This window comes from Streptomyces sp. NPDC022910 (assembly GCF_055561075.1).
On record NZ_JBVHHL010000004.1, the window covers coordinates 115,344 to 172,170 of the forward strand.

The 56,827-nt window shown below is 70.2% G+C and carries 48 protein-coding genes and 2 pseudogenes (2 of these 50 only partly in view); 23 read left to right on the top strand and 27 right to left on the bottom strand.

Annotated features, from left to right (window positions below; genetic code table 11):
• Positions 1-916: the 3' portion of a glycerate kinase gene (locus tag ACZ3TS_RS05395; RefSeq protein ID WP_467613809.1), read on the top strand. It extends 245 nt beyond the left edge of the window; the window shows 916 of its 1,161 coding nt (coding positions 246-1,161); the start codon falls outside the window, past its left edge; it ends in the stop codon at positions 914-916.
• 160 nt (positions 917-1,076) lie between these two features.
• Here ACZ3TS_RS05395 and pssA read toward each other — a convergent pair whose 3' ends face one another.
• From pssA to ACZ3TS_RS05440, 9 genes are all read right to left on the bottom strand, one after another.
• A complete protein-coding gene (gene pssA, locus ACZ3TS_RS05400; RefSeq protein ID WP_467614107.1) occupies positions 1,077-1,898 on the bottom strand; it encodes a CDP-diacylglycerol--serine O-phosphatidyltransferase in 822 nt (273 codons plus the stop codon).
• A 22-nt stretch (positions 1,899-1,920) separates the two neighbouring features.
• The gene (locus ACZ3TS_RS05405; protein WP_467614109.1) at positions 1,921-2,577 is read right to left on the bottom strand and encodes a phosphatidylserine decarboxylase; all 657 of its coding nucleotides are present in this window, start codon (positions 2,575-2,577) and stop codon (positions 1,921-1,923) included.
• Positions 2,578-2,747: 170 nt separating this feature from the next.
• Positions 2,748-3,953: an acyl-CoA dehydrogenase family protein gene (locus ACZ3TS_RS05410; RefSeq protein ID WP_467613811.1), complete on the bottom strand. Its 1,206-nt coding sequence runs from the start codon at positions 3,951-3,953 to the stop codon at positions 2,748-2,750.
• The gene (locus ACZ3TS_RS05415) at positions 3,953-4,480 is read right to left on the bottom strand and encodes a MaoC family dehydratase (RefSeq protein ID WP_023545597.1); all 528 of its coding nucleotides are present in this window, start codon (positions 4,478-4,480) and stop codon (positions 3,953-3,955) included. Before ACZ3TS_RS05415 ends, ACZ3TS_RS05410 begins: the two co-directional genes overlap by 1 nt.
• Positions 4,481-4,485: 5 nt before the next feature.
• A complete protein-coding gene (locus ACZ3TS_RS05420) occupies positions 4,486-5,451 on the bottom strand; it encodes an HpcH/HpaI aldolase/citrate lyase family protein (protein WP_467613814.1) in 966 nt (321 codons plus the stop codon).
• Positions 5,448-7,502: a protein meaA gene (locus ACZ3TS_RS05425; protein WP_467613816.1), complete on the bottom strand. Its 2,055-nt coding sequence runs from the start codon at positions 7,500-7,502 to the stop codon at positions 5,448-5,450. Before ACZ3TS_RS05425 ends, ACZ3TS_RS05420 begins: the two co-directional genes overlap by 4 nt.
• 9 nt (positions 7,503-7,511) lie before the next feature.
• Positions 7,512-8,849 carry a crotonyl-CoA carboxylase/reductase gene (gene ccrA, locus ACZ3TS_RS05430; protein WP_467613818.1) on the bottom strand — a complete coding sequence of 446 codons (1,338 nt, stop codon included), beginning with the start codon at positions 8,847-8,849 and terminating at the stop codon, positions 7,512-7,514.
• 421 nt (positions 8,850-9,270) lie between these two features.
• Positions 9,271-10,080: a TetR family transcriptional regulator gene (locus ACZ3TS_RS05435; protein WP_467613820.1), complete on the bottom strand. Its 810-nt coding sequence runs from the start codon at positions 10,078-10,080 to the stop codon at positions 9,271-9,273.
• 136 nt (positions 10,081-10,216) lie between these two features.
• Entirely contained in the window at positions 10,217-12,022 is a 1,806-nt protein-coding gene (locus ACZ3TS_RS05440; protein ID WP_467613822.1) for a 3-hydroxyacyl-CoA dehydrogenase family protein, read from the bottom strand.
• Between the two features lie 362 nt (positions 12,023-12,384).
• Here ACZ3TS_RS05440 and ACZ3TS_RS05445 point away from each other — a divergent pair, with 362 nt between their 5' ends.
• Entirely contained in the window at positions 12,385-12,960 is a 576-nt protein-coding gene (locus tag ACZ3TS_RS05445) for an adenylosuccinate lyase (protein WP_467613824.1), read from the top strand.
• Between the two features lie 3 nt (positions 12,961-12,963).
• Here ACZ3TS_RS05445 and ACZ3TS_RS05450 read toward each other — a convergent pair whose 3' ends face one another.
• From ACZ3TS_RS05450 to ACZ3TS_RS05465, 4 genes are all read right to left on the bottom strand, one after another.
• Positions 12,964-13,470 carry a GNAT family N-acetyltransferase gene (locus ACZ3TS_RS05450; RefSeq protein WP_467613827.1) on the bottom strand — a complete coding sequence of 169 codons (507 nt, stop codon included), beginning with the start codon at positions 13,468-13,470 and terminating at the stop codon, positions 12,964-12,966.
• 62 nt (positions 13,471-13,532) lie between these two features.
• Complete coding sequence (locus ACZ3TS_RS05455; protein ID WP_467613829.1) at positions 13,533-13,931, bottom strand: RidA family protein; 399 nt, start codon at positions 13,929-13,931, stop codon at positions 13,533-13,535.
• A gap of 56 nt (positions 13,932-13,987) precedes the next feature.
• Positions 13,988-15,568: an alpha/beta hydrolase gene (locus ACZ3TS_RS05460; RefSeq protein WP_467613831.1), complete on the bottom strand. Its 1,581-nt coding sequence runs from the start codon at positions 15,566-15,568 to the stop codon at positions 13,988-13,990.
• A 169-nt stretch (positions 15,569-15,737) separates the two neighbouring features.
• The gene (locus ACZ3TS_RS05465) at positions 15,738-16,781 is read right to left on the bottom strand and encodes an Rv2578c family radical SAM protein (protein ID WP_467613833.1); all 1,044 of its coding nucleotides are present in this window, start codon (positions 16,779-16,781) and stop codon (positions 15,738-15,740) included.
• Between the two features lie 210 nt (positions 16,782-16,991).
• On the opposite strand from ACZ3TS_RS05465, the gene ACZ3TS_RS05470 reads away from it, so the two are divergent.
• From ACZ3TS_RS05470 to ACZ3TS_RS05485, 4 genes and pseudogenes are all read left to right on the top strand, one after another.
• Entirely contained in the window at positions 16,992-17,897 is a 906-nt protein-coding gene (locus ACZ3TS_RS05470) for an alpha/beta hydrolase (RefSeq protein WP_467613835.1), read from the top strand.
• Between the two features lie 112 nt (positions 17,898-18,009).
• Positions 18,010-18,453 carry an SRPBCC family protein gene (locus ACZ3TS_RS05475; RefSeq protein WP_467613837.1) on the top strand — a complete coding sequence of 148 codons (444 nt, stop codon included), beginning with the start codon at positions 18,010-18,012 and terminating at the stop codon, positions 18,451-18,453.
• A gap of 300 nt (positions 18,454-18,753) precedes the next feature.
• Positions 18,754-21,156, top strand: coding sequence for an MFS transporter (locus ACZ3TS_RS05480; protein ID WP_467613839.1), 2,403 nt, complete (start codon positions 18,754-18,756; stop codon positions 21,154-21,156).
• 92 nt (positions 21,157-21,248) lie between these two features.
• Positions 21,249-21,371, top strand: a pseudogene (locus ACZ3TS_RS05485) (SAM-dependent methyltransferase); the annotation flags it as partial.
• A gap of 141 nt (positions 21,372-21,512) precedes the next feature.
• Here ACZ3TS_RS05485 and ACZ3TS_RS05490 read toward each other — a convergent pair.
• Positions 21,513-22,526 carry a LacI family DNA-binding transcriptional regulator gene (locus tag ACZ3TS_RS05490; protein WP_467613841.1) on the bottom strand — a complete coding sequence of 338 codons (1,014 nt, stop codon included), beginning with the start codon at positions 22,524-22,526 and terminating at the stop codon, positions 21,513-21,515.
• Positions 22,527-22,636: 110 nt separating this feature from the next.
• On the opposite strand from ACZ3TS_RS05490, the gene ACZ3TS_RS05495 reads away from it, so the two are divergent.
• Both ACZ3TS_RS05495 and ACZ3TS_RS05500 read left to right on the top strand, forming a co-directional pair.
• The gene (locus ACZ3TS_RS05495; protein ID WP_467613843.1) at positions 22,637-23,791 is read left to right on the top strand and encodes a Gfo/Idh/MocA family protein; all 1,155 of its coding nucleotides are present in this window, start codon (positions 22,637-22,639) and stop codon (positions 23,789-23,791) included.
• Positions 23,792-23,891: 100 nt separating this feature from the next.
• Positions 23,892-24,384: pseudogene (locus tag ACZ3TS_RS05500) on the top strand (GNAT family N-acetyltransferase).
• A 30-nt stretch (positions 24,385-24,414) separates the two neighbouring features.
• Here the strand turns inward: ACZ3TS_RS05500 and ACZ3TS_RS05505 are convergent.
• The 6 genes from ACZ3TS_RS05505 to iolC all read right to left on the bottom strand — a co-directional run bounded on the left by ACZ3TS_RS05505 (position 24,415) and on the right by iolC (position 31,546).
• A complete protein-coding gene (locus ACZ3TS_RS05505) occupies positions 24,415-25,215 on the bottom strand; it encodes a GntR family transcriptional regulator (protein WP_467613845.1) in 801 nt (266 codons plus the stop codon).
• An 80-nt stretch (positions 25,216-25,295) separates the two neighbouring features.
• Entirely contained in the window at positions 25,296-26,798 is a 1,503-nt protein-coding gene (locus ACZ3TS_RS05510; protein ID WP_467613847.1) for a CoA-acylating methylmalonate-semialdehyde dehydrogenase, read from the bottom strand.
• A gap of 29 nt (positions 26,799-26,827) precedes the next feature.
• Complete coding sequence (gene iolD, locus ACZ3TS_RS05515) at positions 26,828-28,711, bottom strand: 3D-(3,5/4)-trihydroxycyclohexane-1,2-dione acylhydrolase (decyclizing) (protein ID WP_467613849.1); 1,884 nt, start codon at positions 28,709-28,711, stop codon at positions 26,828-26,830.
• 37 nt (positions 28,712-28,748) lie between these two features.
• Positions 28,749-29,654 carry a 5-deoxy-glucuronate isomerase gene (iolB, locus tag ACZ3TS_RS05520; protein ID WP_467613851.1) on the bottom strand — a complete coding sequence of 302 codons (906 nt, stop codon included), beginning with the start codon at positions 29,652-29,654 and terminating at the stop codon, positions 28,749-28,751.
• A 28-nt stretch (positions 29,655-29,682) separates the two neighbouring features.
• Positions 29,683-30,561: a Cgl0159 family (beta/alpha)8-fold protein gene (locus ACZ3TS_RS05525; protein ID WP_467613853.1), complete on the bottom strand. Its 879-nt coding sequence runs from the start codon at positions 30,559-30,561 to the stop codon at positions 29,683-29,685.
• A 28-nt stretch (positions 30,562-30,589) separates the two neighbouring features.
• Positions 30,590-31,546: a 5-dehydro-2-deoxygluconokinase gene (gene iolC / locus ACZ3TS_RS05530; protein ID WP_467613855.1), complete on the bottom strand. Its 957-nt coding sequence runs from the start codon at positions 31,544-31,546 to the stop codon at positions 30,590-30,592.
• Between the two features lie 321 nt (positions 31,547-31,867).
• Here iolC and ACZ3TS_RS05535 point away from each other — a divergent pair, with 321 nt between their 5' ends.
• From ACZ3TS_RS05535 to ACZ3TS_RS05555, 5 genes are read left to right on the top strand one after another with little or no spacing between them, the layout of a single operon-like run.
• Complete coding sequence (locus ACZ3TS_RS05535; RefSeq protein WP_467613857.1) at positions 31,868-32,890, top strand: sugar ABC transporter substrate-binding protein; 1,023 nt, start codon at positions 31,868-31,870, stop codon at positions 32,888-32,890.
• Positions 32,890-33,966: an ABC transporter permease gene (locus ACZ3TS_RS05540; protein ID WP_467614111.1), complete on the top strand. Its 1,077-nt coding sequence runs from the start codon at positions 32,890-32,892 to the stop codon at positions 33,964-33,966. Before ACZ3TS_RS05535 ends, ACZ3TS_RS05540 begins: the two co-directional genes overlap by 1 nt.
• 7 nt (positions 33,967-33,973) lie before the next feature.
• Positions 33,974-34,876, top strand: coding sequence for an ATP-binding cassette domain-containing protein (locus ACZ3TS_RS05545; RefSeq protein WP_467613859.1), 903 nt, complete (start codon positions 33,974-33,976; stop codon positions 34,874-34,876).
• A gap of 1 nt (position 34,877) precedes the next feature.
• On the top strand, positions 34,878-35,780 hold the full coding sequence (locus ACZ3TS_RS05550; protein ID WP_467613861.1) for a sugar phosphate isomerase/epimerase family protein: 903 nt from the start codon (positions 34,878-34,880) through the stop codon (positions 35,778-35,780).
• 25 nt (positions 35,781-35,805) lie between these two features.
• Positions 35,806-36,825 (top strand): Gfo/Idh/MocA family protein, encoded by a 1,020-nt coding sequence (locus tag ACZ3TS_RS05555; RefSeq protein WP_467613863.1) that lies wholly within the window; start codon positions 35,806-35,808, stop codon positions 36,823-36,825.
• Between the two features lie 163 nt (positions 36,826-36,988).
• Here the strand turns inward: ACZ3TS_RS05555 and ACZ3TS_RS05560 are convergent, their stop codons facing one another.
• From ACZ3TS_RS05560 to ACZ3TS_RS05570, 3 genes are read right to left on the bottom strand one after another with little or no spacing between them, the layout of a single operon-like run.
• On the bottom strand, positions 36,989-38,038 hold the full coding sequence (locus tag ACZ3TS_RS05560; RefSeq protein WP_467613865.1) for a TolB-like translocation protein: 1,050 nt from the start codon (positions 38,036-38,038) through the stop codon (positions 36,989-36,991).
• Positions 38,035-39,306: an MFS transporter gene (locus ACZ3TS_RS05565; protein ID WP_467613867.1), complete on the bottom strand. Its 1,272-nt coding sequence runs from the start codon at positions 39,304-39,306 to the stop codon at positions 38,035-38,037. The genes ACZ3TS_RS05560 and ACZ3TS_RS05565 overlap by 4 nt, the downstream gene beginning before the upstream one ends.
• 26 nt (positions 39,307-39,332) lie before the next feature.
• Positions 39,333-40,181: a glycosyltransferase family 2 protein gene (locus ACZ3TS_RS05570; RefSeq protein WP_467613870.1), complete on the bottom strand. Its 849-nt coding sequence runs from the start codon at positions 40,179-40,181 to the stop codon at positions 39,333-39,335.
• 340 nt (positions 40,182-40,521) lie between these two features.
• Here ACZ3TS_RS05570 and ACZ3TS_RS05575 point away from each other — a divergent pair, with 340 nt between their 5' ends.
• The 8 genes from ACZ3TS_RS05575 (at position 40,522) to ACZ3TS_RS05610 (ending at position 51,804) form a co-directional block, all read left to right on the top strand.
• The gene (locus ACZ3TS_RS05575) at positions 40,522-41,961 is read left to right on the top strand and encodes a sugar transferase (protein ID WP_467613872.1); all 1,440 of its coding nucleotides are present in this window, start codon (positions 40,522-40,524) and stop codon (positions 41,959-41,961) included.
• 23 nt (positions 41,962-41,984) lie between these two features.
• Positions 41,985-43,040, top strand: a complete 1,056-nt coding sequence (locus tag ACZ3TS_RS05580) for a Gfo/Idh/MocA family protein (RefSeq protein WP_467613874.1) — start codon at positions 41,985-41,987, stop codon at positions 43,038-43,040.
• 24 nt (positions 43,041-43,064) lie between these two features.
• Positions 43,065-44,069 (top strand): NAD-dependent epimerase/dehydratase family protein, encoded by a 1,005-nt coding sequence (locus ACZ3TS_RS05585; RefSeq protein WP_467613876.1) that lies wholly within the window; start codon positions 43,065-43,067, stop codon positions 44,067-44,069.
• Entirely contained in the window at positions 44,066-45,205 is a 1,140-nt protein-coding gene (locus ACZ3TS_RS05590; protein ID WP_467613878.1) for a DegT/DnrJ/EryC1/StrS family aminotransferase, read from the top strand. The genes ACZ3TS_RS05585 and ACZ3TS_RS05590 overlap by 4 nt, the downstream gene beginning before the upstream one ends.
• Positions 45,202-45,891 (top strand): acetyltransferase, encoded by a 690-nt coding sequence (locus ACZ3TS_RS05595; RefSeq protein ID WP_467613880.1) that lies wholly within the window; start codon positions 45,202-45,204, stop codon positions 45,889-45,891. The genes ACZ3TS_RS05590 and ACZ3TS_RS05595 overlap by 4 nt, the downstream gene beginning before the upstream one ends.
• Entirely contained in the window at positions 45,888-47,006 is a 1,119-nt protein-coding gene (locus tag ACZ3TS_RS05600) for a DegT/DnrJ/EryC1/StrS family aminotransferase (protein WP_467613882.1), read from the top strand. The genes ACZ3TS_RS05595 and ACZ3TS_RS05600 overlap by 4 nt, the downstream gene beginning before the upstream one ends.
• An 89-nt stretch (positions 47,007-47,095) precedes the next feature.
• Positions 47,096-50,683, top strand: coding sequence for a DUF4082 domain-containing protein (locus ACZ3TS_RS05605; protein WP_467613884.1), 3,588 nt, complete (start codon positions 47,096-47,098; stop codon positions 50,681-50,683).
• Positions 50,684-50,757: 74 nt separating this feature from the next.
• On the top strand, positions 50,758-51,804 hold the full coding sequence (locus tag ACZ3TS_RS05610) for a glycosyltransferase family 2 protein (RefSeq protein WP_467613886.1): 1,047 nt from the start codon (positions 50,758-50,760) through the stop codon (positions 51,802-51,804).
• A 17-nt stretch (positions 51,805-51,821) separates the two neighbouring features.
• Here the strand turns inward: ACZ3TS_RS05610 and ACZ3TS_RS05615 are convergent, their stop codons facing one another.
• Positions 51,822-52,493, bottom strand: a complete 672-nt coding sequence (locus ACZ3TS_RS05615; RefSeq protein ID WP_467613888.1) for a hypothetical protein — start codon at positions 52,491-52,493, stop codon at positions 51,822-51,824.
• Positions 52,494-52,561: 68 nt separating this feature from the next.
• Here ACZ3TS_RS05615 and ACZ3TS_RS05620 point away from each other — a divergent pair, with 68 nt between their 5' ends.
• Both ACZ3TS_RS05620 and ACZ3TS_RS05625 read left to right on the top strand, forming a co-directional pair.
• Positions 52,562-54,604 (top strand): O-antigen ligase family protein, encoded by a 2,043-nt coding sequence (locus ACZ3TS_RS05620; protein ID WP_467613890.1) that lies wholly within the window; start codon positions 52,562-52,564, stop codon positions 54,602-54,604.
• Positions 54,601-55,500: a glycosyltransferase family 2 protein gene (locus ACZ3TS_RS05625; protein WP_467613892.1), complete on the top strand. Its 900-nt coding sequence runs from the start codon at positions 54,601-54,603 to the stop codon at positions 55,498-55,500. Before ACZ3TS_RS05620 ends, ACZ3TS_RS05625 begins: the two co-directional genes overlap by 4 nt.
• Positions 55,501-55,586: 86 nt before the next feature.
• Here ACZ3TS_RS05625 and ACZ3TS_RS05630 read toward each other — a convergent pair whose 3' ends face one another.
• The 3 genes from ACZ3TS_RS05630 to ACZ3TS_RS05640 all read right to left on the bottom strand — a co-directional run.
• The gene (locus ACZ3TS_RS05630) at positions 55,587-55,982 is read right to left on the bottom strand and encodes a hypothetical protein (RefSeq protein WP_467613894.1); all 396 of its coding nucleotides are present in this window, start codon (positions 55,980-55,982) and stop codon (positions 55,587-55,589) included.
• The gene (locus ACZ3TS_RS05635) at positions 55,976-56,653 is read right to left on the bottom strand and encodes a class I SAM-dependent methyltransferase (RefSeq protein ID WP_467613896.1); all 678 of its coding nucleotides are present in this window, start codon (positions 56,651-56,653) and stop codon (positions 55,976-55,978) included. Before ACZ3TS_RS05635 ends, ACZ3TS_RS05630 begins: the two co-directional genes overlap by 7 nt.
• A gap of 71 nt (positions 56,654-56,724) precedes the next feature.
• Positions 56,725-56,827, bottom strand: partial view of a glycosyltransferase family 2 protein gene (locus ACZ3TS_RS05640; RefSeq protein ID WP_467613898.1) — the 3' end only. The gene runs 686 nt beyond the window's last position; only the last 103 of its 789 coding nucleotides appear in the window; its start codon lies beyond the right edge, outside the window; its stop codon occupies positions 56,725-56,727.

Consider the following 56,827-nt stretch of genomic DNA (forward strand, 5'->3'; position numbering starts at 1 on the left):
CGAGGTCACGGCGGCGTTCGCGCTGCGCGGGGACGCCGCGGTCGTGGAGATGGCGGAGGCGAGCGGGCTGCAGCGGCTGCCGGCCGGGGTCTTCGCGCCGCTGACCGCGTCCACGTACGGCTCCGGGGAGCTGCTGCGGGCCGCGCTCGACGCCGGGTCGCGGACGATCGTGTTCGGGGTCGGCGGGAGCGCGACGACGGACGGGGGCGCGGGGATGCTGACCGCGCTCGGCGCGCGGTTCCTGAACGCGGAGGGGGAGCCCGTGACGCCCGGCGGCGGAGGGCTGGCCGAGCTCGCCCGTGCCGACCTGTCGGGCCTGGATGCGCGGCTGGCCTCGGTGGACCTGGTGCTCGCGAGCGACGTCGACAACCCGCTGACCGGGCCGAAGGGCGCGCCGGCCGTGTACGGGCCGCAGAAGGGTGCTTCGCCGGACGACGTGGAGGCGCTGGACGCGGCGCTCGCGCACTACGCGAAGGTGCTGGAGGAGGCGATCGGTCCCGGGGCCGCTGAGTACGCGGCGTCGCCGGGTGCGGGTGCCGCGGGCGGCATCGGGTACGGCGCGCTCGTCCTGGGCGCCCGTTTCCGGCCGGGTATCGAGGTCATGCTGGACGTCCTCGGCTTCGCGCCGGCACTGGAGCGGGCTTCGCTGGTGATCACGGGGGAGGGGTCGCTGGACGAGCAGACACTGCACGGCAAGGCACCGGCGGGGGTCGCGGCGGCGGCGCGGGCGGCCGGCAAGGAGGTCGTCGCGGTCTGCGGCCGCCTGGCCCTGCCGGGGGAGGCTCTGGAGCGGGCCGGTATCCGCCGTGCCTACCCGCTGACGGAGATCGAACCGGACGTCGCCACGTGCATCGCGGACGCGGGGCCGATCCTGGAGCGGGTGGCGGAACGGATCGCCCGGGACCACCTGGGCTGAGTTCCCAGCGCCGGTCGGCATCGACCGGGCCCCTCCGGCCTTCGAGGACGAGGCCCTTTCGGACTGAGGCGGGGGGACCGGGGGCGGCAGCTCCAGGACGGGCACCAACGCGAAGGGCCCCGAACCAACCCGGTCCGGGGCCCTCGGCAAGCGCAGCGCGCTACGGCAGCTGGGCGGCGCGCGCCTCGCGGCGGTTGTCGCGGAAGTTGTTCACGCGGCGAGCCGTCGCGAACAGCGGGATCACCGCACCCATGACCAGCTGCAGCGCGCAGCCCGTCTGGAGGAGGAGCTGGCCGCTGGGGGCGTCGAAGGCCCAGGCAGCCAGGAGGCCCATCGACAGGACGATCCAGGAGAGCATGGCCACCGCCAGGCGGCCCCGCGGCTTCGGGTACTCCACGCGGCTCACCATCAGCCACGCCGTGCCCAGGATCGCCAGCAGCGTGGCGAAGAACGGCAGCTCCAGGAGGACGATCGAGACCACCGTCAGCGCGCCGAAGGGTGAGGGCATGCCCTGGAACATGCCGTCCTTCATCGTGACGCACGAGAAGCGGGCCAGTCTCAGCACCACCGCCAGCAGCACCACGATCGCACTCAGCGCGGCCATTCTCTGGTGCGCGTCGTCCGCCACCATGCCGTAGACCAGGACGAAGTACGCCGGGGCCAGGCCGAAGCTGATCAGGTCGGAGAGGTTGTCCAGCTCCGCGCCCATCGGCGAGGAGCGGAGCTTACGGGCGACCAGGCCGTCGAACAGGTCGAAGACCGCGGCGCAGAGCATGAGGATCACGGCCGTGGCCGCGCTGTGCCGGGCCATGCCCGCCGACTCGTCGTTGCCCGTGAGGTGCGGGATCAGGATGCCGGTGGTGGTGAAGTACACCGCCATGAACCCGCACGTGGCGTTGCCGAGGGTGAGGGTGTCCGCTATTGAGAGGCGGAGCGAGAGAGGCATCTCCTCCTCGTCGCACACCTCGTCGGCCTCCGGCACCCAGCCGGCCTTGGTATCCGGATCAATCACGGTCAAGACGAGTCACCCCAGCCATGGTCTTCTGGCCGACCTCGACAGCGACCTCCACGCCCTCCGGCAGGTAGAGGTCGACGCGCGAGCCGAAGCGGATCAGACCGATACGGTCGCCCTGCTCGACCTTCGTGCCCTGCGGGATGTAGGGGACGATGCGGCGGGCCACCGCGCCGGCGATCTGGATCATTTCGATGTCGCCGAGTTCGGTGTCGAAATGCCAGACTACGCGCTCGTTGTTCTCGCTCTCCTTGTTGAAAGCCGGAACAAAGCCGCCCGGGATGTGCTCGACCGACGTGACCGTGCCGGCCAGCGGCGCGCGGTTCACGTGGACGTTGAGCGGGCTCATGAAGATCGCGACACGAGTGCGTCCGTCCTTCCACGGCATGATGCTCTGCACCACTCCGTCGGCGGGCGAGATGACCCGGCCCGGGGTGATCTCGCGCTCGGGGTCGCGGAAGAACCACAGCATGCCCGCCGCGAGCGCGGTGGCGGGCACGGCCACGGCCTTGGCCGCGCCGGAGCGACGCGAGCGGGCCAGGCTGAGTGCTGCGGTGGCAACGGTCGGGAGAAGCCACGGCGATGCTCCGCGCGCGAGACGTACGCTGACAAGGCTGTCGCGTGGTGCAGAGGTTTGGCTGTGGGGCATGGATGACCTTCGTAGCGGATGATGCCGCGCTTCAACGGGGGACGGCGGCTTTCCGGCGATCGTACCGGTCGCGGGCCGCAACTGGGCAAGCCAGGAAGCCGAGTCGACGGCCGAAGAGTGTTGACGGGGTGTGATCTTCTTCGCGAAGAAAACACCCCGTATCACCATATCTAGCCCTGGAGTCGATACTCTTCGAGCAGTCGGCGACCAATGATCATTTTCTGGATTTCGGCGGTTCCTTCACCGATCAGCAGCATCGGGGCCTCACGGTAGAGGCGCTCGATCTCGTACTCCTTGGAGAAGCCGTAGCCGCCGTGGATCCGGAAGGCGTCCTCCACGACCTCCTTGCAGTACTCGGAGGCGAGGTACTTCGCCATACCGGCCTCAAGGTCGTTTCGTTCTCCTGAGTCCTTTTTGCGCGCCGCGTTCACCATCATGGCATGGGCGGCCTCGACCTTGGTGGCCATTTCCGCCAGTTTGAACTGGATGGCCTGGTGCTGGGCGATCGGCTTACCGAAGGTGTGCCGCTGCTGCGCGTACGACACGCCGAGCTCGAAGGCACGCTGAGCGACGCCGCAGCCACGCGCCGCGACGTTCACCCGACCGACCTCGACTCCGTCCATCATTTGGTAAAACCCTCGGCCGGTGACCCCGCCGAGTACCCGATTGGCCGGAACACGCAGCCCGTCCATGATGAGTTCCGTGGTGTCGACGCCCTTGTAACCCATCTTGTCGATCTTCCCGGGGATGGTGAGGCCGGGGCGGACCTCGCCGAAGCCGGGCTCCTTCTCGACCAGGAAGGTCGTCATCGACTTGTGGGGCGCCGTGCCCTCGGGGTGTCCTTCGTCACTGCGGACCAGGACGGCGACGAGCGAGGACGTGCCGCCGTTGGTCAGCCACATCTTCTGGCCGTTCAGGACGTATTCTTCGCCGTCCTTGACCGCCTTGGACGTGATCGCCGACACGTCGGAGCCGAGGCCCGGCTCCGACATCGAGAAGGCGCCACGGATCTCGCCGAGGGCCATCTTCGGCAGGAAGTAGTCCTTCTGCTCCTCGGTGCCGTGCTGCTTGAGCATGTACGCCACGATGAAGTGCGTGTTGATGATGCCGGAGACCGACATCCAGCCGCGGGCGATCTCCTCCACGCACAACGCGTAGGTCAGGAGCGACTCGCCCAGGCCCCCGTACTCCTCGGGGATCATCAGGCCGAAGAGGCCCAGCTCCTTGAGGCCGTCGACGATTCTCTGCGGGTACTCGTCGCGGTGCTCCAGCTCGGTGGCGACCGGGATGATCTCCTTGTCCACGAAGTCCCGGACGGTGGAGAGGATCTCCTGCTGGATGTCCGTCAGACCGGCGGTCTGGGCGAGGCGCGCCATTACTTCTCCGTGTTCTTGTCCGCGGGTGCGGTCAGTTCCGGGCGGCCCGGCTGCTCGCCGCCGCGCTCCTTGATGTACGTCTCGGTCGGAACCATCACCTTGCGACGGAACACGCACACCAGCGTGCCGTCCTGCTTGTAGCCCTTGGTCTCGACGTAGACGATGCCGCGGTCGTTCTTGGACTTCGACGGCCACTTGTCGAGCACCGTCGTCTCACCGTAGATCGTGTCGCCGTGAAAGGTGGGAGCCACGTGCTTGAGCGACTCGATCTCCAGGTTGGCGATCGCCTTGCCGGAGATGTCCGGCACGGACATGCCGAGCAGCAGCGAGTAGATGTAGTTCCCGACGACGACGTTCTTGCCGAAGTCCGTCGTCTTCTCCGCATAGTTGGTGTCCATGTGGAGCGGGTGATGGTTCATCGTGAGGAGACAGAACAGGTGGTCGTCGTACTCCGTGACCGTCTTGCCCGGCCAGTGCTTGTACGTCGCGCCGACCTCGAACTCCTCGTAGGTGCGTCCGAACTGCATGGCGCTCAGGCCTCCGGGATCTCGAACGTGCTGGTGCGCTGCATGCCGGCGGCGCGGCCCTTGCCGGAGATGACCAGGGCCATCTTGCGGCTGGCCTCGTCGATCATCTCGTCGCCGAGCATCGCGGAGCCCTTCTTGCCGCCCGCCTCGGACGTGTAGTAGTCGTACGCGTCCAGGATCAGCTCGGCGTGGTCGTAGTCTTCCTGGGAGGGCGAGAAGATCTCGTTCGACGCCTCGACCTGGCCCGGGTGCAGCACCCACTTGCCGTCGAAGCCGAGGGCCGCGGCGCGCTGGGCGACCTCGCGGTAGCCGTCGACGTTGCGGATCTGGAGGTAGGGGCCGTCGATCGCCTGGAGGTTGTTGGCGCGGGCGGCCATCAGGATCTTCATCAGGATGTAGTGGTAGGCGTCCGCCGGGTAGCCGGGCGGCTGCTCGCCCACGACCAGCGACTTCATGTTGATGGAGGCCATGAAGTCGGCCGGGCCGAAGATGATGGTCTCGACGCGCGGGGATGCCTGGGCGATCTCGTTGACGTTGTTGAGGCCCTGGGCGTTCTCGATCTGCGCCTCGATGCCGATGCGGCCGACCTCGAAGCCCATGGTCTTCTCGATCTGGGTCAGGAGCAGGTCGAGTGCCACGATCTGCTGGGCGTCCTGCACCTTCGGCAGCATGATGCAGTCGAGATTCTGGCCCGCGCCCTCGACCACCGTCACGACGTCGCGGTACGTCCACTCGGTCGTCCAGTCGTTGACCCGGACCACCCTGGTCTTGCCCGTCCAGTCGCCCTCGTTGAGGAACTTGACGATCGTGTGCCGCGCCTCGGGCTTGGCCAGTGGCGCGCACGCGTCCTCCAGGTCCAGGAAGACCTGGTCGGCGGGGAGGCCCTGCGCCTTCTCCAGGAAGCGGGGGTTGCTCCCCGGGACCGCGAGGCAGGAGCGCCGCGGACGCAGACGGTTGACGGGCGTTGTCATGCGGGGACCTCCAGGGGGTCGAGCTTGTTGGCTATCCGGATCTCGTCGACGATACGACCGATGATCCCGGTGATGTCGAAGTCCTTCGGGGTGAAAACCGCGGCCACTCCAGCGGCCCTGAGCTGCTCGGCGTCGGCGTTCGGGATGATCCCGCCGGCGATCACCGGGATGTCGGCCGCACCGGCCTCGCGCAGCCGCTCCAGCACGTCGGGCACCAGCTGGGCGTGGGAACCGGAGAGGATGGACAGGCCGACCGCGTGCACGTCCTCGGCGAGGGCCGCGTCCACGATCTGTTCGGGCGTCAGACGGATGCCCTGGTAGACCACCTCGAACCCGGCGTCTCGGGCCCGCACGGCGATCTGCTCGGCCCCGTTGGAGTGCCCGTCCAGGCCCGGCTTGCCGACCAGGAAGCGCAGCTTGCCGACGCCGAGGTCCTGGGCCGTGAGGTCCACCTTGCGGCGCACCTGGGCCAGCGCCGTGCCCTCCTCGGCGGCCACCGCGACGGGCGCGGACGACACGCCCGTCGGTGCGCGGAACTCGCCGAACACCTCGCGCAGGGCCCCGGCCCACTCGCCGGTCGTGACCCCGGCGCGGGCGCACTCCAGGGTGGCCTCCATGAGGTTCTCGGTGCCCTTGGCCGCCTCCTTCAGCCGCTCCAGCGCCTTGCAGGGGCGGGGGTGGTTGAACGGCGGCTGGTAGCGGGTGTCGCGCCAGCGCTGGAGCGAGGCGATGACGCGTGCCTCGACCGCCGGGTCGACCGTCTGGATCGCGGTGTCCAGATCGGCCGTCAGCGGGTTCGGCTCGGTCGTCTCGAAGATGTTGACACCGACGATCTTCTCCCGGCCGGACTCGATCCGCGCCCGGCGCTCGGCGTGGGACGCCACGAGCTGCGACTTGAGATAGCCGGACTCGACGGCGGCCATGGCGCCGCCCATCTCCTGGATCCGCTCGATCTCGGCGAGGGACTCCTCGACGAGCTCGGCCACCTTCGCCTCGATGACCTTCGAACCCTCGAAGATGTCGTCGTACTCCAGCAGGTCGCTCTCGTGCGCCAGTACCTGCTGGATACGCAGCGACCACTGCTGGTCCCAGGGCCGGGGCAGGCCCAGCGCCTCGTTCCAGGCCGGGAGCTGCACGGCACGCGCGCGTGCGTCCTTGGAGAGAGTGACGGCCAGCATCTCCAGCACGATCCGCTGGACGTTGTTCTCCGGCTGCGCCTCCGTCAGGCCGAGGGAGTTGACCTGGACGCCGTAGCGGAACCGGCGGTGCTTGGGGTCCTCGATGCCGTACCGCTCCCGCGTGATCCTGTCCCAGATGCGGCCGAACGCACGCATCTTGCACATCTCCTCGACGAAGCGGACGCCCGCGTTCACGAAGAAGGAGATACGGCCGACGACGTCGCCCATGCGTTCCTGCGGCACCTGCCCGCTGTCGCGCACCGCGTCGAGGACGGCGATCGCCGTCGACATCGCGTACGCGATCTCCTGCACCGGTGTGGCGCCCGCCTCCTGCAGGTGGTAACTGCAGATGTTGATCGGGTTCCACTTGGGGATGTGGGAGACCGTGTACGCGATCATGTCCGTCGTCAGCCGGAGCGAGGGTCCCGGCGGGAAGACATGCGTGCCGCGCGACAGGTACTCCTTGACGATGTCGTTCTGGGTCGTGCCCTGGAGTTTCGTGATGTCCGCGCCCTGCTCCTCCGCGACGACCTGGTAGAGCGCCAGCAGCCACATGGCCGTGGCGTTGATGGTCATCGAGGTGTTCATCTGCTCCAGGGGGATGTCCTGGAACAGCCGGCGCATGTCACCGAGGTGCGCGACGGGGACGCCGACCCGGCCGACCTCGCCGCGGGCGAGGACGTGGTCGGAGTCGTAGCCGGTCTGTGTCGGCAGGTCGAACGCCACCGACAGGCCGGTCTGGCCCTTGGCGAGGTTGCGCCGGTACAGCTCGTTGGACGCCTCGGCCGTGGAGTGACCGGCGTAGGTACGCATCAGCCACGGCCGGTCCCGTTCTTTTTGCCCCTGCGGCTGCGGTGTCTGACGCTCGCTCATGTACGCCTCTCAGATGTTCCGGAAGCGGTTGATGGCGTCGACGTGCTTGGCGCGCAGTTCCTCGTCGCGCACGCCCAGGCCCTCGTCGGGGGCGAGGCACAGGACGCCGACCTTGCCCTGGTGGAGGTTGCGGTGCACGTCGTACGCGGCCTGACCGGTCTCCTCCAGCGGGTACACCCTGGAGAGCGTCGGGTGGATCTTGCCCTTCGCGATGAGCCGGTTGGCCTCCCAGGCCTCGCGGTAGTTGGCGAAGTGCGAGCCGATGATCCGCTTCAGCGACATCCACAGGTAGCGGTTGTCGTACTCGTGGTTGTACCCGGAGGTCGAGGCGCAGGTGACGATGGTGCCGCCCTTGCGCGTGACGTACACCGAGGCGCCGAAGGTCTCGCGGCCCGGGTGCTCGAAGACGATGTCCACGTCCTCGCCGCCGGTCAGCTCGCGGATGCGCTTGCCGAAGCGCTTCCACTCCTTCGGGTCCTGGGTGTGCTCGTCCTTCCAGAACTTGTAGTCCTCGGCCGTGCGGTCGATGATCGCCTCGGCGCCCATCGAGCGGCAGATCTCCGCTTTGGCCGGCGAGGAGACGACACAGATGGGGTTGGCGCCGCCCGCGAGCGCGAACTGGGTCGCGTACGAGCCGAGTCCGCCGCTCGCGCCCCAGATCAGCACGTTGTCGCCCTGCTTCATCTGGGCGCCGTTACGGGAGACGAGCTGCCGGTAGGCGGTGGAGTTGACCAGGCCGGGGGCGGCGGCCTCCTCCCAGCTGAGGTGGCCGGGCTTGGGCATGAGCTGGTTCGACTTGACCAGCGCGACCTCCGCCAGACCGCCGAAGTTGGTCTCGAAGCCCCAGATGCGCTGCTCGGGATCGAGCATCGTGTCGTTGTGGCCGTCGGAGGACTCCAGCTCGACGGAGAGGCAGTGCGCGACGACCTCGTCGCCCGGCTTCCAGGCGTTGACGCCCGGGCCGGTGCGCAGGACGACGCCCGCGAGGTCGGAGCCGATGATGTGGTACGGCAGGTCGTGGCGCCTGGTGAGCTCGGAGAGCTTGCCGTAGCGCTCCAGGAAGCCGAAGGTCGGCAGCGGCTCGAAGATCGAGGTCCACACGGAGTTGTAATTGACCGAGGAGGCCATGACGGCCACCAGGGCCTCGCCCGGGCCGAGCTCGGGCAGCGGGACCTCGTCCAGGTGCAGGGACTTGCGCGGGTCCTTGTCGCGGGTAGTGAGCCCGGCGAACATCTCCGTCTCGTCCTTGTGCACGGTGACCGCGCGGTACGACTCGGGGAGCGGGAGAGCGGCGAATTCGGCGGACGTGGCCGTCCCCGACTGAATCGCGTCCAGGATGTCCTTCACGGTATTGCCTCCGGCGAATGGCGTCTTGAGGGGAGACGCTGAGGGTTACGTCGGTGCTGCTGCTGTGTGAGGGTTGCCGTCGGTTCGGCTCGGTGGTGCTGTGGCAGCGCTTTGTGGCGCGGGAGGGTTGCCTGTGACGCAGGCGTCCGGGCGCGCTCGCCGAAGGGCTTGCGGGGACAGCCGACGTACGAATGGTCTCTGTACGCCGGCCGCCCGGACACCACCAACGTATGGCACGGCGTGTCACCTCGCAAGGCACTGGGTGCCAGACATTGATCTCAGATGAAATCTTTACGTAACAAATGAGCGATGATCGATCAAACCCGCCGGTGATCAGGGGTAAAAGGAACGGACCGGCGACGGCTCGGGGCCGCCGCCGGTCCGTTTGGGGATCCGACTGACCGTGAGGGGCTGGGATCCGCTAGGAACGCTCCTTGAGGGCCTGCTCGATGGTCCGCATGACCTCGTCGAGCGGCGCGTCGGTCCTGGCCACGGTCACCAGCACCTCGCCCTGTGCGGTCGCGGCCGGCGCGGTACGGGGCGCGGCCCCGCGTCCGGCGCCGATCCCCGTGCCGAACGTCCTGCGCACGATCGCGAAGGCGTGGTCCAGCTGGGCCTCCACGTCTCCCTGTCCGCCGGCCCTCAGCCAGCGCCGCAGCACGTGATTGTGTGCGGTGACGACCGCCGACGCGGCGACCTCCGCGAGCAGCGGATCGTCGTTCGCGTCGTCGTCGTGCGCGTGCTCGTCGAAGTGGCCGAGCAGATAGCGGGTGAAGAGCCGCTCGTAGCGGGCGACCGAGGCGATCTCCGCCTCGCGCAGCGTCGGCACCTCGCGCGTCAGCTTGTAGCGCTGCACGGAGATCTCCGGCCGCGCCGCGTACATCCTCATCACTTCCTTGATGCCGCGGCACACGGTGTCCAGCGGATGCTCGTGCGCGGGCGCGGCGTTGAGCACCGCCTCGGCCCGGACCAGGGTGTCGTCGTGGTCGGGGAAGATCGCCTCTTCCTTGGAGCGGAAGTGGCGGAAGAACGTGCGCCGGGCGACCCCGGCGGCCGCCGCGATCTCGTCGACGGTGGTCGCTTCGTACCCTTTCGTAGCGAACAGTTCCATCGCCGCGGCCGCCAGTTCCCGGCGCATCTTGAGCCGCTGGGCGGCGGCACGACTGCCTGCGGCACTCTCCGGTGCGTCGGGCGCGGCTGGTGTACGTGAGGACTTGGCGGGCTGGGACATGACCCGAACGTACTGCATGTGCGCAGGATGGTGCGCATGTCCCGGGTGACCCCCGCCCCGCACGGGCGGGGGGTCGCCGGTCGGATCGAGCAGCCCGCCCCAGTCGGCGCCGCCCTGGAACCAGTCGCCGGGCCGGTCAGCGCTTGGCATATTCGCGGAAGCCGCGGCCGGTCTTGCGGCCGAGGCAGCCCGCGGCCACCAGGTGTTCCAGGAGGGGCGCGGGGGCCAGACCCGGGTCTCGGAACTCGCGGTGCAGCACCTTCTCGATGGCCAGCGAGACGTCCAGACCGACGACGTCGAGCAGTTCGAACGGTCCCATCGGGTAGCCGCCGCCCAGCTTCATCGCCGCGTCGATGTCGTCAAGAGATGCATAGTGCTCCTGCACCATCTTGATCGCGTTGTTGAGATACGGGAACAGCAGCGCGTTCACGATGAATCCGGCGCGGTCGCCGCAGTCGACGGGGTGCTTCTTGACCGATCCGCACAGCTCGCGGACCGTCGCGTGCACGTCGTCCGCGGTCAGCACCGTACGGACCACCTCGACCAGCTTCATGGCCGGGGCCGGGTTGAAGAAGTGCATGCCGATCACGTCCTGCGGGCGCGAGGTGGCGCGGGCACAAGCGACGACCGGCAGCGAGGAGGTGGTGGTGGCCAGGATCGCGCCGGACTTGCAGACCTTGTCGAACGTGGCGAACAGCTGCCGCTTGACCTCCAGGTCCTCGGCGACGGCCTCCAGGGCCAGGTCGACATCGGCGAAGTCGTCGTAGGAGCCCGTGGGCCGGATCAGGTCGAGCGTCCGCGCGGCCGCCTCGGTCGTCATCCGGCCCCGGTCGACCGAGCGTGCCAGCGACTTGCCGATCCGGGCCTTGGCGGCCTGGGCCTTCTCCTCGGTGCGGGCGGCGAGGACGACCTCGTACCCGGCCTTGGCGAAGACCTCGGCGATCCCGGACGCCATGGTGCCGGAACCGGCGACACCGACCGAGCGGACCTGACGGCCCGGAACCAGGGCGGCGTCCTCCAGCGGCGTCAGTGCGTCCCGCACGACGACCGGGCTGCCGGGCGCCTCGTACGTGTAGAAGCCGCGCCCCGACTTGCGGCCGGTCAGGCCCGCCTCGCTGAGCTGCCTGAGGATCGGGGCGGGTGCGTGCAGCCGGTCGCGGGAGGCGGCGTACATGGCCTCCAGGACCGTACGGGCCGTGTCGACGCCGATCAGGTCCAGCAGGGCGAGCGGCCCCATGGGCAGTCCGCAGCCCAGTTTCATCGCGGCATCGATGTCCTCGCGCGAGGCGTACTTGGCCTCGTACATCGCCGCGGCCTGGTTGAGGTAGCCGAACAGCAGTCCGTCGGCGACGAATCCGGGGCGGTCGCCCACCGCCACGGGCTCCTTGCCCAGGTCCAGGGCGAGGTTGGTGACCGCGGTGACGGCCACGGGCGCGGTCAGCACGGACGAGACGACCTCGACCAGCCGCATCGCCGGTGCCGGATTGAAGAAGTGCAGTCCGAGGACCCGCTCGGGGTGGGACGAGTCGGCCGCGAGCCGGGTGACGGAGAGGGCGTTGGTGCCGGTGGCGAGGATGGCGTCCGGGCGCACGATGCCGTCGAGGGCCCGGAAGACCTGCTGTTTGATCTCGTACGACTCCGGGACCACCTCGATGATCAGGTCGGCGTCGGCCGCGGCCTGCAGGTCCGTGAAGGTACGGAAGCGGGCGAGGGCGTCGTCGCGCTCCTGCTCGGTCAGGCGCCCGCGGCCGACGGCACGGGCGGTGGCGGCGTCCAGGGCGGCGACGGCCTTGGTGGCCGCCGCCTCGCTGATGTCGATGCCGACGACCTCGCGGCCGGCCCGGGTCAGCACCTCGGCGATGCCGGTGCCCATGGTGCCGAGGCCGACGACGGCAATGGTCTTGATCGGGGACAGAGGGGTGTCGGACAGGGGAGTGGCCATCGCGGACTCCAGAAATGAGGGTGACGACTGAGGAGTGCGCCCGGATACGTCGACGGGCGCACACATGGCGGAGGATGCGGGTGTCTGCCGGGCTGACGAGCGCACACGCCCGGTGCCGTCCACGGACGTGCACACGTCCGGAAACGGTGATCCGACCGGCCCTGTCCCGGAGCCGCGTCGTACTGCGGTACACGATGTACCGAACCGACTGCACTCGCGGCGGCTGCGTCACCAGGCCACTGCGAGGTCGCGCGAGTGGGTAACGCGCTCGATTGAGCTTAACCCGCGGGTAACGAGCGCGCCAGTCCCCGGGTTTGTGATGTAGGTCCCCGTGCCCGGCGCAGACGCCTAATCTCGGCGCCATGGACGAAGCGTTGCGATCCCTCACGGAGCGTTTACGGGCCGAGGCCGGTGGGTCTGCGGCGTACGAGCGGCTCGTGGCCACCGGCGACCTCGACGAGCTGGCCGCCGTGCTCACCGAGCCCGGCCGGCCGCTGTGGGCCCGGGAGGCGGCGGCCTTCCGGCTGGGTGTCGCGGGGGACCGGCGGGCGTTCGAGGCGCTCGTCCTTTTGCTCAACCATCGCGATCCGCAGCGCTGCGCCTCGGCCGCCCATGCCCTGGCCCGGCTCGGTGATCCGCGCACCGCCCGCGCCGCGGCCGCCCTCGCGACGAACGAACTGCGTGTCGCCTACGCCCTCCACCCCGTTCGCCTGCTCGTCGAGCTGCGCGCCCCCGAGGCCGTGCCCGCGCTGATCACCACCCTGCAGCGCAGGCTTCGGCCGCACGATCCGTACCGGAAAGTGGCGCTCGCCTGCGTGGAGGGGCTCGGCGCGCTGGGCGACGACCGGGCCAGAGCCGTGCTCGACGAGGCCCTCGCGCATCCGGCGCTCGCGGAGGCGGCAGTGCACGCGCTGACCCGGATCCCGGGGCCGCGGTGAGCCTCAGCCGCGAAGCGGCAGTGCGGCGGCGTACCGCACCTCGGGCACGGCGACCCCGTCCACCTCGAACGGCTCCTCGGCGCCGTCGGCGTGGAAGCCCGCGCGTTCGTAGAAACGCCGGGCGCGCGTGTTCTCCCTGAGCACCCACAAGAACATGCGTTCCCGTCCGGCCGCGGTGCACCGCCCAACCGACTCGGCCAGCACAGCCCGGCCGATGCCGCCGCCGAGCAGGTCGGGAGACACGTAGATCGCGTACAACTCGGCGTCGCCGGTGCGGACTTCGCCGTCCCGGTACGGTCCGTGCGCGGCCCAGCCGACGGTCTCGCCGTCCTGCTCGGCGACCAGGTTCACCACGCTGCCGTCGCCCTGCGCGAGACGGGCGCGGCGCCGCTCGGCGTCCGCCTCCACATCGAGCGCGTCGAGGTACGACTGAGGCATCAGTCCCTGGTAGGCGACTCGCCAGGCGCGGATGCGGAGCTCGCTCACGCGCCGGCAGTCGTCGGGGGTCATGTCACGGATGCGGAGTGTCCATGGCCGAACGGTAGACGGGCGCGGCTCTGGCGGGCCATGGGTTATTCCGGCAGCACCGCGTACGCCTCGATCTCCATCAGGAACTCCGGGCGCACCAGCGCCGCCACCTGCACCGCCGACGCGGCCGGCAGCCGGTCGTCCGGTATGTGCCCGGCGCGGGCCGCGCGGATCGCCGGCATGTACGCCATGTCCGTGACGAAGAAGGTCAGTTTGACCACGTGGTCGAACGTGGCCCCGGCGGAGGCCAGACAGCGGCGCAGGTTCTCGAAGACCTGCCGGGCCTGTGCCGCCGGGTCGCCCTCGCCGACCAGCTTGCCGTCCTCGTCGAGCGCGAGCTGGCCGGAGACCGCGACGAAACGTCCGGTGCCCATGACGACGTGTGTGTACGCGGCGGCGGGGGCGACCCCGTCGGGGGCGGGAATCCTGATCGGCTCACTCATGCGTCCATGGTGGACCATGGGTCCGACAACGCCCCCGACGGGCGGGATCTGCTTGCTCAACCGCGGGAGCCGAGGAGGCCGTGCAGCGTTGAACCGCGCTCGGCGGCGGCCGCCTTCGTGCTCGTCGGTTCCGGATCGGGCAGTTTCTGGCACACCGCGTCGATGCCGCTGCCGCTGCCGCTGTGCGGCACCGTGCCCTTGTCGAGGTACGCCGCCAGGTACTTGTCCAGGCAGGCGTTCCCGCTCAGCGTGATGCCGTGGTTGCCGCCGCCCTGCTCGACCACGAGGCTGGAGCCGCGCAGCAGGTGATGGACCGTCACACCGCCCTGGTAGGGCGTGGCGGCGTCGTCGGTCGCCTGGAACAGCAGCGTCGGCGGCAGCGCCCTGTTGGACACGTCCACCGGCCGCAGTGAGGACGTCGGCCAGAAGGCGCACGTCGCGTTGTACCAGGCGTTGTTCCAGGTCATGAACGGCGCCTTGGCGTACGCCGCCCAGGTGTCCTTGCGCCACTGCGCCCAGTCGCGTGGCCAGGAGGCGTCACGGCACTGCACTGCGGCGTAGATGCTGTAACCGTTGTCGCCCGAGGCGCCGACCGCGCCGATTTTCTCGTACGTCGCGACCAGCGGGCCGGAGTTCTCGTCGTTCACGTACGCCGCGAACGCCTCGGCGAGGCGCGGCCAGTAGCCGTTGTAGTAGCCGCCGGGCATGAAGGTGTCCTCCAGCTCGGAGGCGCCCACCTTCTTCTGGGCGGGATTCCTGGCCAGCGCGGCCCGCATCGCGTACCACTTGGCCTCGACCGTGGCCGGGTCGCTGCCGAGCCGGTACGTCGCGTCGTGCTGTGCGACCCACGCCAGGAACGCCAGATGGCGGTCGTTGAACGCGTAGTCCTGATGGATGTTGTCGTCGTACCAGATGCCCGTGGGGTCGACGATGGAGTCGAGCACCAGACGGCGTACCCGCTGCGGGAAGAGTTTCGCGTAGACGGCGCCCAGGTACGTGCCGTAGGAGTAGCCGAAGTAGCTGACCTTCGAGGCGCCGAGCGCCTGCCGGATCCCGTCCATGTCGCGTACGGCGCTGATCGTGTCGATATAAGGCAGCACGCCCGCGTACTTGGCGCCGCACGCCTTGGCGAAGGAGGCGACGCGGGAGAGGTTGGTCTTCTCCAGGGACGGGAGGCGGGGAACCGAGTCCGGGCGTACAGGGTTGAAGTAGCCGGGTTTGCAGTCCAGGGCGGGTTTGCTCTTGCCCACGCCCCGCGGGTCGAAGCCGATCACGTCGTACTGTGCCGCCACCGCCTTGGGCAGCGAGGACGCGACGAATCCGGCGAGCGTCAGACCGCTGCCGCCGGGCCCGCCGGGGTTGACCAGCAGCGGCCCCTGATACGTCTTCGCGGTGTGGGGGACGCGGGACAGAGCCAGCGTGATCTGCTGCCCGCGCGGGTTCGCGTAGTTCAGCGGCACCGTCACGGACGCGCACTGGAGCGTCGGATAGTTGGTGGTGCCGCACTTCTTCCAGGTGGGTTCCGCCGCTTGCGCGGTGTCCGCGGTGCGCGGTGCGCTCGCATCGGCCGGGACCGCGGTGAGCATCCCGGCCACCACGACGGCGGCTCCGCACAGCACGGCTGCGCGTTCTCTCATGTCAGGCCTCCCAGGGCGGAGGGGGTCGGACCACGAGTGTCAGGTCCTCGCCGCATCGTCCCGGAAAGCCCGCCTCGAAGAACGCGTTCGCGCGCGACTTGACCCAATCGGGTCGCGTGAAGCGCTCGGATGCGCCCGCAAACCTGTCGAAGCTGCGCCGGTAAGGCTGTCAGAGAAGCGAGAGTTGGGTCGGCCCGGCCGGCACCGCGGGCTCCGGCGCCAGGGGTTCGGGACGCCGGATCCTGCGCGGCATCCCCGGCCGAGTGGGGCCGATGCCGTACTCCTCGGCCAGTTCGTGCACCTGACGGGTGATCCGGCGCTGATACCACTTCGGCGCGTACGCACCCTCCGCGTACAGCCGCTCGTAACGGCGTACGAGGTAGGGGTGCCGGTGCTCGAGCCAGACCATGAACCATTCGCGGGCTCCCGGGCGCAGATGCAGCACCAGCGGGGTCACCGAGGTGGCGCCGGCTGCGGCGATCGCCCGTACGGTGGAGCGCAGTTGGGCCGGTTCGTCGCCCAGGAAGGGGATCACCGGAGCCATCAGGACGCCACAGTCGATGCCGTGCTCGCTCAGGGTGCGTACGACGTCCAGGCGGCGCTCCGGCGCCGGGGTGCCCGGTTCGACGGTGCGCCACAACTCCTGGTCGACGAAGCCGACGGAGACGGAGATGCCGACGTCGGTGACCTCCGAGGCCTGCTTCAGCAGGTCGAGGTCGCGCAGGATCAAGGTGCCCTTGGTCAGGATCGAGAACGGGTTCGCGTGGTCGCGCAGGGCGGAGATGATGCCCGGCATCAGCCGGTAGCGGCCCTCGGCCCGCTGGTAGCAGTCGACATTGGTGCCCATCGCGATGTGCTCGCCGTGCCAGCGGCGCGAGCCGAGGTGGGCGCGCAGCAGTTCCGGGGCGTTGACCTTCACCACGATCTGGGTGTCGAAGCCCAGCCCCGTGTCGAGGTCCAGATAGCTGTGCGTCTTGCGCGCGAAGCAGTACACGCACGCGTGCGTGCAGCCCCGGTAGGGGTTGACCGTCCATTCGAACGGCATGCGGGAGGCGCCCGGTACCCGGTTCACGATCGAGCGGGCCCGGACCTCGTGGAAGGTGATGCCACGGAACTCCGGGGTGTCGAAGGTGCGGGTGGTCACCGCGTCCGCATCGAACAGTGCGGCGTTGCGGGCCGTGGCGGGGTTCTCGGCCAGATGGTCCCAGCGCATGGGCGCCTCCTCGGTAGCACTCGCCACACAATAGAACACATGTTCCCTTGATCGCGACAGGGATTCGATTAATCGTTCGATTTGGTGGGCTTCCTTCTCTGACCTGCCGCTTTCCGGCCCGCACCGTCTCTGCTCCGAGCGGTGTGCTCGGGCGGCCGGAGGTCGGCGCGTCCGGCGCCTCCGGGTCGGCCTGTGCGACATAACAGACGTATGCAACACAGCAGAGTGGTGCAGCAGCCGAATCCGTCGCCGACCGTGTCGGCGGGCGTGCGCCCCATCGTCCTGGAGGCGGCGGGTGTCGCCCTGTCCTGTCTGCTCGCCGAGCCGCCGGACCGGGAGCCGAGGGCCACCGTGGTCGCCGTGCACGGCGGCGGTATGACGGCGGCCTACTTCGACGGGCAGGCCCATCCCGACCTGTCCCTGCTCACGCTCGGCGCGCGCCTCGGCTTCACGGTGCTCGCCGTGGACCGCCCCGGCTATGGCCTGTCCGCGGGGCAACTGCCCGTCGGACAGACCCTCGCGGAGCAGGCGGAGGTGCTGGAGGCGGTCATGGAGCGGTTCGCCGCGCGGCATGCCACCGGTGCCGGGTTCTTCCTGCTGGCGCACTCCTACGGCGGCAAGCTCGCCCTCGTGACGGCCGCACGCTCCGCCGGCCTGCTCGCCCTGGACGTGTCCGGCTGCGGCCACCGCTACGACCTCGAGCCGGACGACCTGTCCCGGGTCGGGCGCCGCCCGGACAGGCAGCGCAACTGGGGCCCGTTGCGGCTGTATCCGCCGGACACGTTCCGTTCGATCGGGGCCCTGGTGGCTCCCATGCCGGACCGCGAGGCGGACGAAGTCGCCCGCTGGCCCGGAATGTTCGAGGAACTGGCCCCGCGCATCCGGATCCCCGTCCGGCTGACCTTCGCCGAGCACGAGGCGTGGTGGCTGCACGGGGAACGCGACATCGCCGACCTCACGGCCCGGCTGACCGCGGCGCCTGTCGTGCGTGTCGAGCACCAGCCGGACGCCGGTCACAACATCAGCCTGGGCTGGGCGGCGCGTACGTACCACCTGCGCGCCCTCGCCTTCTTCGAGGAACGCCTCGCGATGCCGCCGGATCTCCGCAGGCGGTAGCGGCGTCCGGTGAAGGCACGACCACCTGCTGCCGATGTCCCGTCCGGCACCGTGCCCCGGGTGTGATGGGATGGCGCACGCCCCCACTCACACGTACAGGAAGAGGAAGGCCATGGCGCAGGTCGAGGCCACGACGGAGCGGACCATCGCGGCGGACGCGGAGACGGTGTTCGACGCTCTCGCCGACTACAGCGGCACCCGCCGAAGGCTGCTGCCCGAGCAGTTCAGCGAGTACGAGGTGCGCGAGGGCGGCGACGGCCAGGACACCCTCGTGCACTGGAAGCTCCAGGCCACCAGCAAGCGCGTCCGTGACTGCCTTCTGGAGGTGACCGAGCCGACCGACGGCGAACTCGTCGAGAAGGACCGCAACTCCTCGATGGTCACCACCTGGCGGGTCACCCCGGCCGGCGAAGGCAGGTCCCGGGTGGTCGTGACCACCACCTGGAAGGGTGCCGGCGGTATCGGCGGCTTCTTCGAGAAGACCTTCGCACCCAAGGGCCTCGGCCGGATCTACGACGCGGTGCTCGCCAAGCTCGCCGCCGAAGTGGAGAAGTGACACCGGGTATGCCCCCCGGCGCGCGCGGCACGAGCCCGTGAGCGCCGCCACGGCTCCCGGCGCGCTCCGGGGCGCGGGTCGAGGATCCCGAGCCCCCGGAGCGCGTGTCGTCCGTCGTCCGGATGATTCCCGCGCTCACCGGTTCGAGTGGTTTTCCGTGCGACGCGGTTGTACGCCGTAGGGCTTCCGACCGGCGGATACCTTCATGCGGTCCACCTCACGGGCGACTCGTCGCGCTTGATCCCAGTTGTCGCGCAATGCGAGAAATGGGCGGCGCAGACGCGACGAGGGGAGCGGCAGGTGGGCGGGACGACTGCGGTGGAACCGGACCTGGGCAGTGAGCGGGCCGTACGGCCCGTGGTCCCGGACGCTCCCCGTGAACCGGCCGGTACCGGGTCATCGGAGGCGCTCAGCCCGAGCCGGGTGCGCCTGGTCTTCCTCGGGCTCATGCTCGCGCTGCTGCTCGCCGCCCTCGACCAGATGATCGTGGCCACCGCGCTGCCGAAGATCGTCGGCGAGCTGCACGGCCTGGACCGGATGTCCTGGGCGATCACCGCGTACCTGCTCACCTCCACCGTGGGACTGCCGGTCTACGGCAAGTGCGGTGACCTCTTCGGCCGCAAGGGCGTCTTCCAGTTCGCGATCGGCGTCTTCGTCATCGGCTCGGTGCTCGCCGGACGGGCGCAGAGCATGGACCAGATGATCGCCTTCCGCGCCGTCCAGGGCGTCGGCGCCGGCGGGCTGATGATCGGTGTGCAGGCGATCATGGCCGACATCGTCCCGCCGCGCGAACGCGGCCGTTTCATGGGCATCATCGGTGCCGCCTTCGGTCTCGCGTCGGTCGCAGGGCCGCTCCTCGGCGGCTACTTCACCGACCACCTCTCCTGGCGCTGGTGCTTCTACGTCAACGTGCCCTTCGGCCTGATCACCCTGGCGGTCGTCACCGTCGTGCTGCGCCTGCCCAAGCCCGCGGTGAGGGCCCGGCTCGACGTGCTGGGCACGCTGCTGCTGGCCGCCGCGTCGACCTGCCTGGTGCTGCTGACCAGTTGGGGCGGAACCGAGTACGCCTGGAGCTCCCGGGTCATCCTGGGCCTGGGCGCCGGGGCGGCCCTGGCGAGTGTCCTCTTCGTGATCGTCGAGGGGTTCGCCGTCGAACCCCTCATCCCGCTGCGGCTGTTCCGGGACTCCGTCTTCAACGTCACCGCCCTGGTGGGGCTGGTCATCGGCGTGGCGCTGTTCGGCGCCGCCAGCTACCTGCCCACCTTCCTGCAGATGGTCGACGGGGCGAGCGCCACCGAGTCCGGACTGCTGATGCTGCCGATGATGGCCGGGATCGTCGCCACCTCGATCGTCAGCGGACAGCTCATCAGCCACACCGGCCGCTACAAGGTCTTCCCGGTCCTCGGCAGCGTCCTGGCCGCCGTCGGCATGTGGCTGCTGTCCCGGCTCGACATCGACACGTCGCGGCTGGAGTACAGCATCTGGATGGCCGTTCTCGGCGCCGGCATCGGCCTCGTGATGCCGGTCCTGGTCCTCGCCGTGCAGAACTCCGTGCGCCCCGCCGACCTCGGCGCCGCGACCAGCGCCAACAACTACTTCCGGCAGATCGGCGGCAGCGTCGGCGCCGCCGTCTTCGGCACCCTGTTCGCCAACCGCCTCTCGGACGCGCTGGACCAGCGCCTGCCTCCCCGTGCCGGTGCCGGGCTGCCCGACCCCGAATCGATCACCCCGCAGCTCGTCCACGCCATGCCCCCGGCGCTGCGCGACGCGTACATCGCCGCGTATGCCGACGCCATGCCGAGGATCTTCCTCTATCTCGTGCCGGTCATCGTGCTCGGCCTGCTCATCGCCTTCTTCCTCAAGGAGAAACCACTGGTGTCCCACAACACCTCCGCCGAGTGCCCGCCCGCGGCCCAGGTCCCGCAGGCACGTTCGCCGTACGCCGCCGGAGTGCCCGTCTGCGGCACCGTCCAGCATCACGACGGCACCGTCGTCCCCCGCGCCGCGCTCACCCTCATCGATGTCGCGGGTGTCCAGATCGGGCGGGGCGCGAGCGGCGAGGACGGGCGGTACGCGCTGTCCACGCCCGGATCCGGCTCGTACGTCCTGATCGCCGCGGCCGGCGGGCACCAGCCGCAGGCCGTCTCCGTGACCGTCGGGGAGCGCCCGGTCGAACTCGACGTCGTGCTCGGCGGCGCGGGACGGCTGGCGGGCAGCGTCCTCACGGCCGACGGAACGCCGGTGCGGGACGCCGCCGTCACGCTCACCAACGTGCACGGAGAGGTGGTCTCGAGCACCCGCACCGGGCGCGAAGGGGGCTACATCATCAGTGAGTTGGTGGCCGGGGAGTACACCCTCGCCGCCAGCGCGCCCGCGTTCCGCCCGGCTGCGCTGCCGGTCACCGTGCAGGCCGCGCGCGAGACCCGGCAGGACATCGAACTCGCAGGGGGCGCGGTGCTGCGCGGCACCGTGCGCGCCGGGGACGGGCGGCCCGTGGAGGACGCACGGGTGACGCTGCTCGATGCCGCGGGCAATGTCGTCGACACGCTGACGACGCGGGCCGACGGAACGTTCCGGTTCGTCGATCTGTCGTCCGGGGAGTACACGGTGATCGCGGCCGGGTACCCGCCGGTGGCCACGGTGTTGCAGGTTGCCGGGGGCGGCAGGACGGAGCGGGATCTGCAGTTGGGGCACGAGGACTGAGGGGTGGCAAAGGCCTCGTCCGTCGGCTGCGGGTCACCTGTGACGGTCGCGCCCGCGCGGCGGAGCCGCAGGACGTCACAGGCGGAGTATCTGGGGCCGCGGGCCTGACGGTCCTGGCGACCGGCGAACTGCCCTTGGTCACCACGGAGCACACCGCGGACGGCACACGTATCGAACTGCCGTCGAGGTGGATCGTCGCGGGGCGACAGGCCTGAGGGACGGAGTCTCGTGGGGATTGCCCCCACCGGATGGGGCCTCCGCGTCCTGCGCGGGTCCCGGCCCGCGCGGTACCGGTCTGGATCACGGGGGAACCCGCTGACGCGGCCCCGCGGCCGGTGCGCAGTGCTGGGGCGTCGTCAGGCGTCGGTTCCCCGACCAGGCGCCCCCGTCGTCCCCCTGACCTCCAGGGACGGCGTGGTGAGCACGAGTTCCGCCGGGCGGGCGGGGTCGGCGACGCGGTCGAGGAGGCGCTGGGCGGCGCGGCGTCCGACGTCGTGGCTGCCGTTGTCGACCGTGGTGAGCCACAGGTGCCGCAGGTGTGAGAGGTAGGTGTTGTCGTAGCCGATGAGGGAGAGGTCGCGCGGCACCTGGAGGCCGAGCTCCTCGGCCGCCGAGAGGGCACCGACGCAGGCTATGTCGTTGAACGCGAAGACGGCGGTGGGGCGTTCACGGGCGCTCAGGAGGCGCACCGTGGCCCGGTAGCCGCCCTCCTCCGTCAGGTCGCCCTGCTCCACGACCGCCGTTTCGGCGAGGCCGTGCTCGCGCATGACCGTCTCGAAGCTGCGCCGGCGCAGCTCGCCGACCACCCCCTGCCCGGCGATGTGGGCGATTCGGCGGTGCCCGAGGCCGATGAGGTGCTCGGTGGCGAGGCGGGCGCCGTGCTCGTCGTCGCCCGCGACGATGTCGACGGTCGGCAGCTGCGGCTCACGGGCCCCCGCGACGACGGTGGGGATCCTGGCGGCTGCCGTGCGCAGCGCGTCGGAGGGCGGCAGGGTGCCGACGGCGATCAGGCCGTCGACCCGCAGGTCCGTGAAGGTGCGGGTGAGGTCCTCGCCGAGGCGCCGGTTGAGGTGGCCGTCGGCCAGCAGCATGTGCAGACCGGAGTCGTGCAGCCGGGAGTTGAGGCCGTCGAGCAGCTCCACGAACCAGGGGTTGCGCATGTCGTTCAGCAGAACGCCGACCGTACGGGTACGCCGCTCGCTCAGGCTGCGCGCGGCGGCGTTGGGCCGATAGCCCAGCTCGTCGACGGCGGCCAGCACGGCCTGCCGCTTCTCGGACCGCACCTGATCGGAGCCGCGCAGCACCAGGGAGACCAGCGACTTCGACACTCCGGCCCGTTCGGCCACATCGCGGATCGTCGGCGGTCTCATGCGTGGACCGTTCCACAGGGTGTGTGCTCTTGTCAAAGGGATTGACAAGTGCGTGAACGGACCCCAGTGTGAGCCGGGCAAGCTCTGGAACGGTCCAAAAAGGGGCAGTCATGGTGAGTACGCTCGGCGTCGCCGTCGTCGGATTCGGCTGGATGGGACGGGTGCACACCCAGGCCTACGTCCGCGTGCCGCATCACTTCCCGCAGCTGTCCGTACGGCCCGAACTGATCGCCGTCGCCGACGACGTGCCCGGCCGTGCCGAGGAGGCCGCCGGCCGCTACGGCTTCGCCACCGCCGTCCGGGACTGGCGCGAGATCGCGGCCGACTCGCGGGTGCGGGCCGTGAGCATCGCCGCCCCCAACTTCCTGCACCGCGAGATCGGCGTCGCCATGGCCGAGGCGGGCAAGCACATCTGGATCGAGAAGCCCGTCGGACTGACCGCGGAGGACGCCCGCGCGGTCGCGGGCGCCGTCGCCAAGGCCGGCGTCCAGGGCACGGTCGGCTTCAACTACCGCAACGCGCCCGCCGTGGCCGCCGCCCGCGAACTGATCGCTTCCGGCGAGATCGGCACTGTCACCCATGCCCGCATCCGCCTCTTCAGTGACTACGCCGCCCACCCGGAGGGTGCTCTGACCTGGCGCTACGAGCGCGAGCGCGGCGGCAGCGGAGTTCTCGGCGACCTCGCCTCGCACGGGGTGGACCTGGCCCGCTTCCTGCTCGGCGAGATCGAGTCGCTGGCCGCCGACACCGCCGTCTTCATCGCCGAACGGGCCCGTCCCTCCGGCGCGACCGCCGGTCACACCCGCGCGACGGGCGGCGCGCCCGGTCCGGTCGAGAACGAGGACTACGTGAACTGCCTGCTGCGGTTCGCCTCCGGCGCCCGCGGCGTCCTGGAGGCCTGCCGGGTCTCGGTCGGCGAGCAGAACAACTACGGCTTCGAGATCCACGGCACCAGGGGCGCGGTCTTCTGGGACTTCCGGCGTATGGGCGAGCTCGGCGTCAGCCGCGGGACGGCCTACCAGGACCAGCCCGTCAGCACCCTCTACGTCGGCCCCGGCCACGGCGAGTTCGCCGCTTTCCAGCCCGGCGCGGCCAACGCCATGGGGTACGACGACCTGAAGGTCATCGAGGCACACCACTTCCTGCGCTCCGTCGCGGAGGGCACCGCATACGGCGCCACTCTCGACGACGCCGTGCACAGCGCCGCCGCGCTGGACGCCATGAGCCGCTCCGCCGAGCGGGGCGCGTGGGTGAGCCCGGCCTGAGCGCCGGACGCATCCGGTGACCGGCCCCGGACCGCGGCCGCACGGCCCGCCGCCGCCCGCCGGACGCAGATGCGATCGACGGTGGGTAGGGTCCTCGGTCATGACGAGACTGGAGCGGCTCCGGGCGGACCACGCGCCCGCCCTGCTGGTCTTCGAGCGGGAGAACCGGGAGTATTTCGCGCGGTCGGTAACGGATCGCGGGGACGCGTACTTCGCCGGATTGGCCTCCCGCCACCGTGCTCTGCTCGCCGAGCAGGAAGCGGGTCTGTGCCATTTCCACGTCGTCCTGGACGAAGAGCGGTGAGCTGATCGGCCGCGTCAATCTCGTGGACGTCCTGGCAGGGAGTGCCGAACTCGGCCATCGGATCGGCGAGCGCGCCACGGGCCGGGGCGTGGCGACGGCCGCGGTGCGGGGCGTGTGCCGTCTCGCTGTCGTCGACTATGACCTCTCCGAACTCACCGCCGTGGTCGCCATCGACAATCCGGCGTCCAGGGCCGTGCTCCTGCACAACGGATTCGCCGCCGTGGAGGACACCACGGTCGGAGGGCGGCCCGGCGTGCGCTACCGACGCCGTCTCGCCGCCGTGCGATGAGCGGTTTCGGCCGCTCGGCGAGGCGGCCCGTCAGGGCCGGACGAGGAGCTGGAAGTCGAAGGCGTAGCGCGAGGCGCGGTAGACATGGGTGCCGTACTCGACCGCGCGGCCCGTGTCGTCGTACGCCGTGCGCTGCATCGTGAGCAGGGCCGCGCCCTCGGGCTCGCCCAGCCGCTCCGCCTCCTCGGCGGTGGCACAGCGCGCGCCGACGGACTGCCGGGCGCTGTGCAGGGTGATACCGACGCCGCGCATCATCCGGTACAGGCCCGTCGCCTCGAGTTTCTCCGTGTCCAGGTCCAGCAGGCCGGCCGGCACGTAGTTGGACAGGAACGCCATCTGCTGGCCATGGGCGAGGCGAAGGCGTTCGATGTGGTGCACCTCGCTGCCCTCGGAGATCCCGAGGGCGGCCGCCACCTCGGCCGACGCCTGTACCACCTCGTTGCGCATCACCCGGGTCGTGGGCTTCTGCCCCGCGGCCTCGAGATCGTCGTAGAGACTGCTGAGCTCCAGGGGGCGCTTGACCTGGCTGTGCACCACCTGGGTGCCCACGCCCCGGCGGCGCACCAGCAGCCCCTTGTCCACCAGCGACTGGATGGCCTGGCGGACCGTTGGACGGGAGAGCCCGAGCCGCCCGGCGAGCTCGATCTCGTTGCCCAGCAGACTGCCCGGACCGAGCGCACCGTGCTCGATCGCCGCCTCCAGCTGCTGGGCCAGCTGGTAGTAGAGCGGGACCGGGCTGCTGCGGTCGAGGGCGAAATCGAGGGTTGCCGGTGTGGATGTGGTCACGGAGAGAGAATAGGCGGCCGACTGGTTGACAGGAACCCTTGTCATCACATTGTCCTGACAATAGATCTCGACGACGGCCGGTGCGGGAGGCGACGCGTACCGTCCCGCACCGGCCGCCGCTCCTCTCAGGAGTTGCTCGGGAAGCCGAGGTTGATACCGCCGTCGGCCGGGTCGGGCCAGCGCGTGGTGATCACCTTGCCCTGGGTGTAGAAGGCGATGCCGTCGTTGCCGTAGACGTGCAGATCGCCGAAGAGCGAGTCCTTCCAGCCGCCGAAGGAGTGGTAGCCGACCGGCACCGGGATCGGCACGTTGACGCCGACCATGCCCGCCTGTACCTCCAGCTGGAAGCGGCGGGCGGCACCGCCGTCCCGGGTGAAGATCGCGGTGCCGTTGCCCCAGCGGGAGCTGTTGATGAGCTTGATGGCGTCGTCGTAGGTGTCGGCGCGCACCACGCACAGCACGGGACCGAAGATCTCGTCCCGGTACGCGTCCGCCGTCACCGACACCCTGTCGAGCAGCGACACACCGATGAAGAAGCCGTCAGCGCACTCGGGGTGTCCCTCCACGGTGTACTGCGTGCCGTCGACGACGACTTCGGCGCCCTGTTCCGCCGCGCTCGTCACGTAGGAGGCCACCTTGTCGCGGTGCTCACGCGTGATCAGCGGGCCCATCTCGGAGGCCGGGTCGTCGCCGGGGCCGATGCGCAGGTTCTTCGCGCGCTCAGCGATCTTGCCGACCAGCTCGTCGCCCGTCTCGCCGACCGCGACCACGACCGACACGGCCATGCAGCGCTCGCCCGCCGACCCGTACGCCGCGTTGATGGCCTGGTCGGCCGCGAAGTCCAGGTCGGCGTCGGGCAGGACCAGCATGTGGTTCTTGGCGCCGCCGAGGGCCTGGACGCGCTTGTCGTGCTCGACCGCCTTGAGCTGGATGTACTTCGCGATCGGGGTGGAGCCGACGAAGGAGACCGCCGCCACGTCCGGATGCTCCAGGAGCCGGTCCACGGCCACCTTGTCGCCCTGCACGATGGTGAACACGCCGTCCGGCAGGCCCGCCTCGGCCAGCAGCTCGGCGAGCCGGAAGGAAGCCGACGGATCCTTCTCGCTCGGCTTGAGCACGAAGGCGTTGCCGGCCGCGATCGCCAGCGGGAACATCCACATCGGCACCATGGCCGGGAAGTTGAACGGCGTGATGCCCGCGACCACACCGAGCGGCTGGCGGATCGAGGCCACGTCGACGCGGGTGGAGACCTGGGTGGACAGCTCACCCTTCAGCTTCTCGGAGATGCCGCAGGCCAGCTCCACGATCTCCAGACCGCGCGCCACCTCGCCGAGCGCGTCCGAGTGCACCTTGCCGTGCTCGGCGGTGATCAGCTCGGCGATCTCGTCGCGGTGCGCGTCCAGCAGCTCGCGGAACTTGAACAGGATCGCGGTGCGCTTGGCGAGCGAGGACTGGCCCCAGCTCTCGAAGGCGGCCTTCGCGGTGGCGACGGCGGTGTCGACCTCGTCGACGGTGGCGAAGGCGACCTGCTTCTCCTGGGCGCCGGTGGCCGGGTTGTAGACCGGGCCGAAGCGCCCCGAGGTGCCCTCGACGGGCCTGCCGCCGATCCAGTGGTTGATGGTCTTCATGGTGCGGAGGGACCTTTCGTGAGCGGGGGTCAGAGGTGGCGCCGGCGGCCGGCGGCGTGCCGGTCGTACCTCTCACGGGCCGTCAGGGCGGCTTCGCGGGAGGCGACCTCGGCGACGGGTACGTCCCACCACGCCTCGGCGGGCGGAGCGGTCGGCGTCGGGTCGGTCTCGACGTACACGCAGGTGGGGCGGTCACAGGCGCGTGCCGCGGCCAGGGCGTCGCGCAGCTCCCGTACGGTCTTGGCGCGGATGACGTCCATGCCGAGGCTCGCGGCGTTGGCGGCCAGGTCCACCGGGAGCGGGGCTCCGGTGAAGGTGCCGTCGGCGGCGCGATGGCGGTAGGCGGTGCCGAAGCGTTCGCCGCCGGTCTCCTCGGAGAGGCCGCCGATGGAGGCGTAGCCGTGGTTCTGGATCAGGACCAGGTTGACGGGCAGGCCCTCCTGGACGGCGGTGACGATCTCGGTGGGCATCATCAGGTAGGTGCCGTCGCCGACCAGGGACCACACCGGTGTGCCGGGCGCGGCCTGCTGGACCCCGATCCCGGCCGGGATCTCGTAGCCCATGCAGGAGTAGCCGTACTCCAGGTGGTACTGGCGCGGCGAGCGGGCCCGCCAGAGCTTGTGCAGATCGCCGGGGAGCGAGCCGGCCGCGTTGATCACCACGTCGTCGTCGCCGACGACGGCGTCCAGCGCGCCCAGGACCTGGGTCTGCGTCGGTACGGAGTTCTCGTCGTCCGCGCGGTAGGCGCTCTCGACGACCCGCTCCCAACGCTCCTTGCCCGCGCGGTACTCGGCCTCGTACGCCTCGCCGACGCGGTGGCCGGACAGGCCCTCGGCGAGCGCCTCCAGGCCCGCCCGGGCGTCGGCCACCAGCGTGCGGGCGGCGAGCTTGTGGGCGTCGAAGGCGGTGATGTTGAGGTTGACGAACCGCACGCCGGGGTTCTGGAAGAGCGTGTTGGAGGCGGTGGTGAAGTCGCTGTAGCGGGTGCCGACGCCGATGACCAGGTCGGCGGTGCGGGCGATGTCGTCGCAGACGGCGGTGCCGGTGTGGCCGATGCCGCCGAGGTCCGCGGGATGGTCGTGGCGCAGGGAACCCTTGCCCGCCTGGGTGGAGGCCACCGGGATGCCGGTGGCGTCGACCAGGGCCTTGAGGGCCCCTTCGGCCTCGCTGTGGTGGACGCCGCCGCCCGCCACGATCAGCGGCCGCTCGGCGGCGCGGATCGCGCGCACCGCCTCGGCGAGCTCCACCGGGTCGGGCGCGGGACGGCGTACGTGCCAGACGCGCTCGGCGAAGAACTGCTCCGGCCAGTCGTACGCCTCCGCCTGCACGTCCTGCGGCATGGCGAGGGTGACCGCGCCGGTCTCGGCCGGGTCGGTGAGTACCCGCATGGCGTTCAGCACGGACGGGATCAGCATCTCCGGACGCGTGATCCGGTCGAAGTAGCGGGAGACCGGGCGCAGTGTGTCGTTGACGGACACATCGGCCTCGACGGGGTGCTCCAACTGCTGCAGCAGCGGGTCGGCGGGGCGCGTCGCGAAGTAGTCACCGGGCAGCAGCAGTACCGGGAGACGGTTGATCGTCGCCAGCGCGGCGCCGGTGACCAGGTTGGTGGCGCCGGGGCCGATGGACGTGGTCACCGCCTGCGCGGACAGCCGGTCCCGCTGGCGCGCGTAGCCGACCGCCGCGTGCACCATGGCCTGCTCGTTGCGGCCCTGATGGAAGGGCATGGTGTCCTCGCCCGCCTCGAGCAGCGCCTGGCCGATCCCGGCGACGTTGCCGTGGCCGAAGATGCCCCAGGTACCGGCGATCAGCCGGTGCCGTACGCCGTCGCGCTCGCTGTACTGCGCGGACAGGAACTGCACCAGTGCCTGGGCGACGGTCAGGCGACGCACTGACTGGTTCGGATGGCTCATCGGGACCTCACTGGGACGGCTTCTTGCGCGAAGGGCTTCACTGGGCGGGGGCGGTGTAGAGCGGAAGGCGGGCGTCGACCGGGTCCGCAGGCCAGGTGCCGCGGATCCAGGCGTGGTCGGGGTGGTCGCAGATCAGCCAGGCGCGGTCGGGGTCGGGGCCCGCCATGACGTTGAGGTAGTACATGTGGTGGCCGGGCACGGCCATGGAGGGGCCGTGCCAGCCGTCCGGGATGAGGACGACGTCGCCGTCGCGCACCTCGGCCAGCACGTCGGTTCCGCTGCCGTGACCGGAGGGGGAGACCCGCTGGTAGCCGAGCCCGGGCGTGTCCCCGTGGGCGGCGAACTCGAAGTAGTAGATCTCCTCGAGCTCGGACTCCTCGCCGGGCCGGTGCTCGTCGTGCTTGTGCGGCGGGAAGGAGGACCAGTTGCCGCCCGGTGTGATCACCTCGACGGCGATGAGCTTGTCGCACTCGAAACCGTATCCATCACCGCCTCCGGCGGCGGCCGCGGCGCCGAAGTTGTTGACCTGGCGGGAACAGTTCCCGGTGCCGCGCAGTTCGACCGGGACCGAGGACGCCGGCCCGTAGCGGGCGGGCAGCCGGCGCTCGCAGCGGGCGCCGGTGAGTGCGAAGCGGCCGCCGTCGCGGGACGCGATCGAGACCTGGGCGTCGCGGGGTGCGTACGCGAAGTCGCTGACGCCGCTGAAGACGCTCTCCCGGCCCTGCAGCCGGAAGGTGTCACCGCCGACGGCGACCGTGCAGGAACCCGACAGCGGGAGCACGATCCACTCACTGTCGCCGGTGTCGAAGGAGTGCCAGCCGCCGGGCGGCAGTTTAAGTACGCGCAGGCTGGAGTAGCCCCAGCCGGCCGACTCGGGGCTGACGTCCACGGCGTAGGCGTCGCCGGCGGCCTTGCCCGCGGGAAGGTGATGCGCAGTGGTCATGATGCCCTTCTCTGGAGAGCGGACGGGTTCAGAGCAGGCCGACCGCGGTGTCCACCGCAGTCTCCACGTTGCCCTCGGCGGGATACAGCAGGGACCGGCCGACGACCATGCCCTGGACGGTGGGCAGACGCAGGGCCTTGCGCCACTTCTCGTACGCGCCCTCCTGGTCCTTGCCGACCTCGCCGCCCAGAAGCACGGCGGGCAGCGTGGACGCCTCCAGCGCCTCGGCCATGTCGTCCGGGTCGTCGGTGACCGGAAGCTTGAGCCAGGTGTAGGCGGAGGTGCCGCCGAGGCCCGAGGCGATGGCGATCGACCGGGTCACGGCCTCGGCGCTCAGGTCGTTGCGCACCCTGCCGTCGACGCGGCGCGATATGAACGGTTCGACGAACAGCGGCAGTCTGCGCGCGGCCATGTCGTCGACGGCCCGCGCCGTGGACTCCAGGGTCCGCAGGGAGCCGGGGTCGCCGTAGTCGATGCGCAGCAGCAGTTTCCCGGCGTCGAAGCGGAGCCGTTCGATGTCCTCGGCGCGGTGGCCGGTGAAGCGGTCGTCCATCTCGAACGACGCACCCGCGAGTCCGCCACGGTTCATGGAGCCCATGACAACCTTGTCGTCGAGGACGCCGAGGAGCAGGAGGTCATCCAGGATGTCGGCGGTGGCCAGCACCCCGTCCACGCCGGGCCGGGACAGCGCCACGCACAGGCGCTCCAGCAGATCGGCGCGGTTGGCCATGGCCAGGTGGCGGTCGCCGACGCCGAGGGCGCCGCGGGCCGGGTGGTCGGCGGCCACGATCATGAGGCGGCCGCTGGCGCCGACCAGCGGGCGCCGGACCCGGCGCGCGGCGGCTTCGGCGATGGCCTCCGGATGCCGGGCGCGCACCGTGGCGAGGTCGGGGATGCTGATGCTCAAGACAGGCTCCGTTCAGGGGTGGCGACGGTCAGCCGCGGGCGAGGAGGCCGGCGACCTCGGACTCGGTCGGCATCGCGGAGGAGCAGGCGAGACGGGAGGCGACGAGCGCTCCGGCCGCGTTGGCGTACCGCATGGTCTTCTCCAGCGGCCAGCCGGCGAGCAGCCCGTGGCAGAGCGAGCCGCCGAAGGCGTCCCCGGCACCGAGCCCGTTGACGACCTCGACCGGCACGGGCGGCACCTCGGCGGTCGTGCCGTCCCGGTGCACGGCGAGCACGCCCTTGGGCCCCTGCTTGACGACCGCGAGTTCCACGCCCGCATCCAGCAGCGCCTGGGCGCAGGCCCACGGTTCCCGTACGCCGGTGGCGATCTCGCACTCGTCGAGGTTGCCGACGGCGACGGTCGCGTGGCGCAGCGCCTCGGCGTAGTACGGCCGCGCTGCCTCTGGGTCCGCCCAGAACATGGGGCGCCAGTCGAGGTCGAACACCGTGGTGCCGGCCTTGTCCCGCGCCTTGAGGGCGGCGAGCGTGGCCGAGCGGCTCGGCTCCTCGCTCAGACCGGTGCCGGTGATCCAGAAGATGCCGGCCGAGCGGATGGCGAAGAAGTCCAGCTCGTCGGTGTGGATCTCGAGGTCGGGCGCCTTGGGCTGCCGGTAGAAGTAGAGCGGGAAGTCGTCCGGCGGGAAGATCTCGCAGAACGTGATGGGCGTCGGGTAGGCGTCCACCGGCGTGACGAACCGGTCGTCGACGCCGAACTCCTTGAGCGCCTGGTGCAGAAAGGCGCCGAAGGGGTCGTTCCCGGTCCGGGTGATGACCGCGCCGGCGCGGCCGAGGCGCGCAGCCGCCACCGCGACGTTGGCTGCCGAGCCGCCGAGAAACTTTCCGAAGGACTCGACCTGGGGAAGCGGCATACCGGTCTGCAGGGGGTAGAGATCGACCCCGATGCGTCCCATGGTGATGAGATCGAAACGTTCGGCGGGCTCAGGCATGCGCTTCGCTCCTCGTGCGGGGGATGCGGGCGGTCGGACGCCCGGAAGGCGGGGCATCCGGGCCCGGATGCCTCACAGGTGTAGGCCGCACAGCGAGTTCCTGTCAAGACTTTGTTCTTACATTCGGACCTGCTTCTGAAATGATGTCTTAACAAAGTATTGACAGGTGGGTGCAACAGGGGTTTGTATCCCGTCCCAGCGAATCCGCCGGTTCACCGGCACAAATCCGGACACCCCGTCCGGGCCTGCGCGGGGCACCCTGCCCGGCGCTGTCCCTCCTCGTTCCCTTTCCCCCCGGTCGCACAGTGAGGTGCAGGAAAGATGGATCGCACGTTTCACCCCCGCCGCTCCCGCAGAGTCGCGCCGCTCGTCGCGATAGCCGCGGCGTCCGCGCTGCTCGTCGCCGGCTGCTCCAGCAGCTCGGGCGGAAAGAAGGCGGAGGAGAGCAGCTCCGGCGTCGCCGCGGGCAAGGCGAACACCCCCCGCATGACAGTCGCGCTGGTCACCCACCAGGCGCCCGGCGACACCTTCTGGGACATCGTCCGCAAGGGTGCCGAGGCGGCCGCGGCCAAGGACAACATCAAGCTCGTCTACTCCGCCGACCCGAACGCCGGAAACCAGGCCAACCTGGTCCAGAACGCGATCGACCAGAAGGTCGACGGCATCGCGATCACCCTCGCCAAGCCGGACGCCATGAAGGACGTCGTGGGCAAGGCCAAGTCGGCGGGGATCCCCGTGGTGGGCCTCAACTCGGGCGTGAGCGACTGGCAGAAGCTCGGCCTGATGGCGTTCTTCGGGCAGGACGAGAGCGTGGCGGGAGAGGCTCTGGGCAAGCGGCTGAACGAGGCCGGCGCCAAGAACGCCGTCTGTGTGATCCAGGAGCAGGGCAACATCGGGCTCACCCAGCGCTGCGACGGCGTGAAGAAGACGTTCAGCGGCAAGACGCAGATCCTCTATGTCAACGGCACAGACATGCCGTCGGTGAAGTCGACGATGACCGCCAAGCTCAAGCAGGACAGCTCGATCGACTACGTGGTCACGCTCGGCGCGCCGTTCGCGCTGACCGCGGTGCAGTCGCTGTCCGACGCCGGCAGCAAGGCGAAGGTCGCCACCTTCGACCTCAACAAGGACCTGACCAGCGCCATCCAGAAGGGTGACATCCAGTTCGCCGTCGACCAGCAGCCCTATCTGCAGGGCTACCTCGCGGTCGACTCGCTGTGGCTCTACAAGAACAACGGCAACTACAGCGGCGGCGGTGAGCAGCCGGTGCTGACCGGCCCGGCCTTCGTCGACAAGTCCAACGTCGACACCATCGCCACCTTCGCCGCGAAGGGCACCAGGTGATTCCCATGACCCAGCAGGCTGTGCCGGCGGTGAGCTCACCGCCGGCCTCCGGCCCCGAACAGCGCGACGGCCGGACCGTACAACGCTCCCTCGTGCTTCGGCTGCTGGCCCGGCCGGAGGTCGGCGTCTTCCTCGGCGCCGTCGCGGTGTTCGTCTTCTTCTTCGCCATGGCGCCGACGTTCCGCTCGGGCAGCGCGATGGCCACCGTCCTCTACCAGTCGTCCACCATCGGGATCATGGCGCTGCCCGTGGCGCTGCTGATGATCGGCGGCGAGTTCGACCTGTCGGCCGGTGTCGCGGTGATCACCTCGGCGCTGACCGCCAGCATGGTCAGCTTCCAGCTGACCATGAACGTATGGGTGGGCGTGATCGTCGCGCTCGTGGTCTCGCTCGCCATCGGGGCGTTCAACGGCTGGATGATGGTGCGCACCGGGCTGCCCAGCTTCCTGGTCACCCTCGGCACCTTCCTCGGCCTGCAGGGCATCAACCTCGCGGTCACCAAGCTGATCACCGGCAACGTGGCGACCGACGACATCAGCAACATGGACGGCTTCGACCAGGCCAAGGCGGTCTTCTCGTCGTCGTTCACCATAGGCGGCGTCCAGTTCAAGATCACCGTCCTGTGGTGGCTGCTCTTCGCCGCAGTGGCGACCTGGGTTCTGCTGCGCACCAAGTACGGCAACTGGATCTTCGCGGTCGGCGGCAACAAGGACAGCGCGCGGGCCGTCGGCGTGCCCGTGAAGTTCACCAAGATCTCGCTGTTCATGCTGGTCGGGTTCGGCGCCTGGTTCGTCGGCATGCACCAGCTGTTCGCCTTCAACACCGTGCAGTCCGGCGAGGGCGTCGGCCAGGAGCTGATCTACATCGCCGCCGCGGTGATCGGCGGCTGTCTGCTGACCGGCGGCTACGGCTCAGCGATCGGCCCGGTCTTCGGCGCCTTCATGTTCGGCATGGTGAGCCAGGGCATCGTCTACGCCGGCTGGAACCCCGACTGGTTCAAGGCCTTCCTCGGCGTGATGCTCCTCGGCGCCACCCTCATCAATCTGTGGGTCCAGAAGTCCGCGACCCGGAGGTGACTCACCCATGACGAACGCTGACATCGGCAAGAGCAACGGCCAGGCCGCCCCGGCGGACCAGGCCCCCGTCGTCGAACTGCGCGGCACGGGCAAGTCCTACGGCAACATCCGCGCCCTGCACGGAGTCGATCTCGCCGTCCATCCCGGCAAGGTCACCTGCGTCCTCGGCGACAACGGCGCCGGCAAGTCCACGCTGATCAAGATCATATCCGGCCTGCACCAGCACACCGAGGGCGAGTTCCTCGTCGACGGCGAATCGGTGCGCTTCTCCACCCCGCGCGAGGCCCTCGACAAGGGCATCGCCACCGTCTACCAGGACCTGGCCACCGTGCCGCTCATGCCGGTCTGGCGGAACTTCTTCCTCGGCTCCGAGATGACCAAGGGTCCCTGGCCGATCCGCCGTCTCGACATCGCCCGGATGAAGAAGACCGCGGACGAGGAACTGCGGAACATGGGCATCGTCCTGGACGACCTCGAGCAGCCCATCGGCACCCTGTCGGGCGGCCAGCGCCAGTGCGTCGCCATCGCCCGCGCCGTCTACTTCGGCGCCCGCGTCCTCATTCTGGACGAGCCCACCGCGGCACTCGGCGTCAAGCAGTCCGGAGTCGTCCTCAAGTACATCGCCGCCGCCCGCGACCGCGGCCTCGGTGTCATCTTCATCACCCACAACCCGCACCACGCCTACATGGTCGGCGACCACTTCAGCGTGCTGCGCCTGGGCACCCTGGAGCTCAGCGCGGACCGCGAGCAGGTCAGCCTCGAAGAGCTGACCAACCACATGGCCGGCGGCTCCGAACTCGCTGCTCTCAAGCACGAGTTGGCGCAGGTCCGCGGCGTCGACGTCGAGGAGCTCCCGGAAGAGAAGGACCTCCAGGCACCCGTGGCGGCAACTCCCGAAGGGACTTCCTGACATGACCACTGCACTGGACCGCATCCGGATCGGATCGGCGCCGGACTCCTGGGGCGTATGGTTCCCGGACGACCCGCAGCAGGTGCCCTGGGAACGCTTCCTGGACGAGGTCGCCGAGGCCGGCTACTCGTGGATCGAGCTCGGTCCCTACGGCTACCTGCCGACGGATCCGGCGCGGCTCAACGACGAGGTGAACAAGCGGAACCTGACGGTGTCGGCGGGCACGGTCTTCACCTCGATGCACCGGGGACCGGCCGTGTGGGAGTCCACCTGGGAGCACGTCAGCCAGGTCGCCGCGCTCACCCGGGCGACGGGTGCGAAGCACCTCGTGGTCATCCCGTCCTTCTGGCGGGACGACAAGACGGCCGAGATCCTCGAGCCCTCGGAGCTCACCGCCGAGCAGTGGGCCCACCTCACCAAGGGTATGGAGCGGCTCGGTCACGAGGTCAAGGAGACCTACGGCCTCGACATCGTGGTCCACCCCCACGCGGACACGCACATCGACACCGAGGACCACGTCGAGCGCTTCCTCGACTCGACGGACTCCGACCTCGTCAACCTCTGCCTGGACACGGGTCACTACGCCTACTGCGGCGGCGACAGCGTCAAGCTCATCGAGACCTACGGCGAACGCATCGGCTACCTGCACCTCAAGCAGGTCGACCCGGAGATCCTCGCCGACGTCGTCAAGAACGGCGTCCCCTTCGGGCCCGCCGTGCAGCGCGGCGTGATGTGCGAGCCCCCGGCGGGCGTGCCCGCGCTGGAGCCGGTCCTCACCGCCGCCCAGGGCCTCGGCGTCGACCTGTTCGCCATCGTCGAGCAGGACATGTACCCCTGCGAGCCGGACAAGCCGCTGCCCATCGCCGTACGCACCCGCAAGTTCCTCCGCTCCTGCGGCGCCTGACCACCCGAAGGGACGACCAACCACCATGACTCAGCGGGGAACGCTCGCAGTCGCCGTCATAGGGACGGGACGCATGGGCGCCGACCATGTGCGCCGCATCAGCGAGGTGACCAGCGGTGCGCGGGTGACCGCCGTCGTGGACGTCGACGCGGAACGGGCCAAGAGCGTCGCCGCCGGCGTCGAGGGCTGCACCGCCTACACGGAACCGGCCGCCGCGATGGCCGCCGCCGACGTGGACGCCGTACTGATCGCCTCTCCCGGCCCCGCGCACGAGGCCGCACTGCTCGCGGCCTTCGAGCACGACCTGCCGGTGCTGTGCGAGAAGCCGCTCACCCCCGACGCCGCCTCCGCGCTCAGGATCCTCGAGGCCGAGCAGCGGCTGGGGCACCGGCGCGTCCAGGTCGGTTTCATGCGCCGCTACGACGCCGAGTACATCAAGCTCAAGGCGCTGCTGGACAGCGGCCGGCTGGGCCGCACGCTGATGCTGCACAACCGGCATCGCAACGCGGCCAGCCCGCCCGGGTTCACCGACGCCATGCTCATCAACGACTCGGTCGTACACGAGATGGACGTGACGCGCTGGCTGCTCGGCCAGGAGATCACGGCGGTGACGGTGCTGCGCCCGACACCGTCGGACAACGCCCCGGCCGGCCTTTCGGACCCGCAGTTCGTCGTCTTCGAGACCGACGGCGGCGCGCTCGTCGACGTCGAGATCTTCGTCAACTGCGGCTTCGGGTACCAGGTGCAGGCCGAGGCGGTGTGCGAGCGGGGCACCGCCCGGATCGGTGACGGGCATGCCATGGTCACCCATGCGGCGGGCCGTTGGGGCGGCACCATCGCCCAGGACTTCGTGGAGCGCTTCGCGGAGGCCTACGACCGGGAGGTGCAGGCCTGGGTCGACGCCACCCGGCGCGGCGAGGTCGCCGGGCCGAGCGTCTGGGACGGCTATGCGGCGGCGGCGGTCTGCGAGGCGGGGGTCCGCGCCCAGGTGGAGGGCCGCCGCGTCGAGGTCGACCTGACCGAGCGGCCCCCGCTCTACCGCTGACTTCCTGCCGAATCTGTCTGCGGCATCGGCACGCGGCCCTTCGAGTGGCCGCGCGCCGATGCGCGTGGTCGGCGTGGGCTCGCGACGAGCCCGCCCACTGTCCGTCCGGGGAAGCGCGCTCTGCTGCCCTACGCGTCCCGCTGAGCGGTGAGCCGATCCCGGTCTACAGCGGTGCCGGGGAGGAAGCACCCGCGACCAGCAGGCGGGGGGAGCCTGTGCCGTCCGCGGGCACGCTCCACAGGTCGCTGCTGCCGACCTTGCCATCGGTGGGGAGGGCATAGGCGACGGTGTTGTTGTCGAGCCAGATGGCCTGGTCGTCGACACTGTGGCGTTCGGCGAGCGCCGTTTCGTGAAGGGTGTTCAGGTCGAGGACGTACTCGTGCCAGAGGGCAGTACCGGACAGGACCCGCTTCTTGAAGACGACGCGGGTCCCGTCGGGGGAGAGCGAGGGACACTCCACGTTCTGGGTCAGGGTGGTGACCGTACGCCGGGAGAGGGAACCCCGTACCAGGTAGGTGCGGCCCGCGGTGTTGAGGGTGGCGTAGAAAGTGTCGTCGTCGGAGGCGAAGGTGACGCCCCAGAAGTTGATGTCGGAAGCGTGGTAGGGCTTGCCGTCCAGGCGGACGGAGAACGTCTCCAGGCTGGGAGTGAGCCGCATGGTGCGGGTGTCCAGGATCGAGGTCCGGGTGGAGAAGAAGGCGGACGAGTAGGACTCGCCGGAGACGAAGACGGTCCAGGCGACGAACCGGCCGCTGGGCGAGACCCGGGCCCGGCTGGGGGTGCCCGCGAGCGGGAAGGTGCGCAGGGTGCGCAGGTCGGCGTCCAGGAGCAGGACACGGTTGCTCTGCTTGAGGACGCCGGGGACGGACTGGAGGCAGATGCCCGTGCCTGCCGCCGCGTAGAAGCGCGCGCACTTCAGGCTTGAGGCGATCCGCCTGCCCCTGGGATCGGTGGACGGGACCGAGGTGACCGCGGTGCGGTGGGGGCCGGCGGCCGCGTTGAGGAATGTCAGGCGGCCTTTCCGGTCGAGTGTCAACTTGCCCCCGCTGACAGCGGGGCCGCCCGACTGCGGCTGGTTCGCCTGATCCGCGCGGGAGGCGGCGTGCAGGACCATGCCGGTCCCGAGGCCCGCGAGGAGCAGCACCGCCGTGACGAGTATGAGCAGGCGGCGGCGCAGCGGTGTCATCTGGATCCTTGTGGCTGTGGTGGTCATCGGGTCCCGCCGGCCGGTCGCAGCACCATGCCCGCGACGGCCGCGCAGCACAGCAGGCCGACCGCTGAGCCGGCCAGAGCCGGGCCGTCTCCCCACACCGTCCAGGCGGCGCCGAACGCCAGCGAGCAGCAGAACCGGGCCAGCGCCTGGCCGGTGCCGACGATGGCGAGGCCGCTGGCGCGCAGCTGCTCGGGCACGATGCCGGCGACGGTGGCCGGGAGCACTCCGTCGGTGGCCGCGTAGAACGTGCCGTGCAGAGCGAGTACGAGACAGGGAAGGACCGGCGTGGCCGGGGCCCACAGCAGGAGGGCGTAGGCGGTGAGCAGACCCACATGCCCGGTGAGGAACACGGTGCGCCGCCCGACCCGGTCGGCCAGCGCGCCGACGGGCACGGCCAGCAGCAGGAACACGACGGCGGTGCCCAGCGGCAGCAGCGGGAACCACTGCTCGCCGATGCCCGCACGCCGTTGCAGGAGCAGGTAGACGAAGGCGTCGCTCACGGTGGTCAGGCCGAGCAGCGCGGCACAGCCGGCGAGCGCCCGCAGACGTGGCAGGCGCAGCAGTGCCAGCGCTTCGCGTACGCGGACGGGCCGCTTGCCGTCCGCCACACCTGCGTCGACCGTCTGCGCACCTTGCTGCCTGGTGGGTACGAACAGCACCAGCACGAGCACGCCGAGCGCGGCGACGCACGCGCTCACGCCGAACACGGCGTCGTAGCCGTCGGCCGCCGCGCGCAGGATGAAGAAGGCCGCCAGCGGGCCGAGCATCGCGCCGGTGGTGTCCATCGCCCGGTGCACGCCGAAGGCCCGGCCCTGGTTCGCGGGCGGCGTGGACAGGGAGATCATCGCGTCGCGCGGGGCGGTGCGCAGGCCCTTGCCCGTCCGTTCCAGGGCGAGGACCGTGCCGAGCGTGCCGAGGCTGCCGGCGAGCAGGAGCAGCGGCTTGCACAGCGCGGACAGACCGTAGCCGAGCCCGGCCATCAGCTTGTGGTTGCGCACTCGGTCGGCGAGGTGGCCGCCGGTGAGCTGGACCAGCGCGCTGACGCCGTTGTAGACGCCGTCGAGGGTGCCGAATCCCAGCGGGCTGAAGCCGAGTTGGGTGACGAGGTAGAGCGGCAGGACGGCGGTGACCATCTCCGAGGAGATGTCGGTGATCAGGCTGACGGTGCCCAGCACGAGCACGACCGGGGCGACCTTGGACCCCGGGCCGCGTCTTCGGCCCTGTTCGGTGTCCGCCCCTGGAGGCGTGGAGCGGTCGGTGAGATACATGATCAAGGACTCCAGGTGCGGTGCGATCAGTTCTGCCGACTGCTCTCGTCCCGTAGCCAGGTGCCGAAGTCCTGTGCCCGGATGGACTTTCTGGCCCCCCGCCGGGCGACAAGCGCCGCCGCGACGAAGACTACGACCCCCGTGAACAGCTTCGGCTCCCTGTGGAGCAGGGCCTTGAGATCTGCCTTGCTCGTGCGCGCCGAAGCTTCTTCCGGTTTCTGATGCTGTTCGACCTGGGCGGTGGACACCGCGGCCCGGATCCGCCGCTTGACCAAGTCCCGCCATGTGCGCGGCGGGTGGACCACGACACTGGCCGCGCCGACCACGAGCCGCTCCTTCGGGGCGAACGCCAGGGACGCTGCCAGGTCGTCCGCCATCAGCGGCGGCAGTGCGGCGATCCGTGCGTGCCCGGCCTTGGAGACCGCGATGACGCCTCGGCCGAACAATCCCTCCCGTACGGCGGGGAGTTGCTGCCACACCTGGTAGTAGGCGCGTACCCGCCATGCGCAGGCGGTCAGCGGGATCTGCCGTTCGGGGGCGGTGGCGAGGATGCCCGAGGCTTCGTCGTTCAGGGGCTCGGTCAGCGCCCGTACGTCAGCGCCCGCGATCACGACGTCGGCGTCCACGTAGAGGCGGGGGAAGCCGCGCGCGTGCTCGTCGCCCGTCCGCAGGGCGGCGTGCTTGGAAGGGGTGGGGATCTCGACCACCCGGACGCGCGGGCCGCGAGCGGCCGCGATGTGCGCGGTGTCATCCGTACAGCCGTTGCACACGACCACGATGTCGGTCTCGTCCTCCGAGGAGTCGGCCAGCAGTGAATCGAGGAGCCGGCCGATGACTCGCGCCTCATTGTGGGCCGGGATCACGATGCTCGTCACCTGGGCAGTATGCCGTCGGTGTCGCCATAGCGGTGTGTGTTTCGTCCAACTGTTCCCGTGACTGCGTCCAGTGGTCTAGATTGATGGCCGCCGGACCGGTTTGGGAGGGGAACTTGCTCTTGATGGCATGTCACGGAACGGCGTTGTGAACAGGATTCGAAACAGGTAGTAACCAACATGCGGGGAGCATGAGGCGGTTGGGGAACCGCTGAAGCTCTCTCGTTTTCCAGCGCCGCTGTGTGGACGACACATCGGTGCTGATCCACCCCGGGCTACGGACTTGCAACCGTATGCCCGGTTTCGTTCGGTCAGGGGTAACCGCGCATGTGGTGGGGGGGGCATGACCATTGAGGTCACGCATGAGCTACTGGTTGGGGAGCAGAGAACTCCAGAAGCTCACCGAAGACGCTGGGAACGGAAGTACCGAATAGTCCTGCTGGTCGCGGACGGCTTCGCAGCCGCTGCCGCGGCTTTCTTGATCCACGCGGCGTACGGCCGTTGGGCGGTGGCCCTGATACTGCCCCCGACGTGGATCGCGGCCATGCTCGCCCACCGCTCCTACGACCGCAGTGCCCTGGGCCTGGGGACCGAGGAGTACCTGCGGGTGCTGCGCGGCGCCGTCGCACTGCCGGCGCTGGCCGCGGGCGCGTACTGGCTGTTCGCGCACGACTTGGGGCTGCTCCATGACATGACCGTGGCCGCGGTTCCGGCCGCCGCGATCGCCCTGCCGGTCCGCTACGCGCTCCGCCGCCGGCTGCACAGACGATGGGCGCGGGGCCGGGACCGGAGCGCCACGCTCCTGGTCGGGCCGTCGCGCGGCATCGTGGAGCTGGTCGCCGTGCTGCGGCGCGGCGGCGTACAGGAACTGCAGGTCGCCGGGGTGTGCCTGAGCGATCCGGAAAACGCGGCGGAGATCCGCAAGTCGGGGCTCCCCGTCCTCGGCGACGTCGGAAACATGAATGACGTCATCCGGGCCATGGGCATCAGCACCGTGGTGGCGCTGCCGGCGCCCGAGTTCGACGCCTCCGTCGTGCGCCGGATGTCCTGGACGGCGGCCGTGCAGGGCGTCGACTTCCTGCTGGCCCCCGTGCTGGCCGACGTGTCCGCCCCTCGGCTGGCGGTACGGCCCACCAACGGGGTGCCGCTGGTGCGGGTACAGGCGCCGAACCTCTCCCGGATCTCCCGGCTGCCCAAGGAACTGCTGGACCGGGCGCTCGCGGGGGCGCTCCTGGTGGTCCTCGCGCTGCCCATGCTGCTGATCGCCCTGATCGTCCGGCTGGACAGCTCCGGGCCGGCGCTGTTCAGGCAGCGGCGGGTGGGCCGGTACGGCGACCACTTCACCATGCTGAAGTTCCGCACGATGCGGCAGGACTCGGAGGCTCTCCGGGCGGAACTGGCGCACCTCAACGAGAACAGCGACGGCCTGCTGTTCAAGGTGAAACAAGACCCGCGGATCACCCGGGTCGGCTCGGTGCTGCGCCGCTGCTCACTCGACGAACTGCCCCAGCTGTTCAACGTGGTCAGCGGCCACATGTCGCTCGTCGGCCCCCGCCCGTCGCTGCCCGAGGAGGTGGAGGAGTACCCGCCCGAGGTCAAGCGGCGGTTGCTGGTGAAGCCCGGCCTCACCGGGCTCTGGCAGGTGAGCGGCCGCTCGGACCTGCCCTGGGACGAGGCGGTCCGGCTCGATCTCGGATACGTGGACAACTGGTCGATGAGCCTGGACCTGTTGATCCTGATGCGCACCGGGTCTGCAGTGGTGCGAGGAACGGGGGCCTACTGATGGACCAAGGGGAGAGGAACACAGTGACGCAGACCACGGAGCCGTTGGGGGTCGCGGTCGTCGGGGCCGGCTACTGGGGCCCCAACCTCGTACGCAACTTCCAGGCCAGCCCGCAGTTCCGGCTGCGCTGGCTGTGCGACCTCGACGTGGACCGGGCCCAGCGGGTCCTCGGCGGCTACTCGACGGTCCAGGCCACCTCGGACTACGCGGCCGTCCTCGCCGACCCTTCCGTGGCCGCCGTCGCCGTGGCCACGCCCGCCGGAACCCACCTCGACATCGCCCTGGCCGCCTTGAGCGCCGGCAAGCACGTCCTCGTGGAGAAGCCGCTCGCGGCGACGTACGCCGACGGGATGCGCCTGGTGGCCGAGGCGGAAGCGCGTGGGCTCACCCTGATGTGCGATCACACCTACTGTTACACGCCTGCCGTGGCCCGCATCCGGGAGCTGGTCCGCTCCGGCGAACTCGGCGAGATCCACTTCGTCGACTCGGTGCGGATCAACCTCGGGCTCGTCCAGAAGGACATCGACGTCATGTGGGACCTGGCCCCGCACGACCTGTCGATCCTGGACTTCATCCTCCCCGACAACGTCGAGCCGGTCGCCGTCGCCGCCCACGGGGCCGACCCGATCGGCGCGGGACAGGCCTGTGTGGCCTATCTGACGCTCCAGCTCAACACGGGGGCCATCGCCCACGTGCACGTCAACTGGCTGTCGCCGACCAAGGTGCGGACCACCATGGTGGGCGGCGCCAAACGCACCCTGATCTGGGACGACCTCAACCCCGTCCAGCGCGTGGCGATCTACGACCGGGGGGTGGACCTGGCAGCGCCGCAGGAGATCGGCGCGGACGAGCGCAGGGAGATGCTCATCTCGTACCGCTCCGGGGACATGGTCGCGCCCGCGATCGGCGAGAAGGAAGCGCTGCGCAGCATGGTCGACGAGTTCGCCGACGCGATCAGGAAGCGCCGGGCGCCGCTGACCGACGGCCGGGCGGGACTGCGAGTGCTGGACATTCTCGAGGCGGCGTCCCGGAGTCTGGAATTCCGGGGCGCGGTCGTCGGCCTCCGTGCCGGGCGTTGACGGTTCCATTTCACTGAGAGGGAAGTGCAGTTGAGCAGCGTACGAGGCAAGAAGATCCTGGTCACCGGAGGAGCGGGCACCATCGGCTCCAATCTTGTCGACCTCCTGGCCGAGGGCGGCGCCCGCGAGATCGTCGTGCTCGACAACTTCGTGCGCGGGCGGATGGCCAACCTCGCCCAGGCCCTCCCCAGCGGCGTCGTGGAGGTCGTCGAGGGCGACATCCGGGACGCCGCCACCGTACGGAAGGTCACCGAGGGCGCCGATCTGGTGTTCCACCTCGCCGCGATACGCATCACCCAGTGCGCGGAGGAACCCCGGCTGGCCAACGAGGTCATGGTCGACGGCACCTTCAACGTCCTGGAGGCGGCGACCGAGGCCGGGGTGGCCAAGGTGATCGCCTCGTCCTCGGCGTCCGTCTACGGCATGGCCGAGACCTTTCCGACGACCGAGCGCCATCACGCGTACAACAACGACACGTTCTACGGCGCGGCGAAGGCGTTCAACGAGGGCATGCTGCGCAGCTTCCACACCATGTACGGACTGGACTATGTGGCGTTGCGGTACTTCAACGTCTACGGCCCCCGGATGGACATCCACGGCCTCTACACCGAGGTGCTCATCCGCTGGATGGAGCGCATCGAGGCGGGGGAGCCGCCGCTGATCCTCGGCGACGGCACGCAGACCATGGACTTCGTCGACGTCAGGGACATCGCCAGGGCCAATGTGCTGGCCGCCGAGTCGGATCTCACCGACGAGGTGTTCAACGTCGCCAGCGGTAGGGAGACTTCGCTGCGCGAGCTGGCCACGGGGCTGCTGGAGGCGATGGGGGCGTCGGACCTGGAACCGGTGCACGGGCCCGCCCGCGCGGTGAACGGGGTGACCCGGCGGCTCGCGGACACCACCCAGGCCGCCCGGCGGCTCGGCTTCACGGCGCGCATCGACCTGCGCACGGGGCTGCGGGACCTGGTGGAGTGGTGGCGTGCGGAGCGCGCCGCCGACGCGGCCGCCGCAGAGGAGGCCTCGCGATGAGCGCCGACCGCATCCCGGTGATGATCCCCTGGCTCGGCGAGGAGGAGGCCAAGGCCGCCTCCGACGCGGTGCTGTCCGGGTGGGTGGCCCAGGGGCCCCGGGTCGCCGCGTTCGAGCGGGCCTTCGCGGAACGGGTGGGCGCCGAGCACGCCATCGCGGTCAGCTCGTGCACCACCGCCCTGCACCTGGGGCTCGTCGCGCTCGGGCTGGGGCCGGGCGACGAGGTCGTGGTGCCCTCGCTGTCGTTCATCGCCACCGCCAACGCCGTGCGCTACGTCGGGGCCGAGCCCGTGTTCGCGGACGTCGACCCCGCCACCGGCAACCTGACCACGGACACCGTGGACGCGGTCCGGACCCCCCGTACCAAGGCCGTCCTCGTCGTCCACCAGGGCGGCGTACCGGCCGAAGTGCCCACCCTGCGCGCCGCCTGCGCCGACTGGGACCTTCCCCTGGTCGAGGACGCGGCCTGCGCCATCGGCTCGACCGTCGGCGGCAAGCCCGTGGGGCACGGTGCGCTGATCGCCGCCTGGTCCTTCCATCCCCGCAAGGTCGTCACCACGGGCGAGGGCGGCATGGTCACCACCGACGACGCCCGGTGGGCGGCACGCCTGCGCCGGCTGCGCGAGCACGGGATGAACGCCTCGGCGGCGGAGCGCCATGCGAGCGACAAGCCGGTCCTGGAGAGCTATCTCGAGGTCGGCTACAACTACCGGATGACGGACGTCCAGGCCGCGATCGGCCTCGTCCAGCTCGGCAAACTCGACGCGATGATCGTCCGCCGCCGCGAGCTGGCGGCCCGTTACGACGCGCTGCTGCAGGGCGTCCCCGGCCTCACCCCCGTACGCGATCCCGCGCACGGGCAGAGCAACTTCCAGTCCTACTGGGTGATCCTGGACGAGGACTTCCCCGTAGGCCGGGACGACCTGCTCGCCGCGCTCGCCGTGGCCGGCATCTCGGCCCGGCGCGGGATCATGGCCGCGCACCTCGAACCCGCCTACGAGGATCACCCCAGCGCGCCGCTGCCGGTCACCGAGCGGATCAGCCGCGACTCGCTGATCCTGCCGCTGTTCCACACGATGACCGGGGCCCAGCAGGACCGGGTGGTGGCGGTGCTGCGCGAACAGGCCGCGCGATGACCGAGCTGCTGATCATCGGCGCGGGCGGCTTCGCCCGGGAGACCGCACAGGCCGTACGGGACGCGGGCGACGTCAAGCTGCTCGGGCACCTCGACGACAACGCCGCCCTGCACGGCACCGAGGTCGACGGCGTGACCGTCCTCGGCGGTTGCGACCTGGTCCACGGCCTGCCCGAGGCTCGGGTGGTGATCTGCGTGGGCAACCCCGGGGACTACGCGGCCCGCGCCCGTCTGGTCCGCAGGCTCGGCCTGCCCGCGGACCGTTACGCCAGCGTGATCCACCCGACGGCGGTGGTGTCGGCGACCTCGGAGGTCGGCCGCGGCTCGGTCCTGCTCGCGCACTGCGTACTGACCGCCGCCGTGCGGGTGGGCGCGCATGTCGCGGTGATGCCGCACGTCGTGCTCACCCACGACGACGTGGTCGAGGACTACGTCACGATCGCGTCCGGGGTCCGTCTGGGCGGGGGAGCGCGGCTGGCCAGGGGCGCCTACGTGGGCTCCGGGGCCCTGGTCAGGGAGGGCACGACGGTCGGCGCGTGGTCGCTGATCGGGATGGGGAGCACGGTGCTCGGCGATGTGCCGCCGGGCGAGGTCTGGGCCGGGAACCCGGCCGGGCGACTGCGTGAGGCGGCCGCCCCGGCGCTGGACGAACTTGTGACAGGAACTATGGGGGGAACGGTCAGATGAGCCAGATTCCGCTTGTGGACCTCACGGCGGCCCACCAGGAGGTCGCCGAAGAGGTGCGGGCCGGATTCGACCGGGTCCTCGGCGCCACCGCGTTCATCGGCGGCGACGAGGTCCGCCGGTTCGAGCGCGAGTACGCGGACTTCGGCGGCGTCGCGCACTGCGTGGGTGTCGCCAACGGCACCGACGCCGTCGAGCTCGCCCTGCGCGCCAGCGGGGTCGCGGCCGGCGACGAGGTCGTGATACCCGCCAACACCTTCATCGCCACCGCGGGCGCGGTGGCCAGGACCGGCGCGCGGCCGGTCCTGGCGGACTGCCTGCCCGACAGCTATCTGCTCGACCCTCAGGCCGCGCTGGACGCGGTCGGCCCGGCCACCCGCGCGGTGGTGCCGGTGCACCTGTACGGCCAGTTGGCCGACGTGACGGAGCTGGCGGGCCAACTGCCCGACCGTGTACGGGTCGTCGAGGACGCCGCGCAGTGCCAGGGCGCGACCCGCGACGGCCGGTCGCCGGGCAGTGGCGGGATCGCGGCCACCAGCTTCTACCCGGGGAAGAACCTGGGTGCCTACGGCGACGCGGGCGCGGTGCTGACCGACGACGAGGAGCTGGCCGGCCTGGTGCGCGCGATCGCGAACCACGGCGGCGTCGCCAAGTACCGCCACGACGTGCCCGGGTTCAACAGCCGTCTGGACGGGCTGCAGGCCGTCGTCCTGCGGGCGAAGCTGGCGCGGCTTGCGGACGGCAACGCGGCCCGGCGGGCGGCCGCGGCCCGCTACGACGCGCTGCTCGCCGACCTGGCGGCCACCGGGCGGGTCGTGCTCCCGACGACGGCAGCGGGCAACGTCCACGTGTGGCACCTGTACGTCGTCCAGGTCGCCGGGGCGGACCGCGACGACGTCGTGGGCAAGCTCAACGCGGAGGGCATCGGCGCGGGGGTGCACTATCCCGCCCCTGTCCACCTCACGGCGGCGTACCGCCATCTCGGCTACGCCCGGGGCGACTTCCCGAACGCCGAGAAGGCGGCGGACCGGATCCTGTCGCTTCCGCTCTACCCGCAGATCACCCCCGCCCAGCAGCAGCGGGTCGTGGACGCGCTCGCCGACGCGCTCCGAGGCTGATCGGTCCCTGCTTCAGCCCCACTCCGACTGCACGGGTCGGTTCTGTACAGCACCGCTGAGAGGTACACATGAACAGATGGAGCAGACGGTTGCGGGGCGGTCGCCTCGCCGTCGTAGCAGCATTGATATGGGCGGTGCTCCCGCAGGCCGTGTCGGCCCAGGCGGCGTCCGATCCGTGCGGAACGGGCTCGAACCCCATCGTCTGCGAGAACTCCAAGCCGGGCAGCCCCAAGTCCGACTGGTTCTCGCCCAACGCCTACGGTGACATCCACGGCTTCACCACCAGGGAGAGCGTCCAGGCCGGCGACACCGTCCAGTTCAAGGTCCAGTCGAAGACCTCGTACAACATCCAGATCTACCGTCTGGGCTGGTACGGCGGCGACGGCGCGCGCCTGATGTCGACGGCGGCCCAGGCGGCCGTGACGTATCCGGCCAACTACACCAGCCAACCGGCCAGTTGCACCACCAAGAGCAGCACCGGCCTGGTCGACTGCGGCAACTGGCCCGTGACCGCGACCTGGACGGTGCCCAGCGACGCCGTGTCCGGCCTGTACATCGCGAACCTCACGCAGACCGACGGCGACGGCCTGATGCCGTACCCGTTCGTCGTCCGCAAGGACTCCAGCACCTCCGACATCGTCGTGCAGACCAGCGACCAGACCTGGCAGGCCTACAACGACTACGGCGGCCAGGACCTGTACGGCGGCACCGGGCCCGCGCCGGACGGCCGCGCCTACGAGGTCAGCTACAACCGGCCGCTGGACATCGGCGGTGACAACGGCATCTACGGCTCCGAGTTCATGATGCTGGCCTGGCTGGAGCGCAACGGCTACGACGTCAGCTATCTGTCCGGCGTGGACGTGTCGTCGACCAACGGCGCGACCCTGCTGGAGAAGCACAAGGTGTACATGTCGTCCGGCCATGACGAGTACTGGACACAGAGCCAGTACTCCAACGTCCTGGCGGCGCGGAAAGCCGGCGTGCGGGAGGGCTTCTTCAGCGGCAACGAGGTCTTCTGGAAGACGCGGCTCGCCCCCAGCATCGACGGCACGAACACGGCCGACCGCACCCTGGTCTGCTACAAGATGACCAAGATGGCGTTCAACAACGGCATCGCCGACCCCAGCGGCACCTGGACCGGCACCTGGATGGATCCGACCAGCACCAACTATGGCCAGACCTACCAGCCGCCGAACATCCTCACCGGCTCCATGTTCCAGGCGAACGGCTACCGCAGCGACGCGATCACCGTCCCCGGCTCGTACGGCAAGAACCGGATCTGGCGCAACACCTCCATCGCCGGCCTCACCTCCAGCCAGACCGCAACCTTCCCGACCGGCACGCTCGGTTACGAGTGGGACAGCGACCTCGACAACAGCACCAGACCCGCCGGGCAGATCGACGTGTCGTCCACGACGGTGGACATCACCGACGGCACGTACCGTCTGGACTGGGGCAACCTGTACGGCAACGGCACCGCGACGCACAATCTCGTCGAGTTCCGCGACCAGGACTCCGGAGCCCTGGTGTTCGGGACCGGAACCGTGCAGTGGTCGTGGGGCCTGGCCAACGTGCCCACCTACAATCCCGGTGACACGGTGGTCACCGAGGACTCCCGTATGCAGCAGGCGACGGTGAACATCCTGGCCGACATGGGGGCCCAGCCGAAGTCCCTGCAGAGCAACCTGGTCGGCGCCACCGCCTCCACCGACACCACCGGCCCGACTGTCACCGTGACCAGCCCGGCCTCCGGGGCCACCGTCCCGGCGCTGAAGCCGGTCACCATCACCGGCACCGCCACCGACTTCGGTGGGGGAGTGGTGGCCCGCGTGGAGGTGTCCACCGACGGCGGATCGACCTGGAAGGCCGCCAAGGGTCTCTCGTCCTGGAGCTACAGCTGGACGCCCACGACCCCGGGTTCCGCGTCCGTCAAGGTCCGCGCTGTCGACGACAGCGTCAACATCGGCGCCGTCACCACCGTCCCGGTGACCGTCGGCCCCCAGGCCTGCCCGTGCACCATCTGGCCGGCCTCGGCCGTGCCCGGCACCGTCAACGCCGGCGACGGCGGCTCGGTGGAGCTCGGTGTCAAGTTCCGTACCACCGTGGCCGGTTCGATCACCGGCGTCCGGTTCTACAAGTCGCCCGTCAACACCGGCACCCACACCGGCAGTCTGTGGACCGCCTCCGGCACCCGCCTGGCCACCGGCACCTTCACCGACGAGACGGCCTCCGGCTGGCAGCAGCTGAACTTCTCCACCCCGGTGACCGTCAAGGCCAACACCACCTATGTCGCCTCGTACTTCGCCCCCAACGGCGGATACTCCTACGACACCTCCTTCGCCGACAGCGACGCCGGACTGGCCCCGCTGACGGCCCTGAAGACCGGCACCGACGGCGGCAACGGCGTCTACCACTACGGCTCGACCAGCGCCTTCCCGTCCTCGCAGTCCTCCGGCAGCAACTACTGGGTCGACGTGGTGCTGGACACCTCGACGGCCAGCACGACCCCACCCACCGTCTCCTCGACCTCCCCGACGTCCGGAACGACCGACGCGTCGATCACGGCCCCGGTCTCGGCCACCTTCAGCTCGGCCGTCGACACCGACAGCGTGACGTTCACCTTGAAGGACGCGGACGGCAACACCGTGCCGGGCGCCGCCACCTTCCCGGCGTCGAACAAGGCGACGTTCACTCCGTCGACGGAGCTGGAGCTGCACACCACGTACACCGCGTCCGTCCAGGCCTCCGACGTGTGGGGCAACGCCATGGCGGCCCCGGTGACCTGGTCGTTCACCACCAGTTCCACGCCCCCCGCGGTCACCTGCCCCTGCACGCTGTGGAGTTCCTCCGCCGTGCCGGCCAACACCGACATGACCGCTGATCCCAACTCCGTGGAGCTGGGCACCCGGTTCACGTCCTCGGCGGCCGGCTGGGTCACCGGTGTCACCTTCTACAAGGGCACCGGCAACACGGGCACCCACACCGGCAGCCTGTGGACCGACAACGGCACACTGCTCGCCAGCGGCACCTTCACCAACGAGACGGCCTCCGGCTGGCAGACGCTGACCTTCGCCACTCCGGTGGCGATCACCGCCGACACCCCGTACGTCGTCTCCTACCACGCCCCGAACGGCAACTACGCGGTGGACGGCGTCTACTTCGCGGCGGCCCACAAGTCCTACCCGCTGACGGCCACGGCCGACACCACCACGCACCACAACGGGCTCTACAAGTACGGCACCGACTCGGCCTTCCCCAACGGGTCCTACGGATCCGCGAACTACTGGGTCGGCCCCGTCTTCACCGCCGACGACCCAAGCGCGTCCCTGGCGACGGCCACCGCCTCTGAGGTGACCGCGTCCTCGGTGGCGCACACCGCCGACGCGGCGAGCGCCCTCGTCCTGGCCGTGCCGACCAAGGCGGCGGTGTCGTCCGTGCAGGCGACCGTGACCATCCTGTCGGGCCGTAACGCGGCCACCGCCAGGAAGCTCCATGTCACGGCCGTCGTCTCCTACAACCGGACGACCCACAAGGCGTCCGTCCACCTGTCCGCCCCGTTGCCGGAGGGCACCCGGTTCAAGGTCACGGTCACGGCCAAGGACAAGCGCCGCCACACGGTGAAGTCCCAGAGCTGGACCCTGACGAGCAAGACCGTCTTCAAGAAGAAAAAGAACTGACCCGTCCCCACACACCGTCGGTGGTCAGCGCCCAGCCGGGCGCTGACCAGCGACGGGGATTGGCTTCACCACCGATGAGCAGCGTCAGTGTTGTGATCCCCTGCTACAAGTACGGCCATTTCCTCGCCGACTGCGTGAGCAGCGTCCTGGACGAGCAGGACGGCGTTGACGTCCGGGTACTCATCATCGACGACGCCTCGCCCGACGACTCGGCGGAGGTCGCGCTCAAGCTGGCCGCCTCCGATCCGCGCATCGAGGTCCACGTCCACGAGACCAACAAGGGTCACATCGCCACGTACAACGAAGGCCTGCTGGAGTGGGCCGACGGCGACTACGTGGCCCTCCTGTCCGCCGACGACCGGCTGGTCCCGGGCGCGCTGGTTCGAGCGGCCGCGCTCCTGGACGCCCACCCCGAGGCGGGGTTCGCCTATGGGCGCCCGCTGCGCTTCCAGCACGGCGGTCCGCTTCCCAAGGCCCGTACACAGAGCGCCGGTTCGGTCGTCTACTCCGGCCAGTGGTGGCTGGAGCGTCGCTTCCGCGAGGGCACCGGCTGCATCACCTCGCCGGAAGTCGTCGTGCGCACAAGCCTCCAGCGCAAGGTCGGCGGGTACGACCCCGCCCTTCCGCACGCCGGCGACATCGAGATGTGGATGCGGCTCGCAGCCCACGCCGACGTCGGCTACATACGCGGCGCCGACCAGGCCTTCTACCGCGTCCACGGCAAGAACATGTCCACCGTCGACTTCGGCGGCCAGCTCGACGACCTGCGCCAGCGCCTCGTGGCCTTCGACTCGGTGCTCGCCAAGTGCGGTGACAAGCTGCCCCACGCCGACCGCCTGGCCGACCAGGTCCACACCCGCCTCGCCCGCTACGCCCTGCGCCGGGCCTACCGGGCCTACGACCGGGGCCGTACCAGGGTCGTGCCGGTCGACGAATGCGTGGCGTTCGCCGCGGAGTGCCTGCCCGGATACGCGACGCTGCCCGAGTACCGCGCGCTGCGCCTGCGCAGACGGATCGGTCCGAAGGCCATGCCGTATCTGCAGCCCCTGGTGTGGTCGGCCGTGGCCGAGCGCGGGCGGGAGTGGCTGTGGTGGGAGTCCTGGAAGCGCCGCGGTATCTGATGCGTGATCAGTTCGGGTCAGCCGGCCACCGGAATCCCGTCGGCGCGACGGAGCGGGTCCCGAGAGGTCTCCTTATTCTTCCTGCGGCGCAGCGCGTACTGGTCGAACCACAGCGCGCCCAGGATCCCGGCGATGCCGCCCAGCAGCGCCGTACCTGCCAGGGCGCGGGTCCTGGTGCCCTGCACCGGGGCGGCGCTCGGGGCGACCAGGACGGATGCGCTGATCCGCGACGCGGGTGCGATCCCCTGGGCGTCCTGCAGGTCCGTCACATGCTTGGTGTAGACCTCGATGACCCGGCTGACCGCCGTGTCGGCCTCGACGGCGCCGGCCCGATTCGCCTGCACCTGTACCGAGGGGATCAGATAGCGCGGGGTCGCGCTGGTGCCGCTGTTGCGCGGGATCAGCTGGTACGTCCCGTGCACGCCGGCGGCGTCAAGCTCCTTGCGCCCGGCGGGCGACTCGAGCTGCTGGATGACCCCGTACGAGAGGATGGCGAGCGGCGGTTGGAGATTCGTCAGCTGGTTCGGCTGGTTGCCCGTCACGGGCGGTTTGAGGACGACGACCGCCGAACTCAGGTACTGCGGTGCGGGGTGCAGCACTTGGTAGGCTCCGGCGGTCGTCAGCACGAGCGCGAGCAGCAGCACGTACCAGCGGCGGAGCAGCGCTTCGGCGACGTCACGAGGCGACACAGGGATTCCTTCCGTCGGCACCGATCCTCGCAGGCGCCGGGGCGATTCGCCACCAAAAGGGAGTTCTCATGAGCCTTGCCGACCTTTTGGCGATCATGCGCAGGCGCTGGTACTTCATGGTGCCCCTGACGCTGCTCAGTCTTCTCGCGGGCGGGTATCTGTACCGGACCATCCCGGTGTCCTACGAGTCGCAGAGCTCCGTCACGCTGCTCGACTCCACGGCGATCGCCGAACTGGCGCCGACCTTCGGCAACCCCCTGTCGAACACGGGCGGTTCGCTGGTCGTCACGGCCGATGTGCTGATCAGGACGCTCCAGTCGAGCGACTCGGCCAAGGAACTGCACTCGCGCGGCGTCACGGACCAGTACACGGTCGGTTTCGCGCCGCAGGCCGACAGCCCGCTGCTCACCCTGAGCGTCACCGGAACCGACCGGGCGAAGGTGCTCCGGGAGACCGCCACCCTCACCAAGTTCACCGGGGAGCAGCTGAAGGCCCTGCAGGCCGCCTCCAAGGTGCCGGCGGTGTACGCGGTGCAGACCGCGCCGGTCGTCCTGCCGCAGACACCGGTCTCGCAGTCGAAGGGCCGGTACCAGGGCATCGCGTCGGTCGTCATCGTCGGGCTCGTCAGCGCGTTCCTGCTGTCCATCCTGGCCGAAGGCGTCGCGGTGGTCCGTCGGCGGGGACGCGCCCTGGCCGGATACGTGCCCCGGCGCCATCGCGGCAGGCCCCCCGAGCGGCCCAAGGGCCTGCTGGTGCGGAGACTGGACGCCACGACGATCCTCACCGGTTATCTGGTGCTGGCCTTCTTCGTCCCGTCGAACCTCACCCTGCCCGCGCTGGGCGGCGTCGGCACCCCGGCCAATGTCTTCGCCCTGCTGGGACTGCTTTGGTACCTCGCGACCTGGCTCGGCGGCCGCATCTTGCCGGCACCGGGCACCAGGCTGCCGCGCGTGGCGATGTGCGTGCTCGCCGCGGCGGTGCTGCTGTCGTATCTCGCGGACGCGGCCCGCGAAAGCTCGCACGAGGAGGTCCTCGGGGCCGACCGGGGGCTCATCGGGCTCGGCGTGTGGGTGGCGCTCGTCGTGCTGTCATCGGCCGGCATCCAGGATCGCAGCCGGCTGGAGACCCTGATGCGCCGGCTCGTCGTCCTGGGCACCGTGGTCGCCCTGATCGGCTACTACGACTTCTTCGCCGCGACCAACATCGCCGACTCCATCCACATCCCCGGCCTGCATTCGAGCACCGCCGGGATGAGCGCCATGGACCGCGGCTCGTTCACCCGGCCGCGCTCCACCACGGCCCATCCGCTGGAGTTCGGGGGGATGCTCGCCATCCTGGTCCCCTTCGCCGTCCACCAGGCGTTCGACCCGGTGCGCCGGCACGTCGGCGCGCTGCGCCGCTGGGCTCCGGTGGCGATCATGGCGGGTGCTCTTCCGCTGACGGTGTCCAGGACGTCCATCATCGGCGCCTTCATCGTGATCCTGGTGATGGTGCCCCGCTGGAAGCCGCAGCGGCGCTGGGCCGCGATCGGAATCATCCTGGGATCGGTGGCGGGCTTCAAGGTGATCATTCCGGGACTGATCGGGACCATCACCAACCTGTTCGCCAGCTTCCTGTCCAACTCCGACAGCAGCACCCAGGCACGCACCGTGAAGTACAGCGCGATCGTTCCCTACCTCAGCGAACGTCCCTGGTTCGGACGGGGATTCGGCACCTTCACCCCCGACCTGTACTTCTTCACGGACAACCAGTACATGCTGACCCTGGCCGAGATGGGCGCCCTGGGGCTGGTCGCGCTGCTCGTCCTGTTCGTCACCGGGATTCACCAGGGCGGTGCCATCCGCCGGCTCGCCCGCACCGAGTCGGACCGGGAGCTCGGGCAGGCCTTCCTCGCCTCGGCGCTGGTTGCCCTGGTCATCAGCGCCACCTTCGACGCGCTCAGCTTCCCCATGTACGCCGGGATGTTCTTCCTGACTCTGGGTGCCGGCGGCAGCTATCTCGGCTTCATCCGGCGCGAGGCGGCGGCCGCCGCGGTCCCGGCCCTCCGTCAGGCACCCGGCCCCCGTAAAGCATCCGAAGCCGAGCTCCCCCAACTCGTGGAGTCCCGATGAGCGCTGTCGCCGTCATCGTCGTCACCTGGAACAGCGCCTCGGTGCTCCCCGGGTTCCTCGCCGCGCTTCCCGAGGGCATGGCCGGCCTCGACTGGCGGCTGGTCGTCGCCGACAACGACTCCGCCGACGACACCGTCGGGGTTCTCCGGGCGCTGGCCCCGGAGGCCACCGTCGTCCAGACCGGCCGCAATGCCGGGTACGCGGCCGGGGTCAACGCGGCGCTCCATGCCGCCGAGGGATACGAAGCCGTCGTGATCTGCAACCCCGACATCCGGATGCGGCAGGGCTGCGCCAAACGTCTCGTCGACAGCCTCGGGGACGGAGTCGGGATCGCCGTACCTCTCCTGTACGAAGAGGGCAGGGGCACGCCCCATCACTCGCTGCGCCGCGAGTCGAGCGTGCTCCGGGCCCTCGGCGAGGCCGTGATCGGCAACACCCGGGCCGGGCGGTTCCCGGCCCTGAGCGAGCTGGTCACCGACCCCGCCGCCTACCAGCGGCCCACGCGCGCGGACTGGGCGACCGGCGCGCTGATGGCCATCTCGGCCGACTGCCTGGCAGCCTGCGGCCTGTGGGACGAGTCCTTCTTCCTCTACTCGGAGGAGACCGAGTACTGCCTGCGCGCGCGGGACCGGGGATACGCCACACAGTTGGAGCCGACGGCCGAAGCCGTCCACCTGGGAGGCGACTCCCAGGTGTCGCCCCGCCTCTGGACGCTCCTCACCCTCAACCGCGTCCGCCTGTACCGGCGCGGGCACGGCCCCCTCGCCACGGCCGCCTTCCGCGCCGCCGTCCTCCTCCGGGAAACGTCACGCGCCGCGCTCGGCCGCCCGGCCAGCCGAGCGGCCGCCGCCGCCCTTGCCCGACCGGGTGCCTTGCGTAAGACGCCGGGGCCTTAGCGCCGACTACGGCTCAACGCTCGCTGCTTTGTTCGCTTTTGGGGTTCTAAGGGGGGTTCATGAGTGCAGTCGAGGTCACCGACAGATCAGACAGACCCGCCAGAACGCAGGCTGACGGATCGAGGTTCCCGTCGCTGACGGGGCTCCGGTTCGTCGCTGCGTTCCTCGTCTTGCAGCTCGTTCCCGCCGGTGCCGCACCCCAGCGACAGGCCGCGCAGATCGGTGCGCGGCGCGAAGTGCTTGGCGGCCACGTACTCAGGGAAGGACGTGTCCGCGTCGCCGGTCATCAGCAGGTTCCGCCGCTTGATCACCGCCGGTATCGCCCACCACTCGGTCAGCGACGGGTCGACCTGGGACCAGTGCTGGACCACCCGTGCGCCGCCGCGCACCCGCAGCTTGGCCAGCACCGGGTCCAGGTCCAGCTTCCGTACCCTGCGCAACAGCCGGTCCGCGTCATGTCTGTTGACCAGGTTGTTCAGCATGCGGGCTCCGTTCTCACGGCTATGAGCGATTTGGGGGCACCGAGCACCCGCTCGCTGAGGAGCACTGACCGGGGGAACAGGTAGCGCATCTCGGCGCGGGTCAGCAGCTCGATGTTGATCACGGCGTTCATCGCCGACTCCGGGCTGTCGGGGCGACTGTGGACGAGTGGCCAGTGCCGTACCAGACGCGCCCTGGCGGTCAGGGGCAGGAACTGGAAGCCGGGCGCCACGAAGTGCGGCTCGACGGGGAAGTAGCGGTACGGCGTCTGGATCCAGTGCAGCGGCGCCAGTTGCTCGACGGCGGAGACGAACTTCTGGCGCTGGCTGTGGCCGCCCACGTGCTCGATGGTCGAGTTGGAGAACACCAGGTCGTAGCCGCCCTTGCCGCTCAGTTCGGCGGCGACCGCCGGGTGGGTGACATCGGCGTTCTCCGCGGTGATCCAGTCGGGCAGTTCGGCGGGGTGCGTCTCCAGGTTGATCAGGTGGACGTGCTTGGCGCGCACCGGTGCGCGCAGCCACATCTCGGCCGTCCCGCCCAGGTCCACGACGCTCATGTTCTCGATGCCGGGGAAGCAGCGCCGGAACCGCTCCCAGCGGGCGATGCGGAGCCGTTCGCCCAGTGAACCGGGTGCGTCGACGAATCTGTTTCTGAGGGCTCGGGAGCGGGGCATGGGATCAACCACCTGTCTCGGAACGGAAGGGGAGCAACGGTCCGCGGGGCGGGGCCGCTTCATCTGGGCGGTCACCACTGGCTGTAGAAGCTGGCCGGGTTCATCAGGTATCGGACGGTGGGGTGCGGCACATGGCGCACCCGGTGCCTGCGGCCGTACCGGCGGATCAGCTCC

Excerpts from the sequence above, each read along its gene's own strand:
- ACZ3TS_RS05405 (WP_467614109.1), bottom strand. The coding sequence starts at position 2,577 with ATGCCCCACAGCCAAACCTCTGCACCACGCGACAGCCTTGTCAGCGTA.
- ACZ3TS_RS05410 (WP_467613811.1), bottom strand. The coding sequence starts at position 3,953 with ATGGCGCGCCTCGCCCAGACCGCCGGTCTGACGGACATCCAGCAGGAG.
- ACZ3TS_RS05415 (WP_023545597.1), bottom strand. The coding sequence starts at position 4,480 with ATGCAGTTCGGACGCACCTACGAGGAGTTCGAGGTCGGCGCGACGTAC.
- ACZ3TS_RS05420 (WP_467613814.1), bottom strand. The coding sequence starts at position 5,451 with ATGACAACGCCCGTCAACCGTCTGCGTCCGCGGCGCTCCTGCCTCGCG.
- ACZ3TS_RS05425 (WP_467613816.1), bottom strand. The coding sequence starts at position 7,502 with ATGAGCGAGCGTCAGACACCGCAGCCGCAGGGGCAAAAAGAACGGGAC.
- ACZ3TS_RS05435 (WP_467613820.1), bottom strand. The coding sequence starts at position 10,080 with ATGTCCCAGCCCGCCAAGTCCTCACGTACACCAGCCGCGCCCGACGCA.
- ACZ3TS_RS05440 (WP_467613822.1), bottom strand. The coding sequence starts at position 12,022 with ATGGCCACTCCCCTGTCCGACACCCCTCTGTCCCCGATCAAGACCATT.
- ACZ3TS_RS05445 (WP_467613824.1), top strand. The coding sequence starts at position 12,385 with ATGGACGAAGCGTTGCGATCCCTCACGGAGCGTTTACGGGCCGAGGCC.
- ACZ3TS_RS05450 (WP_467613827.1), bottom strand. The coding sequence starts at position 13,470 with ATGACCCCCGACGACTGCCGGCGCGTGAGCGAGCTCCGCATCCGCGCC.
- ACZ3TS_RS05455 (WP_467613829.1), bottom strand. The coding sequence starts at position 13,931 with ATGAGTGAGCCGATCAGGATTCCCGCCCCCGACGGGGTCGCCCCCGCC.
- ACZ3TS_RS05460 (WP_467613831.1), bottom strand. The coding sequence starts at position 15,568 with ATGAGAGAACGCGCAGCCGTGCTGTGCGGAGCCGCCGTCGTGGTGGCC.
- ACZ3TS_RS05465 (WP_467613833.1), bottom strand. The coding sequence starts at position 16,781 with ATGCGCTGGGACCATCTGGCCGAGAACCCCGCCACGGCCCGCAACGCC.
- ACZ3TS_RS05470 (WP_467613835.1), top strand. The coding sequence starts at position 16,992 with ATGCAACACAGCAGAGTGGTGCAGCAGCCGAATCCGTCGCCGACCGTG.
- ACZ3TS_RS05475 (WP_467613837.1), top strand. The coding sequence starts at position 18,010 with ATGGCGCAGGTCGAGGCCACGACGGAGCGGACCATCGCGGCGGACGCG.
- ACZ3TS_RS05490 (WP_467613841.1), bottom strand. The coding sequence starts at position 22,526 with ATGAGACCGCCGACGATCCGCGATGTGGCCGAACGGGCCGGAGTGTCG.
- ACZ3TS_RS05495 (WP_467613843.1), top strand. The coding sequence starts at position 22,637 with ATGGTGAGTACGCTCGGCGTCGCCGTCGTCGGATTCGGCTGGATGGGA.
- ACZ3TS_RS05505 (WP_467613845.1), bottom strand. The coding sequence starts at position 25,215 with ATGACAAGGGTTCCTGTCAACCAGTCGGCCGCCTATTCTCTCTCCGTG.
- ACZ3TS_RS05510 (WP_467613847.1), bottom strand. The coding sequence starts at position 26,798 with ATGAAGACCATCAACCACTGGATCGGCGGCAGGCCCGTCGAGGGCACC.
- iolD (WP_467613849.1), bottom strand. The coding sequence starts at position 28,711 with ATGAGCCATCCGAACCAGTCAGTGCGTCGCCTGACCGTCGCCCAGGCA.
- iolB (WP_467613851.1), bottom strand. The coding sequence starts at position 29,654 with ATGACCACTGCGCATCACCTTCCCGCGGGCAAGGCCGCCGGCGACGCC.
- iolC (WP_467613855.1), bottom strand. The coding sequence starts at position 31,546 with ATGCCTGAGCCCGCCGAACGTTTCGATCTCATCACCATGGGACGCATC.
- ACZ3TS_RS05535 (WP_467613857.1), top strand. The coding sequence starts at position 31,868 with ATGGATCGCACGTTTCACCCCCGCCGCTCCCGCAGAGTCGCGCCGCTC.
- ACZ3TS_RS05545 (WP_467613859.1), top strand. The coding sequence starts at position 33,974 with ATGACGAACGCTGACATCGGCAAGAGCAACGGCCAGGCCGCCCCGGCG.
- ACZ3TS_RS05550 (WP_467613861.1), top strand. The coding sequence starts at position 34,878 with ATGACCACTGCACTGGACCGCATCCGGATCGGATCGGCGCCGGACTCC.
- ACZ3TS_RS05555 (WP_467613863.1), top strand. The coding sequence starts at position 35,806 with ATGACTCAGCGGGGAACGCTCGCAGTCGCCGTCATAGGGACGGGACGC.
- ACZ3TS_RS05560 (WP_467613865.1), bottom strand. The coding sequence starts at position 38,038 with ATGACCACCACAGCCACAAGGATCCAGATGACACCGCTGCGCCGCCGC.
- ACZ3TS_RS05565 (WP_467613867.1), bottom strand. The coding sequence starts at position 39,306 with ATGTATCTCACCGACCGCTCCACGCCTCCAGGGGCGGACACCGAACAG.
- ACZ3TS_RS05575 (WP_467613872.1), top strand. The coding sequence starts at position 40,522 with ATGACCATTGAGGTCACGCATGAGCTACTGGTTGGGGAGCAGAGAACT.
- ACZ3TS_RS05590 (WP_467613878.1), top strand. The coding sequence starts at position 44,066 with ATGAGCGCCGACCGCATCCCGGTGATGATCCCCTGGCTCGGCGAGGAG.
- ACZ3TS_RS05595 (WP_467613880.1), top strand. The coding sequence starts at position 45,202 with ATGACCGAGCTGCTGATCATCGGCGCGGGCGGCTTCGCCCGGGAGACC.
- ACZ3TS_RS05600 (WP_467613882.1), top strand. The coding sequence starts at position 45,888 with ATGAGCCAGATTCCGCTTGTGGACCTCACGGCGGCCCACCAGGAGGTC.
- ACZ3TS_RS05610 (WP_467613886.1), top strand. The coding sequence starts at position 50,758 with ATGAGCAGCGTCAGTGTTGTGATCCCCTGCTACAAGTACGGCCATTTC.
- ACZ3TS_RS05620 (WP_467613890.1), top strand. The coding sequence starts at position 52,562 with ATGAGCCTTGCCGACCTTTTGGCGATCATGCGCAGGCGCTGGTACTTC.
- ACZ3TS_RS05625 (WP_467613892.1), top strand. The coding sequence starts at position 54,601 with ATGAGCGCTGTCGCCGTCATCGTCGTCACCTGGAACAGCGCCTCGGTG.
- ACZ3TS_RS05630 (WP_467613894.1), bottom strand. The coding sequence starts at position 55,982 with ATGCTGAACAACCTGGTCAACAGACATGACGCGGACCGGCTGTTGCGC.
- ACZ3TS_RS05635 (WP_467613896.1), bottom strand. The coding sequence starts at position 56,653 with ATGCCCCGCTCCCGAGCCCTCAGAAACAGATTCGTCGACGCACCCGGT.